Raw genomic sequence first — 57,671 nt, 5'->3', positions numbered from 1 at the left:
TGATTTCCAGATACACATACGTATCCGTCGCCTTAACCATTCGTCCGTTTCAAGACAAAGACGCTTGATCTGGGCCAAGTGATAGTAACCTAACCATCCTCTTATGTATTTCCTAAGTTTCTGTTTCCTGCATTCATATCCCCACCCGTTACTACGACTTGTCAACTCCTTGAGTTTGAATTTCATCTTTGACTTGGATTGGGGATGTACCGTCAGCAGACATTTGCCTTTCATTACATAAAAAGAATAGCCAAGGAACTTTACTCCTTGCACGTACGACACAACTGTCTTTTCACGATTCACTTTCAAAAAGAGTTGTCCTTCAATGAATCGGGTGATGGATTCCTTGACGCGTTGTGCTGCGCGTTTGGATTTACAGAATATCAGCGCATCATCAGCATAACGAACAAAAGGGTGGCCACGGCTTTCTAGTTCTTTGTCCAGTTCATTAAGCATTATATTGCTTAACAGCGGACTTAAAGGACCACCCTGGGGAGTACCTTCCGTACTTGTTTCGAACAGGCCTCGGTTCATTACACCGCTGCGAAGATATTTGTGTATCAAACTCACAACCCTTCCATCCTTTATTGTGTGGCTAAGTATCTCTATCAGCTTGCTATGACTTACTGTATCAAAGAAACGCTCTAGATCAAGGTCAACTACATATCTGTAGCCCTCATCAACTATCTTCTGCGCTCTTCGCAGTGCGTCATGGCAGCCCCTTTTTGGACGGAAGCCATAACTTGTCATGGAGAACTGACGCTCGTAAATTGGTGTCAGAACTTGGTGGATGGCTTGTTGCACCAGGCGGTCTACCACGGTAGGAATACCCAAAAGGCGTGTCTTGCCATTAGCCTTAGGGATTTCAACCCTCCGGACTGGATTAGGACGATATGTCCCGTTTTGCAAAGAAATTATAAACTCATCCTTATTAGCCAAAAGCCATGGAAACAGTTCTTCCCATGACATCTTGTCGATACCGCCACACCCTTTATTGCCGGATACAGCTTTATAGGCTTTATTCAGATTAGAGGGACTAAGAATAAGTTCAAACAAATGTTCCTTGTCGAATGCTACTTCCACGATGTTGTCTTCGGTCATCCACATGAAAGTCTGCACTCCCTCATACCATTCGGATTCCGTCCTAGCTCTTTGAGAGCAGTCATTAGCTGGAGCTGATGTTTTCTGCATTCGTCCTTTCATAAGGTAACTTTCAATTACTATCGCTTAATTATTAGGTTCAGTCCTTCATGAAGCTTATCGATAACTTCACTACTATAACTTCTGCTGACTTCTCACGGCAAGCTTTACTCCGTACATTTCGTAAAAAAAAACTAGTCCGCACGTCCGTGAGACCTCCTCGGATAAGGGCATTATCTTTCCATCTTATACCTGCTTCATTTACACCAACCGTTCCGAATAGCTATAGGGCTTTGGTTCGCTTTGCAACCTTACCCACGGTCAAATGCCTTGTATGAAGTTTCTGTTCGTCAGGTCAGATGTTTGCTGCCGGCTTCCTTCTGATTCCAACTCGCGATGGACACCATTGCCATTGGCTATGTAATTCCCGCTATTAGGGCTTACTCGGGACTTACACCCGTTAGATAATGCTCATGCCGAGCGTACAAAGAAGCTGCCTGAACAGGAATTCAGGCAGCTTCTATCATATATTAAAGAACTATTTTTCAGAGTAGCATCATTAACGCTGTCCCAATTGTGAGTCTACAAAGAAAATTCCGGTATCACCAGCTTTCTTGATTTTATCAACAATGCCTTGCGCAGTAGCTTCTTCTTCTACTTGTTCGCGAACAAATCCCCACAAGAAATCCTGTGTTGCTTTATCTTTTTCAGCAGCAGCTACGTCTACCAGCTTGTCTACCAATTGAGAAACATGACATTCATGTTTGTATACGTGTTCGAATACTTCCAGAGGAGTACCCCATCCGTTAGGAACAACATCTATTTTATCAACTTTAGCAGTTCCTCCACGTTTGATGATATAGTCTGCCATGGCATAAGCGTGTCCCATTTCTTCCTGTGACTGCTTTTTCATCCAATGAGCAAATCCACTGAAACCTTCTCTCTCAAAATAGAAAGACATTGCTAAATACAGGTTAGCAGACCACATTTCAGCAGTAATCTGTTCGTTAATTGCATTCTGTAATTTTTCTGAAATCATAATCGTATTTTTTATTAAGTTGTTAATGTAGTTTCTTTTTGAACTCATTACAAAAATAACAAGCTTTCAGTTAAAATTGTTCCATGCACCCTATATTTTTAAACTACATTCACATTTTGATTGTAGCGGTTCATTTTTTACTTACACCAGTTCGTCGGAAGTATATCCTTTCGGCAATTCACGACAGTTGTATCCGGAAGCCATTATTTCACCATAAGCACCAGCAGAACGAAGGGCTATCAAGTCACCACGCTTCACTTTGTTCAGGTCAATTGCTTTTCCGAAAACATCAGACGATTCACAGATCGGTCCTACTACATCGTATGCCTCCAATGGTTCTTCGGAAGTAATATTTTCCATTTTATGGAATGCCTGATACAGAGCCGGACGGATAAGATCGGTCATACCTGCATCCAGGATGGCAAATTTCTTCCGTGTGCCTTGTTTTACATACAAAACCTTAGAGATTAAGGAACCGCACTGTCCTACAACTGCACGTCCCAATTCAAAATGCAAGGTCTGATAAGGACGCAATTTCAGTTGTCCGGCATAGGTAGCAAAGTAATCCTTGAAGTTCGGAATAGCCTGACGATTGGGATGTCCGTAGTCAATTCCCAAACCACCTCCTACATTAATATGTTCTACCAGAATTCTGCGAGCTTCCAATTTATCCTGTAATTCATTGACACGATTACAGAGAGCTACAAAATCGCCCATATCCAGAATCTGTGAACCGATGTGGAAATGAAGCCCGATAAACTTTACGTTTTTCATTTCCTGTGCCACATCTATCACCTTGTCCATATCCTGCATGCTGATACCGAATTTGTTTTCTGCCAAACCGGTAGTGATATTTGCGTGAGTATGTGCGCCTACATCCGGATTGATACGGAAAGCAACATTAGCCACCTTATTTTGAGCAGCAGCCAATTCATTGATTACTTCCAGTTCGGGGATAGACTCTACATTAAAACAGAAGATGCCGTACTCCAGCCCGAGATTAATTTCCCAGTCTGCTTTACCGACTCCTGCAAAAACAACTTTATTGACCGGAAATCCTGCACGGATAGCGGCACGAATTTCTCCACCGCTCACACAGTCGGCTCCCATTCCACTCTCACGAATGATGGTAAGTACTTTCGGGTTAGCATTTGCTTTGACAGCGTAATGCACTGAATAATTAGGATATTTGGCAACCTCATGGTTAATAGCCGACAATGTATCGCGCAGCACTTTGGTATCGTAATAATAGAAAGGTGTCTGCAAAGTGCGGAATTTATCGATTGGAAATATTCCCTTCATAATTCGAAAAACTTATTTAGTTGGTTAAAAAAGAGCGCTTTTATCAGTTCGGTAAAAGCGCTCGTATTATTTGTGGAATTATTTGCCGTTGAAAAGCATATCGCTCAACGATTGTAAAGCTACTTTCTTATCACACTCCCGAATGAGGAAGGAGATGTTGTAGTTACTTCCTCCAAACGAGATCATTCGCACCGGTATATCGCGCATCGCATCGAGTGCTTTCGCTTCAAAACCGACATTTTCCCATTCAAGGTCACCTACAACGCAGATGATACACATTTCTTTATCAACAGTTACTGTTCCGTATTTCTTCAGATCATCCAGAATCTCATTAAGATGTTTCGTGTTATCTATCGTAACAGATACACCGACCTCTGACGTACAGATCATATCGATAGATGTCTGATAGCTTTCGAAGATTTCGAACACCTTACGCAAGAAACCATGAGCCAATAACATGCGGCTGGATTTAATCTTAATAGCAGTGATGTTATCTTTTGCAGCTACTGCCTTGATCTTGCCTTTTTCCGTGTCGTTAGAAATCAGTGTGCCCGGAGCCTCCGGATCCATTGTGTTCAACAGGCGGACAGGGATATTGGCATATTTAGCTGGCTGAATACAAGTAGGGTGCAGAATCTTTGCACCGAAATAAGCCAACTCGGCTGCTTCTTCGAAGTGCAGCTGGCGTACCGGAGCGGTCTTGTCAACAATACGCGGGTCGTTATTGTGCATACCGTCGATATCTGTCCAGATCTGGATTTCGGAAGCGTTCACTGCTGCTCCGATCAGAGAAGCGGTGTAGTCGCTACCACCACGTTGCAGGTTGTCTATCTCACCGTAAGCATTGCGGCAGATGAAACCTTGCGTAATGTAGATTTCCGTATCCGGATAAAGATCGAGTTGAACACGCAACTTATCCTTAATATATACGGGATCCGGTTCTGCATTCTTATCAGTACGCATGAATTCCAAAGCCGGAAGCAACACGGACTTCACACCACATTCCTGCAGGTAGAAGTTTACCATCGCCGTAGAGATAAGCTCTCCCTGTGCCAAAACCACTTTCTCTTCGAACAAAGTGAAAAGGTCTTTAGTATAGGAGCGGATGTAGTCAAAGTGGGATTTGACAACTTCAAGACCTTTCTGTTTATATTCCTGGGTTGCAAAAAGCTCATCAATATGCTGTTTATATTTTGCTTCCAGCTTATTAATAATCTCGTTGGCACCCTCCGGATTCTTCTTATACAGATAGTCCGAAATTTCCACCAATGTGTTTGTTGTTCCTGACATAGCAGAAAGAACAACAATCTTCTGTTCACCATCGGTAATCAATTTGGCTACTTCCTTCATGCGCTGAGCAGAACCTACGGAAGTTCCTCCAAACTTTAAAACTTTCATTTTCGTTACTGTTTTAGTTATCTATATTTAAATCTATTTCTATTGTTCTCTGTCTGGGCATGTATTCATCGGTCACATCTACAATCTGATGGTCGGCACAACGATATACCCTGCCCGGATAATCTTTCAGCAGTTGCAAATTGTGCGTCGTCATCACTACCGATGAGCCGGATTCGCAGATATTGTGCAACAATTCAACGATGGCTTTACCTGTTTCCACATCCAGATTTCCGGTTGGTTCATCCGCCAGGATGATAGCCGGAGAATTGAGTACGGCACGTGCAATCACAATGCGCTGCTGTTCGCCACCGGAAAGTTCGTTCGGAAGTTTATAACCTTTGTTGGACATTCCCACCAGTTGAAGCACTTCTTCAATGCGATCCTGTATCTCCTGTTTGTTTTTCCAGCCTGTGGCACGAAGCACAAATTCCAGGTTATTATATACAGTGCGGTCTGTGAGTAGTTGAAAATCCTGGAATACAATGCCTAACTTGCGGCGCAGTTGCGGGATATGCTTACGTTTGATAGATCGCATATTATAACCCAGCACTTCCGCTTCACCGTCAATTACATCCAGTTCGCCATAAAGAGTCTTGAGCAGACTCGTTTTTCCCGAGCCTACTTTTCCGATCAAATAGACAAACTCTCCTTTGTGCAATTCCAGATTTACATCACTTAGCACACAGAGTTCCTGTTGATGGATTTCTACGTTCTTATATTGTATCAACGCCCCGTCATCCATGCCGACTCCCGTTTTTATTTTTAATTTTTAATCTTTACTTATTAATGCTTCTTCCATGTACTGCTATGTCTTTCCTGCAGTTCACGTGCAAGATCTTCAATGCGATAGCCTTTTGAAGTGAGCAATACAATCATGTGATAAATGAGGTCGGCTCCTTCGTAGATCAAACGTTCGTCAGTACCGTTCGTAGCTTCGATCACTGTTTCCACAGCCTCTTCACCTACTTTTTGAGCCATCTTATTGATTCCTGACTCAAACAGGCTGGTTGTATAAGAACCTTCAGGCATTTCTTCGTGACGCTTGTCTATGAAGTCCTGCAATGCTTTCAGGAACATGACCGGTTCTTCGTTTTTCTCACCCCAACAAGTGTCTGTACCTGTATGACACACAGGGCCTACCGGATCTACTTGAATCAGTAATGTATCATTGTCGCAATCAGCCTTTATAGATACAACATGAAGGAAGTTACCGCTTTCTTCGCCTTTTGTCCATAAACGATTCTTCGTACGGCTAAAGAATGTAACTTTTCCGGTTTCTACCGTTTTATCATAAGCTTCTTTATTCATGAACCCCAGCATCAAGACCTTACGTGTCTCGTTGTCCTGTATGATAGCCGGAACGAGTCCGTTCATTTTATCGAAATCCAATTCCATTTTTATATAAGTTCTAATTACTATTTCAATTTACAATTACTATCTATCGCCTACGAATGTTTTTTTACCTGATGGTAATTCCTTCGCCGCAAAGATACGATTTTAATTCGGGAATTTTAATTTCTCCGAAGTGAAAAACACTGGCAGCCAATGCAGCATCTGCCTTTCCCTGTAAAAAGACATCACGGAAGTGCTCCTTACAGCCTGCACCTCCCGAAGCTATGATGGGAATGGAGAGTTGATCCGCTAAAGCGGCAAGTGCTTCATTTGCATAACCGGCTTTTACACCATCGTGATTCATGCTTGTGAAGAGTATTTCTCCTGCTCCGCGTTCCTGTGCCTCTTTAGTCCACTCGAACAGGTCTTTATCCGTTTCGATGCGCCCTCCGTTCAGGTAACATTTCCAACCGTTTTCGGTCTGTTTAGCATCCACAGCCAACACACAAACCTGTGAGCCGAAATTCTTTGCAATCTCGTCAACCAACCGGGGATTACGGATAGCGGAAGAATTGATAGAAATCTTATCTGCTCCTGCATTCAGCAGACGGTCAACATCACTTAATTCATTGATTCCACCACCTACGGTAAATGGGATATTGATATTAGCAGCAATCCGCTTTACCAATTCCGTAAAAGTCTTACGTCCTTCATGGCTTGCAGTAATGTCCAGAAAAACAAGTTCATCTGCCCCTTGTTCACTGTAAGCACGGCCTAGCTCCACCGGATCACCGGCTTGGCGCAAGTTGACAAAATTCGTTCCTTTCACGGTTTGTCCGTCTTTTATATCCAGACAAGGTACTATTCTTTTTGCTAACACAATCCTATTTTATTTATTGTTCAACAATTTATAATCTATATTCCTGAAGCTTGATTCTTATCTTCCTTATAATAAAGGTATCCTATTTATTCAGATACGCTCATTATAGAAAAATTCTCAAATCTTGTAAGGTGATATGTCCTTCGTATAATGCCTTACCGAAAATAACTCCGGGAACACCAGCCTCATCCAAAGCAACAATATCATCCACCTTGCTCACCCCGCCACTAGCCATCAGATAAAGGTCAGGGAATTTCGCCAGCATCTCTTTATACAAATCGATAGAAGGGCCACTCAACATTCCGTCACAGCTAATATCCGTACAGATTACTTTTCGTATCCCCTTATCTATATAATTTTCGAGAAATGGAAAAAGTTCACAGGCACTTTCATCTTTCCAACCGTTGACGGCTATCTTATGATCTTTTACATCTGCCCCCAAAATAATCTTCTCACTGCCGTATATTTCCAGCCAATGACAGAATAATTCCGGATCTTTCACCGCAATGCTTCCTCCGGTTACCATCTGCGCACCGCTCTCAAAAGCAATTTTCAAATCTTCATCACTCTTTACTCCCCCACCAAAATCTATGACGAGAGAAGTGCGTGCAGCAATCTGTTCCAACACCCGATAGTTAACGACATGATGAGAAGCAGCACCGTCCAAGTCTACCACATGAAGCCTGCGAACACCGTTCGCCTCAAACTCCTTAGCAACTTCCACCGGGTTCTCATTATACACCTTTTTACTATCGTAATCTCCCTGGGAAAGGCGTACGCACTTTCCGTCAATAATATCAATGGCTGGAATAATTTCTATCATCTATTTACTATTTGTATCTTAGAGGTTTAAAAAGTTTGTCAGAATCTTCTCTCCTGTCTTACCACTTTTCTCCGGATGGAACTGGGTAGCATAAAAGTTATCTTTATGCAGCGCAGCACTGAACGGGTGAATATAGTCAGTTGTAGCAGCAGTAAAGTCGCAGGTCGGTACATAGAAGCTATGCACAAAATAGACAAACTCTTCTTCGGTGAACCCTTCAAACAATTTGCTATTCGTTTTTCCAATGGTGTTCCATCCCATGTGCGGCACTTTATCCTCATGTTTCTGCGGGACAAAACGTTTCACGTCCACATCAAAGATATTCAAACAATCGACTTCTCCTTCTTCGGAATACCGACACATCAACTGCATGCCGAGACAAATTCCAAAGACAGGCTGACGGAGATTCTTTATCAGTTCATCCAGTCCCGTTGCTTTCAAGTGGTTCATGGTAGTTTCCGCCTCTCCTACTCCGGGAAAAATAACTTTATCGGCCGATTGGAGTTCTTCTTTATCAGCAGTAATCACCGCTTCTACCCCCAACCGTTTTAAAGCATAATCCACAGAACGAATATTGCCGGCATTGTATTTTACAACTGCTACTTTCATCAGCTAAATATTACTGTTTTATTTTTATAAGCCAAAACTTTGCGCTCGATGTGCTTCTGCACTGCACGCGAAAGAACGATTTTTTCCAAATCCTTTCCTTTATTTACGAGGTCTTCAATAGCATCTTTATGAGTGATGCGCACTACATCCTGTTCAATAATCGGTCCGGCATCCAGTTCTGTCGTTACATAATGACTAGTTGCACCAATAATTTTCACCCCTCTCTGGAAAGCTGCGTGATAAGGCTTCGCCCCTACAAACGCAGGAAGGAAAGAGTGATGAATATTGATAATTTTATTCGGATAAGCATTAATCATCTGTTCGGAGATCACCTGCATATAGCGTGCCAATACGATAAATGTAATCTTATGTTTGGCAAGCAGTTCCATCTCTTTGCGTTCCTGTTCTTCTTTCGTCTCCTTGGTGATAGGGAACAGATAGAAAGGAATTCCGAAACGTTCTGCTACGTGCTGCAAATCCGGATGGTTACTTATAATAAGAGGTATCTCTACATTCCACTCTCCTGCCGTATACCGGGCTAGCATATCGAAAAGACAATGTGACAGCTTGGATACGAAAATAGCCATACGTGGTTTTACATCAGAAAAATAAAGACGAAAATCCATTTCATATTTTTGCCCGTAGAGTGTTCTGAAATAATCTTCAATTTTTTCCTGTGGAACCAGAAAATCTTTCAGTTCCCATTCAATACGCATGAAGAAGATGTTCTCTACATGATCTACATACTGATCCAGATAGATAATATTTCCTTTGTTTACCGTAATAAAGTCTGTCACTTCCGCAAGGATTCCCGGTTTGTCGGGACAGTGCAATAACAGTTTGGCTGTTGTCATCATTCTTTTTACTAATTAACGATTCTAGGCAGATTATTTTCTACCTTTCTAATTTTAGTCCGCAAAAATAACGATTTATTGCAAAATTACGAATTATTCAAGCAGAAAGTTGATATAAAAACGGTGATTTCTTACAGATAGAAAGATATCGGGAGTTATTTTCAATGAAAAGAATGACAAACTTTAGGATAGTGACGCCATTGCCTTCGGATAGTGACGGTATTCCATCGTGATAGCGTCACTATAATGACCGGATACCGTCACTATCCGATCAGAAGAAAAACGAATATTTTTTTTCATTACAAAAGTACTCAAAATGAGACACTAAGCATTTTTCTCGTTTTTTCTTGAAAAAAACTTTTCTCAAAACGCTTGCAGGTTTACAAAAAACAACTACCTTTGCACCCGCAATCGAGAGAGATGCAGATTAATAAATTGAAATTCTGGTGCGTTAGTTCAGTTGGTTAGAATACATGCCTGTCACGCATGGGGTCACGGGTTCGAGTCCCGTACGCACCGCTTCTTTCATTAAGAAGCAAAGAGAATAGAAAAGAGTTAATCCAATTAAAATTTGGTGCGTTAGTTCAGTTGGTTAGAATACATGCCTGTCACGCATGGGGTCACGGGTTCGAGTCCCGTACGCACCGCAATCTTATGAAGCAAAATCAAGAAAAGTTCTGAAGTTCAATACTTTGGGACTTTTTTGTTTTCTATAATTCCTAATAAAAAGCCGCGGAATGGCGCAGTTGGCACTGGCTTATCCGTTGGACTTTTTAAAGGATTGAAAAGTCCAACGATTTGGATTTGTTTTCGCTGATTCTCAGTATTTTGCATAGCCTGATTTGGGACAATGGAATTTAACTTTGTACCACTTAAAATGCAAAAAGTATGGGAATTGAAAAGAGACGTAGTACACTGAGTGTGTTGTTTTACATCAAGCGGCAGAAACTGCTGAAAAACGGGGAGGCTCCCGTATGTATGCGCATTACCGTTGACAAGCGGAAAGCGGAAATTATGATCAAGCGTAGCGTACCTGTAGAACTTTGGAACCAGTCAAAAGAATGTTCCAAAGGAAAAGACCGCAATTCGCAGGAACTTAATCATTATATAAGTTCTGTTCGTGCCAAAGTGTTGCAGATACACAGGGAACTTGAAGTAGATGCAAAAATGGTTACGGCAGATGCCATCCGTGACAGATATTACGGTCGGGATAAAGTGCAGCATACGCTTTTGGAAATCTATACAGACCATAACGAGAAATGCCGGGCTTTAATCGGTAAGGAGTACACGGAATCAACCGTGACAAAATTTGAGACTTCCATAAACAGGTTGAGGGAGTTTATCCGTTTTGGATATCACAAGGATGACCTGTTCCTGAATGAACTGGACGGGCAGTTTGTTCGCGATTTCGAGTATTGGCTGAAAACGTCCATCGGATGCCAGAACAATTCCGCATTGAAACATTTGAAGAACCTGAAAAAAGTCATACGCATCGCATTAGCCAACGGATGGATAGAAAAAGACCCGTTTTATGGCATTCATTTCAAGATGGATGAAGTCAATGTGGAGTTTTTATCCCAAGAAGAACTGGACAGGCTGATGGAAAAGGATTTTGAGATAAAACGGCTGGAGCAGGTTCGGGACGTGTTTGCCTTTTGCTGCTACACAGGTCTGGCTTTTGCAGACGTGCATCAGCTCAGCAAGGAACATCTTGTAAGGGACAATGACGGTAACTTGTGGATTCGTAAAGCCCGCCAAAAAACAAAGCAGATGTGTAATATTCCAGTCATATCACCCGCCCGTAAATTGATAGACAAGTATTCGCACCAACCTGATTGTATTGCCAAAAATGTGCTTTTGCCTGTATTGAGCAACCAGAAAATGAACGCTTACTTAAAGGAGATAGCCGACATCTGTGGAATACAGAAGCGTCTGACCACACACGTTGCCCGGCATACTGCGGCTACCGTCGTGTTTTTGGCAAACGAGGTAAGCATGGAAAATGTCGCTAAAATCTTGGGACATTCCAATATCCGTATGACACAGCATTATGCCAAGGTACTGGACACCTCTATTTTACGCGATATGAAAAATGTAGAACGGAGTTTTTTGAAACGACAAGTATAGGGAATTATGGACAGAGGGATTATAACCATCAGTGAAACGGGAGCAGTCACTATGCCAACTACTCCCGTATGGATGACATTGTTTGAAATAGCCGACTTGTTTGGCGTGTTTTCTTCGGATGTCCGAAAAATTATCCGCTCTGCTTATAAAAGTCGTGAGTTGGATGAGCAGATTACAATGCGATATATAAAAAACGGCAATCGGATAAGCATGGATGTCTATTCTCTTGAAATGATAACAGCCATTTCGTTCAGGATATGCAGTAGAGAGAGCACCTTTTTCAGAAAATACGTGCTTAAAAAACTGCTGCGTGAAAATAAAAACATTAATTACCTATTGCTTGGGTTGAATGAGAAGAATGGCAGTTATTCAAATCCCAGCTGAGAACAAATGAATCCCATACGGGAAAAGGGGTATGCACCTACATAGGTGATGCCCCTTTCCTATTTTTTAAAGGTCTGTCAAATAGGCTTCCCTATACCCGTCTTTGAGCAACCGTTCAATATCACTTTCCTTATATATGATTTTTCCTCCCAGCTGAATGTATGAAATACGCCCTTCATTCCGGTATTCTTGTAGGGTACGCCTGCTGATTCTCAACCGTTCAGCCACTTCCTTGTCCGTAAGAAAATTCTCGCCGCCCAAAGTGGGACGGCAATCCTTTTTCATCCGTTCCATTTTTGCTATTATTCGTTCTATACTACTTGTAAAATAGGCAATCCATTCACTTTCTTTCGTTATCAATTGGTTATCATTCATAGGCTTTCTGCTTTTTGTTATCATTTGTCTTTTATTTTTCGTTTTTCCACGATAGGCAGCATACGTCCGACATCTTCTGGAAGATAATATGTCTTATGGTTTATCTGTGAATATGCCAAGCGTCCGCTGTCACGTAAAGTCTGCAAGGTGCGTGGACTGATATTTAAAAGGACACAGACATCCTGACTATCCATCCACTCACTCATTTTTTTGTCTTCAAAGCATAATGCTTCGGCTTTTGCAACAAGGTTGTCAAATTTTGAAACCATCTCTTCAAAAGTCTTTTTCTCAATGCTAATAATTTCCATATTTCATTTGTTTTTGATTACTATGCAAGGATTTGTTCCAGTAAGTATGTTTGTTCATAGCCTCTTATCCGGGAATCCGGCATAAAAGTAATACGCTTTCTATATCTACGTTCCATTTCTTATTGACTGGCTGCTTGTTGCGTCGTCTGTCCGGGTAACGGAGCCATTCCCTAAAAAAATTATACGTGAGTCACGTAGTGAGTTGTTAAAGCCGCTTTTGCCCTTTACCGAACTTTGCCTCAGAAACAAGAAAAACGGAGGACATAAATATGGAAATAGTTACCCGAAACAATTTCGAGAGCTGGATGCAAAAGCTGATGGAACGGCTCGACCGGCAGGACGAACTGCTGCTCTCCTTGCAGCCGTCCGGCAAAGCCCCGGACCCGATGGAACGTATCAGGATGTTCGACAACCAGGACCTCTGTATGCTGCTCCAGATCAGCAAGCGCACCCTGCAACGCTACCGCAGTATCGGCGCGTTGCCGTACAAGACGCTCGGCAAAAAGACCTATTACAGCGAAGAGGACGTGCTGACGTTTCTTTCCGGACACGTAAAGGACTTCAAAAAAGAAGATATAGCCTTCTACAAGGCCCGTATCCATAATTTCTTTCAAAAATAACCCATTAAAACATTTTTCAAATGGCAAAGAAAACAACTGAAAAGGACGTGCTGATAGTCCGTGACGAGAAGACGGGCGAACTCAGCGTGGTAGCCGGGCTGGATGCCGACGGTTCCCCCAAGCGCACCCCCGCGAAAGCGGAGAACGCGCAGAGTTTCCTGCAATTCGACCGCCACGGCGACGTGCTGGACAACTTCTTCAAAAACTTCTTCCGGCAGTGCAAGGAGCCCAGCCGCTTCGGTTTCTACCGTGTCGCGGCAGACCAAGCCGACAAACTGATGGAGGTGATGAAAGACCTGCTGAAAGACCCCGAAGCCAACAAGGAACTGCTCGCGCCCCACAAGGTGGACACCTCCGGCTACGAGAAGCAGGTAAAGGAAGAACAGACCGCCGGAAAGACGGAACAAAAGCAGGAAGAGCAACCCAAAGAAACCCAAAAACAGGAAGAAATGGAAAAGAAGCAGGAACAGAATCAGGAAAGCCCGCAACAACAGGCACAGGGCAGACGGGGCTACCAGCCCATCGACGAGAGCAAAATCAACTGGCAGGAGCTGGAAGAGAAATGGGGCGTGAAACGCGATGACCTTGAAAAGTCCGGCGACCTTACCAAAATGCTCAATTACGGCAAATCCGATTTGGTAAAAGTGTCGCCCAAGTTTGGCGGCGAGGCTTTTGAACTGGACGCCCGCCTTTCCTTTAAGAAAGACGGTGAAGGCAATGTCAGCCTCGTGCCGCACTTCATCCGCAAGGAGCAGAAACTCGACGAGTACAAGGAACACAAGTTTTCGGACGAAGACCGTAAGAACCTGCGCGAAACGGGCAATCTCGGCAGGGTCGTGGACATCGTGGACAAGGAAACGGGTGAAATCATCCCCTCGTTCATCAGCATAGACCGCAAGACAAATGAAATCACGGACATACCAGCAAACAAAGTGCGCATACCGGAGCGCATCGGAAAGACGGAAATCACCAAACAGGAACAGGATATGCTGCGTGCCGGGCTGCCCGTGCGCGACAAACTTATTGAGCGCAACGACGGCAGGAAATTCGTCACCACTCTTCAAGTGAATGTAGAGCAGCGAGGCGTGGAGTTCGTACCGGGAACCGGCAGGTCGCCGCGTACTGCCCAGACGCAGGAAGCCAAGAACAATCTCACACAAGGACAGGCTCAGGGCATGGAAAATTCCGCAGCCCCACAGAAAGAGCAACGCCGCAACACGTGGACGAACGCCGACGGCAGCATCCGCCCCATCAGCAAATGGAGCGGCATGAACTTCACCGACCAGCAGAAAGCCGATTATGCAGCGGGTAAGGCGATAAAGCTGGAGAACGTGACAGACAAACAGGGTTTCCATGCCACGATGTATATCAAGTTCAACCCGGAGAAGGGTCGTCCTTATCGCTACGACACCAATCCTGACAACGCACAGAAGGTAGCCCCCTCCAACGAAAGCCGCACACAGGTGGCGGTGAACAGCGAGGGCAAGACCAACGAGGCGACCAAGAACCTGAAAGAGCCGTTGCAGAAGGGACAGACCGCTCCGAAGGACGACAAACAGCAACAGCAGCAGGAGAAACCACAGAAGAAAAACAACAAGGGCATGAAGATGTAATCTCCCGTGTCCACCACTAAATCCAAAATAGAATCCAAAGTATCACTAAAAAGTAAGAAAACATGAAGACAATCATTGCAGAAAAGCCATCCGTGGCACGTGAAATCGCCCGCATCGTGGGCGCGACAAAAAGAGAGGAAGGATATTTCGAGGGAGGCGGCTATGCCGTGACATGGGCATTCGGACACCTCGTCCAGCTTGCCATGCCCGACGGCTACGGCATACGTGGTTTCGTCCGTGGTAACCTGCCCGTCATCCCCGGAACCTTCACGCTCATTCCCCGTCAGGAAAAGACAGAGAAAGGCTACAAGTCCGACAGCGGCGTGGTGTCGCAGATAAAAATCATCGCCCGTCTTTTCAAGGAAAGCGAGCAGATCATCGTGGCGACCGATGCCGGACGCGAAGGTGAGCTTATCTTCCGCTACCTCTACCACTATATCGGATGTACCACTCCTTTCGTGCGCCTTTGGATAAGCTCGCTTACCGACAAGGCTATCCGTGAGGGACTGCGCAACCTCGAAGCGGGCGACAAATACGACAACCTCTACCTTGCCGCCAAAGCACGGAGCGAATCCGACTGGCTTGTGGGCATCAACGGCACGCAGGCACTCTCCATCGCCGCCGGACACGGCACATATTCCGTCGGACGGGTACAGACACCTACGCTGGCGATGGTATGCGCACGTTACTGGGAGAACCGCCGTTTCACGGTAGAACCGTTCTGGCAGCTCCATATCGCCGCAGACGGAGGCAACGGTGATACCGTGAAATTCTCGTCCTCCGAGAAATGGAAAGAGAAAGAGCCTGCGACGGAATTATATAATAAAGTAAAGGAAGCAGGCACAGCCACCGTCACGAAAGCGGAGCGCAAGGAGAAGATAGAGGACACTCCGCTCCTGTACGACCTGACCACGCTCCAGAAGGAGGCCAACGCCAAACACGGCTTCACAGCGGAGCAGACACTCGAAATCGCGCAGAAGCTCTACGAGAAGAAACTTATCACCTATCCGAGAACCGGAAGCCGCTACATCCCCGAAGACGTGTTCGTGGAAATTCCCAAGTTGCTCGCCTTCATCGGCAACCTGCCCGAATGGAAAGACAAAGTCAATCCGAAGGCAGTGCCGACACGCCGCAGCGTGGACGGCGGCAAGGTAACAGACCACCATGCCCTACTCGTCACGGGCGAGAAACCGCTGTTCCTCTCCAAAGAAGATAATACCGTCTATCAGATGATTGCCGGACGCATGATTGAGGCTTTCTCTGAAAAATGCGTCAAAGACACCGCTACTGTTACGGCGGAGTGTGCCGGAGCGGAGTTCGTGGTGAAAGGCAGTGTTATCAGGCAAGTCGGGTGGCGTGCAGTCTATGGCGAGGAAGAGAAAGAGGAGACCATCATACCCGGCTGGCAGGAAGACGATAGGCTGGCACTGAAAGCCGCCTCCATCACGGAAGGTAAGACCAAGCCTAAGCCGCTGCATACCGAAGCCTCCCTGCTGTCCGCAATGGAAACGGCTGGCAAGGAGATAGAGGACGACGCGCTGCGTCAGGCATTGAAGGATTGCGGCATCGGCACGCCTGCCACCCGTGCAGCCATCATCGAAACGCTTTTCAAACGCGGTTACATGGAACGTTGCAAGAAGTCGCTTGTACCCACCGAAAAAGGGCTTGCCCTCTACTCGGTCGTGAAGACGATGCTCATCGCCGACGTCGCCATGACGGGTGAATGGGAGAAGGAACTGGCACGCATCGAGCGCGGGGAACTGCTCGCCGATACCTTCCGCAAGGAGATAGAGGCGTACACAAAGGAGATTACCTCCGAACTGCTCTCGTGCGACAAACTGTTCGCCCGCAGGGATTCCGGCTGCAAGTGTCCCAAGTGCGGGACGGGCAGTATGCAGTTCTACGGCAAGGTCGTCCGCTGCGACAACGCGGAGTGCGGGCTGCCCGTGTTCCGCCTGAAGGCAAACCGTACCCTCACCGATGACGAAATCAAAGACCTGCTCACCGACGGACACACGAAACTGCTCAAAGGTTTCAAGAGCAAGCAGGGCAAGAGTTTCGATGCCGTGGTTGCCTTTGACGGGGACTACAACACGACTTTCGTGTTCCCCGAAAGGAAAAGTAAGGCAACCTCTGCGAGAAGAAGAAAATAATGAGTAACTTTGCCACTGATTCAGAGTAATGAACTGTTCTTCGATACCGGATTACACTCATGCTTTGGATTTAGTGGTGGCACTCGGAGGGATACCGAGTGCCTTTTCTTTCTCCTTTCAGACAATTATCCCGGTCATGATTTACCAATCCACTAAATTCCAAAGTAATGAACAACAAGAAGAAAAACGAGGGGCAGACCGACTTTTCCTACTACGGTCTGTACCTGCTAGACTATCTCCGAACAAACAGATTTGAACAGGCGACCGACGAAGCCTTCATCCGTGAACGCGCCGACCGTGCCGCCGGAACGTATGAACGGGCAATGCTCGAAGGCTATCCCGCCGCAGGTGCGCAGGAATTGGCTATGCGCACGCTGACGGAGGGGCTTCGCTACTCCAAGTACGCCATCCTGCGCGAAGTCGTAGAGAACGAGTTTGCCGACGACGTGCCGGAAGCGGAGCGTGAATCCTTTACCCGAAAACTGCTGCCGCTTGTCGGAAACGTATTCTCCATTTATGACCTTTCGGATGACAATTTCGCCCTGTCGCCCGATTATGACCTGCTCTACACGGAGCTGACGGGGGCTGTCGTCCTTTATATAGAGGAATATGGCGTTTAACCGCAAACAAAGGTTGCGGGACAACATCGAGGCGATACGGACGGCATTCGTCCTTGACAGGGAACAACGCACCCCCACCGCACGCGAAAGGCTCTTGTTGGAGCGTTATTGCGGTTTCGGTGGACTGAAGTGCATACTGAACCCAGCAAAGGAACTGACGGATGCCGTCCATTGGGCGAAATCCGACCTCGAACTGTTTGCCCCTACCGTGGAACTGCACAAGTTACTACGGGAGAATACAAAAGACGATACGGAGTATAAGCGGTACATGGATGCTATGAAGCAATCCGTTCTGACCGCTTTCTATACTCCGCCGGAGATAACAGGCACTATTGCGGACGTGCTGCATGAACACGGCATACGCCCCGACCGGGTACTGGAACCATCGGCAGGCGTTGGCGCATTTGTGGATGCCGTATTAGAGAACAAGCCGGACGCGGACATCATGGCTTTTGAGAAAGACCTGATGACGGGCAAGATATTGAAACACCTGCATCCCGACCAGAAAGTAAGGATACAGGGGTACGAGAAAATTGAAAAGCCGTTCATGAACCATTTTGATCTGGCTATATCCAATATCCCCTTTGGTGATGTGGCGGTGTTCGACCCGGAATTTACCAACAGTCATGACATGGCAAGACGGTCGGCATCCAAGACGATACACAACTATTTCTTTCTGAAAAGCCTTGATGCGGTGCGTGAAGGCGGAATCGTGGCGTTCATTACCTCGCAGGGGGTGTTGGATGCCCCGACCAATGCGCCCATACGCGAGTATATGATGAACCACGCCAATCTGGTGGGTGTTGCCCGTCTGCCGAACAACCTCTTTACGGAAAATGCGGGTACGGAGGTGGGCAGTGATTTGATTATTCTGCAAAAGAACAGCGGAAAGAACGGGAAACTGTATTATAATGAGAAACTTTTTGTGCAAACAGAACAGACCCCTATCGGCACTTCCGTAAATGGGTATGTATGGAGCATCGGTTCGCTTTCCCACACGGATTTAACCAAAAGTACCGACCCTTACGGAAAGCCTGCCTATAAGCTCATGCACAGAGGCGATACCGTACAATTGGCGGAAGACTTACGGGAACATCTGAAAATAGAACTGCACCAACTCAACAGGGAACTCTACGAAAGACATAGCCTGCATCCGACGCAAACGGAAAGTACGGATAAAAGTATGAATGTGGAAGTACAGCCGTCTCCGAAAGTAGAAGCGGTGACTTCTACCGCTAATGTTTTTATCACAGAAGCGGAGAAACCGAAAGTTCAACCCATAGACGAGAAGCCGGAGATTGAGCCACGCCAGACGAATCATTCAAATGCCGTTCAGCTCACTCTGCTTGACCTTTGGGGTATGCCCATAGAAGAACCTGCCAAAAAGAAAAAGGCAACCAAAAAGGAAAACAAGGCAAAGCGTGCTATTCCTAAACCGAAACCGCCGATTATGGCAGTTCCTCCTGTTGAATCCGTCAAGCCTGCAACCGAAAGCAAGAAGGCAAAGCCGGAAAGTGCAGGGAAGCAAAGCGACCCTGAAGATATTTATGCCACTTTGGACTGGGACACCAATCCACCCATCAACGGCTTCTATGAAACGATGATGAGCCTGACACCGGAACGGCGCAAGGCTCTACGGCTTGAAGCGGAACGGCACAGACAGGAACAACTGAAAAAGTCGGGTATCAAGGACACGATGAATCCTGCCTTTGTGCCTTCGTCGGATAACAAACCGGAGCAAAAGGAAGCAGCAAAACAACCCGAAGCACAGCCGGAGGCAACTCCCGTTCCTATTACGGACAATAGCCCAAGTGAGAAAGCAACCGCTTCACTATTCCCGGAATTTGAAACGGAAAAGCCGAAGGAGGAAGCCCCCGACCTTACGCCGCGTCCCTATCACCGCACGCCGGAAATGCACCTGCGTGAAGGGTCGCTGGTGGCAAACAGGGCACGCGACATCGGTTATCTGAAGGACATTACTCCCTACGGTGCAACCTTCCAGCCGCTTGGACTAACCGGTTATCAGAAAGAGAAAGCGTTGCTGTATGTATCGCTCCGTGACGCATACGAGCGGTTGTACCGCTATGAATCGAACAGACGTGAGGAAAATGTACCTTGGCGTGAACACCTGAACACCTGTTACGACGAGTTTGTCATGCGTTATGGCAACCTCAATGCCAAACAGAACGTGAAGTTAGTAATGATGGATGCCGGAGGGCGCGACATCCTTTCGCTGGAACGTGCGGAGGACGGCAAGTTCGTCAAGGCGGACATCTTCGACCGTCCCGTTTCCTTCTCGGTGGAGAACCATGCCAACGTCGGCTCTCCCGAAGAAGCCTTGTCCGCATCGCTCAACAAGTACGGTACGGTCAATCTCGGCTATATGCGGGGGATAACAGACAGTACGGAAGAGGAGCTTCTCAATGCCCTCAAAGGTCGTATCTTCTACAATCCGCTCGTAACCGGTTACGAGATTAAAGACCGCTTCATCGCGGGGAACGTGATAGAGAAGGCGGAGCGCATAGAGGCATGGATAGGCGGTAATCCCGAAAACGAAAGATTGCCGGAAGTGAAACAGGCTTTGGAGGCTTTGAAGGAAGCCGAACCGCAGCGTATCGCCTTTGAAGACCTCGACTTCAACTTCGGTGAACGCTGGATTCCCACGGGCGTGTATGCCGCCTACATGAGCCATCTTTTCGACACGGACGTGAAAATCGCCTATTCCGCCAGCATGGACGAGTTTTCCGTGGCGTGCGGCTACCGCACCATGAAGATCACGGACGAGTTCTTAGTGAAGGGCTATTACCGGAACTATGACGGTATGCACCTGTTGAAACACGCCCTGCACAACACCTGCCCTGACATGATGAAGTCTATCGGTAAGGACGAGAATGGCAATGACATTAAGGTGCGTGACAGTGAGGGCATACAGCTTGCCAACGCCAAGATAGACGAGATACGCAACGGGTTCTCGGAATGGCTGGAAGAGCAGTCGCCACAGTTCAAAGAACGGCTGACAACGATGTATAACCGCAAGTTCAACTGTTTCGTGCGCCCGAAGTATGACGGCTCGCACCAGACGTTTCCCGACCTCAATCTGAAAGGATTGGCAAGCCGTGGTATTCAAAGCGTTTATCCGTCGCAGAAGGATTGCGTCTGGATGATAAAACAGAACGGCGGCGGAATATGCGACCATGAAGTCGGAACAGGTAAGACGCTGATAATGTGCATTGCAGCGCATGAGATGAAGCGTCTGAACTTGGCGCATAAGCCGATGATTATCGGATTGAAGGCGAACGTGGCGGAGATTGCCGCAACCTATCAGGCGGCATATCCGAATGCCCGTATCCTCTACGCTTCGGAAAAGGACTTTTCGACCGCCAACCGCGTGCGTTTCTTCAACAACATCAAGAACAACGACTACGATTGCGTCATCATGTCGCACGACCAGTTCGGCAAGATTCCGCAGTCACCGGAGTTGCAACAGCGCATCCTGCAAGCGGAGCTTGACACGGTGGAGGAAAACCTCGAAGTCTTGCGGCAGCAAGGCAAGAACGTGTCGCGGGCGATGCTGAAAGGATTGGAGAAGCGCAAGCACAACCTTGTGGCAAAGTTAGAGAAAGTGGAACACGCCATCAAGTCGCGCACGGATGACGTGGTGGACTTCAAGCAGATGGGCATCGACCACATTTTCATAGACGAGAGCCACCAATTTAAGAACTTGACTTTCAACACCCGACATGACCGTGTGGCGGGGTTGGGAAACTCGGAGGGAAGCCAGAAAGCCCTGAATATGCTCTTTGCCATACGCACCATACAGGAGCGCACGGGCAAGGACTTGGGGGCTACGTTCCTGTCCGGCACAACCATTTCCAACAGCCTGACGGAATTGTACCTGCTCTTCAAGTATCTGCGCCCGAAGGAACTGGAACGGCAGGATATTCGGTGCTTCGACGCATGGGCGGCGATTTTTGCAAAGAAGACGACCGACTTTGAGTTCAATGTAACGAACAATGTGGTGCAAAAAGAGCGTTTCCGCTACTTCATCAAAGTACCAGAGCTTGCCGCCTTCTACAACGAAATCACCGATTACCGCACGGCGGAGGATGTGGGTGTGGACCGTCCGAGCAAAAACGAGATACTGCACAATATACCGCCTACGCCCGACCAAGAGTATTTCATCAAACAACTGATGGAATTTGCCAAGACGGGTGACGCCACACTGTTGGGCAGGTTGCCTTTGTCGGAAACGGAGGAAAAGGCGAAAATGCTCATCGCCACTGACTACGCGCGGAAGATGGCTTTGGATATGCGTATGATAGACCCCAATTACGAAGACCATCCCGACAACAAGGCGAGCCACTGCGCCAAGATGATAGCGGAGTATTACCATAAATACGACGCGCACAAGGGAACGCAGTTCGTATTCTCTGATTTGGGGACGTACCAGCCGGGCGACGGGTGGAACGTGTACAGCGAGATAAAGCGGAAGCTGACGGAGGACTACGGCATACCGGCAAGCGAAGTGCGCTTCATTCAGGAATGCAAGACTGACAAGGCTCGCAAGGCGGTGATAGACGCCATGAATGCCGGGACGGTGCGCGTGTTGTTTGGCTCTACCTCCATGCTTGGAACGGGCGTGAATGCACAGAAAAGGTGTGTCGCCATCCATCATTTGGATACACCGTGGCGACCGTCTGATCTGCAACAGCGTGACGGACGTGGAGTTAGAGCAGGCAACGAGATTGCCAAGCATTTTGCAGGGAACAACGTGGATGTCATCATCTACGCCGTGGAGAAGTCACTGGACAGCTACAAGTTCAACCTGCTGCACTGCAAGCAGACGTTCATCTCGCAGCTCAAAAGCGGGGCTATGGGCGCGCGTACCATCGACGAGGGGGCTATGGACGAGAAATCGGGCATGAACTTTTCGGAGTATATGGCATTGCTTTCCGGCAATACCGACCTGCTTGACAAAGCGAAGTTGGACAAGCGTATCGCCTCGCTCGAAGGGGAACGCAAGTCGTTCAACAAGGGTAAGCGCGATTCGGAGTTCAAGTTAGAGTCCAAAACGGGCGAACTGCGCAACAACACGGCGATTGTCGAAGCCATGACGAAGGACTGGGACAGGTTTGCCGCTGCCGCGAAGACGGACAAGGACGGAAACCGTTTGAATATGCTGAAAGTGGACGGGGTAGATTCTGCCGATGAAAAGGTAATAGGTAAGCATTTGCAGGAGATAGCCAAGAATGCCGCCACAGGCGGGCTTTACAAGCCTGTCGGTGAAATCTACGGTTTCCCCGTCAAGGTCATCAGCGAACGGATGATGAGGGACGGACTGGAGTTCACCGACAACCGCTTCGTGGTGGAGGGCAACTACAAGTACACCTACAACAACGGGCATCTGGCGATGGCTGACCCCGTGGTGGCGGCACGCAACTTCCTCAACGCCTTGGAGAAGATACCCTCCGCCATTGACCAGTACAAGGCGAAGAACGAGGTGCTGAAAAAGGAGATACCACAGCTGCAGGCGATAGCGGGCAAGGTCTGGAAGAAGGAGGACGAGCTGAGACAACTGAAATCCGAACTTGCCGCCCTCGACCGGAAGATACAACTGGAACTTGCACCGACGAAGCCCGAAGTCACTGAAAAAAAGAACGATGATGTTGAAAAAAACATCTCAGAGTTAAGAACAAATCAAGTATTTCCAAAATCCAGGTTACAATTATGATATATTTTGGAGGGGTGTCCAAATTGGATTCCCCTTCAATTTTATCAATAATCTAAAAGCTGGAAATATGGCAACAATTAAATTAAAATTTCGCCCCTCATCTATACCCGGAAAAGAAGGTGTATTAGTGTATCAGGTAACACAAGCCCATGTGATCAAGCAGATAAAAACCGGTTGCAAACTGTTTGAGGAAGAATGGAACTCCGGTGACATTCATGTAGTAACACCAAGCAGAGAGGAATACATCAAGGATTTGAAAATAGAACTTGCAGAGAAAGAGAAAAGGATACACTATATAATAAAGGTATTGGAACAAACTCTTCAGGCATATACAGCCGAAGATGTCATCAAAGCATATATGTCACCCGAAAGACAATATGACACTCTCTTCACATTTACAAAAAATGTAATCGCATCATTGAATACAATAGGAAAAACACGGACAGCTGAAACGTATAATAATACGCTAAACAGCTTCATGCGTTTTAGAAACGGGCGAGATTTATTTATCGGAGAATTAGACTCCGAAATAGTAGAAGCCTATGAAACGTATATTATAAAGACGCTTGGATTGAAAAAAAACACATCTTCATTCTATATGGGCATTTTACGAGCCATTTATAACCGCGCTGTTGATAAAGGGCTTGTTATGAATACCAATCCTTTCAAGAATGTGTTCACAGGGATGGATAAGACTATCAAAAGGGCTATTGATGTCAATAGCATACACCGAATCATAATGCTGGATTTTTCTGATATTCGGCGTTATGATTTTGCACGCGATATGTTTTTATTCTCCTTCTATACACGAGGTATGTCGTTTGTGGACATGGCCTTTCTTAAAAAGAAAGATCTCAAGAATGGAATATTGTCATACAAACGACAAAAAAGCGGACAACAACTTTTCATTCATTGGGAAAATTGTATGCAACATATCGTTGACAAGTATGACACAGACAACTCTCCATATTTACTACCGATAATTACAAAAATAGGTACAAACGAGCGAAAACAGTACCTTTCAAAAATACATAATGTCAATCGGAATCTTCAAGAAATAGGGCATTTGTTAGGGCTTGAATTGCCATTGACCATGTATGTTGCGCGCCATTCATGGGCAAATATTGCTTATAACAACAATATCCCCATTTCAGTCATAAGTGAAGGATTAGGACACGATTCCGAAAAAACAACAAGAATATACCTTTCGTCATTGAACGCCAATAAAATAGATGACGCCAATAGAATGATACTGGAGTTTGTCCGGAATGGCAAATAGCAACATCCCTCACATGTCAATCTCCTATAAGCAGATGTTTTTCGGAGTGCAAAATTAGCAAAACATCCTCAAATAACAAAGATTTTTCGCTGGAAAAAATTGAGAAAACACCCTAACTGTGATTAAAATAGCACACAATATCTATTCCTTAAGTGGGTGTTATTTGTGCAATTCGCTTGAAAATCAACAAATTTATTTTATGGATACATCTGCTTATAGGAGATGTACATAATTTGAACTGAAAATCAAAAGATTGAGGACGAATTAGAATATAAAAAGGTAACAGAAATATAAGGCGTATGAGATTAAGTCGAATTGCGATTGTATTGATAATATTCCTGTCAGGAATAACTAAGATAGCTGCGCAGGATGTCGCCATAAAAACCAATGGGCTTTACTGGCTTGCCGGTGGAACTATAAACGGAGGAGTTGAAGTTGCGACAAGTAACCGTGTGACGCTTCAACTTAGCGGTTCGTACAACCCGTGGACATATAGAAATGATAAAAAAATGCGCTTTTGGCTTGTCGAGCCGGAAGTGAAGTATTGGTTGTGCGAAAAATTTGAAGGCCATTTCTTCGGTCTGCATGGACACGGAGCGCAGTTCTTCGGTGGATTCCGCGACAAACGCTACGACGGTTACATGGCAGGAGGCGGCATCACCTATGGATATAACTGGATTCTCTCACCGCACTGGAATCTTGAAGCTGAAATCGGATTAGGCTATGAGAGGCTTTGGTACAAAGAAAGCGACCGCATACCATGTATCAAATGCTACGAAAGGAAACATAAGAATTATGTCGGACCGACCAAAGCCGCCATTTCATTAGTCTATATATTCTAAATGCAGATTCGTATGAAAAGAAATATCATTTATCCGGTATTATTGGCTACTTCGGTCGGTATATTTGCAGGATGTGCCACACAAAAGAATGTAAAATCGGTTACTGTGGAGCCTGCATTAAGCACACTCACGCCGGATAGCGCAAATATGGCTCAAATGCAGGTTACATTCAATGTCCCCGGCAAATATTTTTCAAAAAGAAGTCGTTTGGTCATTTCTCCTCAATTGATTGTGGAGGACAGTGTGCTTGACGAATATGAACCGCTTGTGCTTGACGCTCCCATCTATAGTAAGAAAAAGCATCGTAAAGAGGTACTTCACGGATACGAAGATCCGTATGCCCGACAAGCGGTTAAAATAGAAAAACTTTCAGAAACGATAGCCATACCGTTCAATGAGAGCATAGAGATTCCCGATGGAGTGGATAATGCCCGGATTGTCGGTGTGGTATCCAATGACGGTTGCGGTCAATGCACTGGCATTGATACAATTGACATTGCAAACGTCAGTGTCCCTGTTTCATTGATAGACGTCCGTAAGGAATATAACCTGTCATGGATTGAGCCGGAGTTCAAGATACGTCCGAAAGTACATCAGGGCAAAGGTGAAGCACGTTTGCAGTTTATAGTTGACAAGTGGAGTATTGTCATGGACTTGGCCAATAATCGCAGCGAATTGACCGGTATGCTGGAAACCCTCCGCCCGATATTGCAGGATTCGCTTGCTACCCTTACAAGTCTTAATATTTTTGGATCGGCATCTGCTGAGGCAAGCTATCAGCATAATATAATGCTTGCCAACAATCGTGCAACTTCAGCAAAAAACTGGCTTATATCGCAGTTGGGGCTGTCAAAGGAAATCCAGCGTATTATCAAGACAGGTGCAGCACCCGAAGGCTGGGAGCCTGTGGTGCAAGCGATGATTGCGGCAAACGATCCAGACAGTGTCAAGGTGCGTGAGTTGATGCTCAAATATCCCGGTCCCACTGATGATGCGGCAGAGAAATATATACGTCGCCTTGCTTGCTGGACGCGCATTAAAAACAATTATCTGGCAAAAGACCGCAAAGTTCTCTATGATTACTCTTGGACAATCAAGAGTTTCACTGACGATGCGGAATTGCTTGAAATGTACAAGAAGCGTCCCGATGCGTTCAACGAAGAAGAGATGCTACGTGTATCAACGCTTGCTGCTGATGACAGGTCTCGCATTCAGGTCTATGAGACAATTCTCAAATACTTCCCTGAATCCGATGTGGCTGCCAACAATCTTGCCATATTATATCTCAATGAGAATCGTACAGATGATGCGCGTCAAGTCCTTGAAGCCCGGAAAGAATATACACCGGAAATGCTGAACACACTTGCTGCAAGTTATGTGTTTGCTGAAAACTATGAACGTGCCATCGAACTATTACAGAATGTTGAATTACCGGAAGCCAGATATAACCTCGGACTACTGAACGCGAAACAACGCAAACTCTCAGAAGCCTACACACTTCTGCGACCGTATGCTGACGTAAACAGTGCGATTGCAGCGTTGAGTGTTAACAAGAATGAAGAGGCGAAACAAATTATGGAAGGCGTACAAGCTACATCTCCTGTTGCGGAATATGTCCGTTCAATGATTTCCGCAAGATTTGGCGACACGGCAAAATTCTACAAACATATCGTAGATGCTGTTATAGATAGCAAATTACACAACCGAGCCAAAACAGAGGTGGATTTCCTGCCTTACCACAACGAGCAACGGTTTATCAACATCATAACTAATGGTAAGGAGGATTGAGCATGAAAGGAACAATCAGAAATATAGCGTACATTCTATTGCTACCTGCCATGACATTCACGTCTTGCATCCGTGACGAGATTGAAGATTGCCCACCGCTTCAAATCAACATTGCAGTAAAAGACAAAAACTATTTCAATGTCGATAATGTCGAAGCAGAGCAGCGTAAAGGCGATAATCTTGCCTTCCGTGAATATGTGCCAACACTCTACTATGTGTTGCGTGATTTGAATACGGGCGACGTTGTTGAAGAGTCGGGTGTGTTTGAGGTCAAGGGCGACAAGCAAATTCTTCCGGTAGATCTTTGTCCCTGCATTCCTCATGGCAGGTATGTCCTGACAGTATGGGGTGGCATGAGCAACCTTGATGCGATAAGTGAAGACGGTCTCTCGCTTGACCTCAATCCCAATAGTACGGAGGGAGAAGACATCTATATGACCAACGACACCATACTCTATGACGCATGGCATAACAATCATACAGTGGAAATGGAGCGGACAAAGGGCAAACTCATTATTGAAAAAAAATGGGAATGTTTGCCCGAAGGAATCAACGGTTCACGGAAAGAAATAAATGGTGTTTATGACAATGTGAATAACGCCTTCAAATATACAGGTATTACCGATGTCTTGGCAACTCACCTATGGGAACCGGAGCAGAACATAATAACTAAAACGGTGCTTTCACCCTCTTTGAAAGAAAATGGAACGAAGTTGCATCTTGATTTTATCAATGCGTCAGACCCTTCGAGTCCGTTGCTTACTCCCAAAGATGTGAAAATAACCATGAAAAGGAACGAATTGACTGTCCTGCGTTATGTGTGGGATTGCGAAAAGCAAGATTTTGTCATCTATGCTTTGCTAAACAATTCATGGACGATTATCAGTCAGATGGATATTGAAGAAGAATAAAAGAGAACTTTATAATTAACCCAATTTTTTAACAAAATCATTTATCACATGAAGAAAAATCTTCTGTTCGCGGCAGCAGCAGGCATAATGCTGTTCTCCGCATGTTCCAATGATGAAGATATCATCAATGGAGGTGGTGCAAACGACGTAAACGTCTCAGGTGAAATCACATTGGCTCTCAATGCCGGTGGTAGCGGCGCCGAAACCCGTGCCGCACGTCCGGTATACAGTTCTGAGGCGTACAGTGAAGTAACGGATGTTGAGCTCAAGCTCTTCAAGAGAAACGGTGAGAACTGGGAGGCTGCAAACGGTGTCACCACAGACCTTGCCGAGGGTTGGGCAATCAGCAATTGGGAAACCCAAAGTGCCGTTTCTCCCGGTACAACCGACAACAAGACAACCAAGACTGTCAAGTTGAAGAACCTTGACAAGTCAGCAGAGTACAAACTGGTTGCCTATGGTTACAAAAAAGAGTTGAAAACAACTCTTGATTGGACTGCCGCACTTGCTGTTGCAACTCCTAACGCTGGAGAAGATGTTGAGGAAATCTTTGCCGGAGAAAAAGTATTCTCCACTAATGACAAAGGCAAAATCAGCACAACTCCTGTTCAGGTAGAAATGCGCCGTGAAGTTGCTGGTGTTCTTGGTTATTTCAAGAATATCCCGGAAAAAGTAGGTGAAACAACGGTTAAATCTGTTCGTGTATATGCTTCTTCAAGCAATACTGCCTACAACATTCCCTCACTTTCGTTGCAGAACCAGTGTGGTACTGCCGGTACTGAAAGAGTTACAGTTCTGAATCTTGCAATTCCTACTGAAGGTGTAACAGTTGTTGAAGGTATCTACAACTGGGCAGGCAAGGATGAAACTAACCTTAAAACTGAGGCTAATTCACTCCTTGGTGGTTGCTTCCTCGTTCCATTTGCAAAGGTGGAAGGCAAGGCTACATTTACTATCGCCCTGTGTGATGAAAACGGCAAAGACCTGAAAACTTGGACCGGTGTTCTTGATCAGACTCAGACAGGTGAAGATGATACTAAAATCTTCAACGTGAACCGCAACTATTTCTATTCGTTTGGTAAGAAACTTAAGGCAGATACAACCGATGGACCTGACCCCGAAAATCCCGATCCGGACGAACCCATTGACTTGAGCGTTAACAATGAAATCACAATTATCCTGAACAACGCTTGGGGTGTTATCCACAACATGGGTATTGAAGAAAACTAATCAATGAATCAGGTATATTCACCCGATTAAATCCTAACACAGCACCCGGAGGCGGCAAACACTGCTTCGGGGTGCTGTCTATAACCAATATGACCGATGATTATTGTATCATCGTTGCAAGAAGTAGTCCGAAAGGTCTGCAAAGCTCACGCAGAAAAGTTGTGAGTAGAAAACAGAGAGAATTATACATAGGTAAAAATAACATAATTAACCAAGATTGGGCATAAATCATTTGACAACCCAACTTGAAGCCGCCATAGTGCGGCTAACATAGACCGCAATTGATGGTCGTTACTGAGTCCGGCTCTGGTTCTCGCGGTGACGGGTACAACCATTACCAAATGCCATAGCAATAGACTCCACCTAAGATGATTATAATTTGAAAACAATATATAGCTATATGAACAGAGTATTAACAACGGTGATGCTTGCTGCCGTCATTCTCAGTTCGTGTACTGATAACGAACTTGACTACGGACCACAACCAGAACGACTGAATAGCCGCGCTGCAATTGAGGTGACTGTTCCCGGTGGTCTAATACAGCAAGCTGATGGGACATGGAAGAGTGATAACTGCCGCGTGCCTATTGTCGGACCGGGACGTGTAATCAACGAAATCAATTCCTCTACCGTCAATGTAATCGGCGTTAGCAACGGGGCGTTGGATAACATTGTGGATACCGATATAACCAATGCTTGCAATATTCCTGCGGCTATCAGCGCGGGCGTTGCATACACGCCCATTGTGTCGGTCAAGGACCTTTATCATGTATATGCCGCCGGACAAAAGGTTGGATTCGTGTATAAGGATACTGAGGCAGGCGGTGCTAAATTGCTTGACCTCAGCCTTCTTAAAGGGTTGACATTGGAAACCTATCTTAACGGGCAAAAGCAAGAATCCGTATATACCGCCGATGAAACAACGACACTCAAACTTGATCTGCTGTCGTTCAATGTAGGCAATTCCGTAGCTGACCGTGTGCTTTCCTTCAATGCAAGCAAACCATTCAACGAGGTACGCATGAGTTTCACCGGTGTCGATGCCACGGTTGCATCCAATATAGCTTTGGCTGTGAAATATGCCTTTGTGGGCGAGAATCCTGAAATCCGAGCTACATCCGAGGCGCAGTTCAGCAGTTATTGGACAGGGGGAACACCGGCTATCAGCAAAAACAATGTCGCATCTGCTGACAATCTTATAGACAACGATCTAGACAATTCCGCACCGTTCACCTCACTGGTTGGTATTCGCTCCTATGCCAGAATAAATTTGAAGCGTTCGATTTCAGCCGGAACAGAAGTGGGATTTTATTATAGTACTAACAAAATTCTCGGTCTTGACTTATTCGGCCAAGCCTCCCCCACATTGACCTCTTATGATGCCAACAATAAAGAGGTTGAAGAATCTACACCTGCAACATCTTTATTAAGCTTGAGCTTGATAGGTTTTTCCGGACAAACACTCACAAACATGGTTACAACGCAGGAGTGTTCGCAAATAGAGTTCACACATCCTGCCGGTTTGCTGAATTTAGGTGGTATGAATGTTTATTATGCCTATGTTCGGGAAGGTGTTAGACTTGATCCCTCCAATTATTTCACATTTGGCGATGATGTTACATACAACTATTCATATCGGTTGCCGGAAACAACAGAAGGAAATGTGACCTATACTATATTGTCGGAACCATACGGTTCAAATCCTTCCGTGCAGAATGGGAACATTCTCACTGGCATGAGCCATGATGGTGCTTACCGAGTACAAGCATTTTATACCGCTCCTGATGGTCGGCAACTTAGCCATACGGCTACAATCATGCACAAATCTGTTGGTGAAAATGCCGGATGCAACAAAGCTATTACTGCCGCTTCACATGGCGCATACGCAGTGGAAGCACTCGGATGGAAGGGCTGTCTGCTTTGTCTGTTTAATGGCAGCAACAACATGAACAATGTTGTAGATCAGAACCCGGACAATTATGCGACATCCAATCAACTGGCATCGGTTCTGGAATGGAGTCCTGTGGCTGCATTCAAAATGAACACACCGGTATCTGCGGCAGGAAAAATTCGTACCGGGTTTGTGGTACAGGCAAATACAATGCTGCTCGATTTGAGTGCGCTGAGTTTCTTCAAAATAAAACTTTATGACGGCGATAACCTTATCAACAATGATGTGACAACAGGAAATTCAAGCGTACATCTGAGCTTGATAGGCTCTGCCAATGACAAAGTGCGTCTTAGCGTTGAAACAGACCAATCGTTTGACCGGATTGAACTATGGCGCAAAGGTGTAGCTGATGTTCTCACATCCATGAGGATTTACAGCATTTTCTATGAAGATCCGTCATGTGATGAATCCTCCGGCATGGGTGGTTGCATGGAGCTAATGACAAATTTGAAAGATGACTTGCAAATAGATTATAACAAGACACTGATTGGCGCAGGACTCCTGTCTGTCGGAAATACATTCAAAAACTTGGATTATCTACTTGATGGCAGTATGGAAACGGGAGCTTTGCTCAACGACGGAGTTTCTTTAGGCGGATCCACAATAGCGTTAAAATTCCGGAAGCAAAAAGCCAACCAGTCTATCGGGCTGGTGTTTGGCAATATGGGAGATTTGCTTTCAGTAAACTTGTCCAAAGTTGGAGAATTGAAAGTTTATAATGGAGATACCAAAGTTGCAAGCACTGCTGATTTTGACATTTTGGGAGCCAGCCTAATTTCACATGGCGGATATACATACATTGAAGTTACTCCCGAACAAGAGTTTGACCGCATTGAGTTCACTGTCGGTGGATTACAACTGTTGAATACTTCAAAAATATGTGGTGTATTTATCCGCCCTGATTCCGATGGCGACGGCATACCCGACTGCGCTGATACCGATGATGATGGCGACAAACTGGAAATAGAGGACGCAACATTTCATACATGCTACGGCAATGTTTTGAATATTCCGGTCAATGGAACGCCAGAATATTCCGAATTAAGTATTTGGTGTTATAATAGTGAAAATAAAAAAGATATAACCATCAATGCCACCATTTCCGGTGGACAGATTGTTATTCCTGCACAAGCGTTACCGGTCGGTCGTTATACGCTTTATATTTATTCGGCAGACAGCAGTCAACTATTGGCTTATGATGTCAACGCTATCATTCACCCACAGGTGACGACTTGGAAAACCAATGCAGCATCAACAGGTTGGAACGAATGGGAGAATTGGACAGACGGCAGTCCGTGGTCGTGTACCAATGTCATTATTCCGGCAAATGCCAAACAATATCCGGAACTTGCAAGCAATGAAAAGAACTATTGCAGGAACATCCATTTTGAAAGTGGTGCAGAAGTAGTCGGCACACATTACCTTACAATGGGAGGCAAAGTGTTTGTGGATAAAACACTGCAAGGCGGACACTATTATCTGCTTTCCGCCCCGTTGCTGGAAATGTACACCGGTGATATGTTCATATCTCCAAATGCAAATTGGGGAAAAGACAAGTATTTTACCGTTTTGTCTGCTGACAACTATAAAGAGATCCGTAACCAACCAATCGTATATCAACATTTCTGGAATGGCGCGGCAATAGAAAAAGATGAAGAGTTAAACGGAACCGATGTCGGAACAGCACGCTGGTCTACAGATTTCAACGCTGTAAATACGAAGTATGCTGTAGGACAAGGTTTCTTGTTCAAAGCGGGTTCGTCCAATGATAGGAATAATTATACATTCCGTTTCCCTAAGGAACATCCCCGGTATTTCTATTTCCGTTCCAATGGTACTTCCACTGGAAAATCAGAGTCAATAGATAGAACGGTTGCGAATATTGGGCATTTTGCTATGAGTATCCCTCGGAAAATTACACTCAATAACCGAGAAAGCGGCAAGACATTCCTTATGGGCAATCCGTTTATGACACATATCAATGTGGCAAAACTGATGGAGGCAAACTCTGAAATTGAAGAAATACGAGTGTGCAGCGGCAGTTCATACAATAAAGATGCGACTATCGAAAGTCAGACTGTTTCAAGCAAAGACAATCCTAATTTGCTGGTCGCTCCGATGGAAGCGTTCTTTGTGGTAGTCAAGAACGGCACTACATCGTTTGAAGTTATATTGAACGAAAGTATGCTTATGCAGAAACATAAGATAACGAGAAAATCAAGGAGATAAATATGAAAAATATTATAAAAATAAGACATCTGATTTACGGTTTGGCGGCAATGCTGGTATATGGATGTTCGGAGAATGACACACCTCCTTTGGAAGAACCCTCTGACAGTAGATATTCCATTGCCATTACTGTAAAAAACAATTCGCTTGCGTCAACGCGCACCGCTGTTGTCGATCCCGGAGAAGATATATATGGCAAACAACACGCAACACGTGTCCAATTGTATATCTATAAGCAGGAAAACGAGGACTATACCTGTGTGGCAAGTGAAGATATAAGTTGGAAACACCTTGACGGGGCAATGACTGGATTGGATACTCGCCAACAGGGATATCGGACTAAGTATCAGGATTACGAGGATGGTACACAATATATGTTTCTTGCAGTGGGTTTTGACGACACGTTTACAGGAACATCAGACAGCCCTACGTTCCAGAATGCAAATTCGGTGGCAGCCTATGGGAATCCCGGAAGCGTTGCAACCATAGGTAAGAAATTGTCAGAAGAGCATTTCAAGTTACAAAATGGTGCAAACATAAACCTGATTGCCCAATCGGAATTGTTTGCCGGAAGCGAAACATTCACCAAGCAACAGCTAAAAGACGGAACAGCATTGTCCCGCCCGATAATCCTATACCGCCGTGTGGCGGGAGTAATGGGCTACTTCAAGAAACTGCCTGCTGAAATAGAAGGGACTAAAGTCGCTTATGTAAAACTCAGACTTTACACACCCCAAAACAAGGAAATATGGTTTTTACCACAAATGCCGATTGGATATGATTCTCCGGATATAGTTCCGGACAATGAATATACGGACTTCATCACATCCGGCAGCAATAATGATGCGGAACGTGTCATCGCAAGTTATGAAGTCAAACCGGAGGATAACGGAGTTTTCTCTCTTTCGGCCTATTTGCTACCTATTGCTGCGGGCATGGAAATAGGACAAAGCACACTGGAACTGGTAATGACCGATTCTAATGGAAATGAGATTGCGCGGCGCAGGATATTTTATCAGCCTGATAATAAAATATCATCACGCAGTGGTACAGGCATTATTGACACTCCGGAAAACGAAGATGATAGCCAAGCGATGCACTATCCCATACGTGCCAACCATTTTTACCGAATGGGAAAACATAATAAACCGATAGACCTGAGCGGACAGACAAGCGATATATACATCGAAATAGATACCGTGTGGGATGAATATTATGGAGGCGCAATGGATAATGGTAATGTACCTCCCGGTTTGGGCATTGACAAGGAATGGGGTGAACATGACGGAGGAACACTTGGCGGAGATAAAAAATAACCAATTACAACCAGAAAATAAAAACAAGATTATATGAGCAGATTCTCTTTATTATCAAGCATGGCGATAGCATTGGCAGGAGCTTTGTCGTCATGTTCTTCGGAGTCCGATCTGTTACCGGAATCCGAGAAAACATCAACCACTTTTCACATCGGACTCAACACCCTGTCTCGTGCCGCCCAAAGTCTCAATCTTGCCAATTATGACGCAAAAATGTATCTATATGAAGGTCATGACAATGGCGACGGCACAGTCGGCTATTCGCAGGTGCGCGAATTGGAATTGACAGATAATCACCTTACGGTTGAAGATCTCAATACGAAAACAAGCTACAAAGCTGTTTTTCTCGCAGTTCCAAAAGGTCAAACCCCGAAGCTTCCGGACTTATATAGTGCGGATATAGTTCCATCATACAAAGAAGCTACTGCTGGATATATAAATGGCAATGATGATGAAACAGACAAACATATTTTTAGAAGCATTCTAAGTTTTGTCGCATCTGCAAATACCGGAACGCAATCCACCGTACTTACAAGGCAGAACGGAGCTTTGGAAGTTAGGATAAAGAACATACCTGATATGCAGTCGGTAAAGCTCCAAGTGAAAGGGCATACGACCATGTATATTCACGATGGCACAGGTGGACAAGTGATTACAGACGGTGAACCCATAGCATTGTCAAAGACGATAACCGATGGACTTGGAGCTTCAGAGGTTAGAGTTAAGATAAATCTTCTACCACAAGAGAATATCGCCGATGCCGCCGGGACAAACAATTATCTTGAGATTACTACCTCAACCGGGACAACAAAATATCCGATAAAGTCCGACCACCCCACGATACCAATATATCCTAACCAGATAACTTGGCTGACACTCGGAAACGGAAGCGGAAACTTTGATGTCAGCTTCAGCGGTAACATCAATATTGAAGATGAAGAATGGGACGGATGGATTGATAATTTTTAAGCAACAGGAGGACAGTTTATGAAAACATCATATATAGGATTATTATTGTGCGCAGCCATTGCGTTTACATCATGCGACAATGATACGGATTCATTGTTGGATAAACCTACAAGCGGTAATGTGGAAGGAAACGTCCCGGAGGGGTATTTCCATGCGACATTCTTTCCTCAACCGGCAGGTTTAGTCGCAAACACCCGTGCTGCGGTTAACGGAAATTCCGAGCAGATACAATCTTTAGTGTGCCTGATCTACCAAAAACAGGCAGACGGAATGTACAAATATCATACAGAAAAAACTGTATTGAAGTATGAAGGAACTGTAGGAAATATCACACCCCAGACATACGAGTGGCCTCTAACGCAGGAAATAAATTTTGAACTTCCTAATGGGGATTACAAGGCTGTATTTGTTGGTAATGCCGACAAAAATCTTTTCATAGATCAAAGGGACAATGAAATTCTGACCGGATACAATGGGGACTTCGCGTCTGCACGTATCAATATGCCTGAAATGGGACCAAAAGGTTTCAACCAATACAATATGTTCTATCTATGTACCGTTGATTTCAGCCCGGCTAATCCATCCCCCAACGTATTGATGCAACGTGTGGTTGCCGGAAATGTTTACGGTCGTGACATGATTGATGACAACAAGGCTGTATCCATGTTGGTAGACAATCTTGTCAAGCAAATCCGCGAAAATAATCTCACGACTGATATTGTAAAAGGTTTGCTAAGATCTTCTATACTGGATGCCTTGAGCAAGGCAACCGGGCTTGATGTGATTGCTGGAAGCCTCACAACAATCGTTGACCGTTTGGTAAATATGATATTGGGAGATGTGGTAGAAGCATTAAATGAGCAGTTGCTTAAAGAGGTTACCAAACGTCTTGAAGCCGCGTTGAAGGGTGAAGGAGGTGCAGGTAACAATTTGCTTGGCTTGAACTATATTCTCAACCCGTGGACTACTGTAAATGCTGTTGACGTGACTTATTCGTCCTTACCTAAAAGCATAGACTTTAACCGCACATGCCGTTCTTATTATCCTGAAATAACATGGAAAAACATTCCTGTAACCAAAATTAATAATCTTGGTAAATTGAATGTGCTTAGCCTTTGCGGAGAAGGGAAACTTACGAGAATAGACGTAAATCGTGATAGCGAAGAGTATAAATTATTACTTGCCTCGCTGTTGGAGAAACTGGATGAGCAGGCTCTTAATGGTTTGCTTGTGGATATTCACAAACCTTTGAGTTATCAGATGCAATCCAATTTGCAGTATAGCACTACATTTGAACTTCTGAATCTGACGTTGAGTGACTTCAGCGAAGAATCAACCGGCGAACCGCTGGAGCTGAATATCAAACTAAATGATATAGTTAATCTGGAAGAAGTAGTCAAGCAATTATTGGGCGATAATATTCTTTCCGGCATTGTGGGTGGCTTGACCAACCAACTGTTGCAACCACTGCTTGAGGCTCTGAACAATGTCGTGATAAAACCGCTGAACATTCGTTTACCGGGATTAAATCTCAATAATATTCAATTGGAAGGTTCTTGGGATGCGACCTATGTTTCAGATGGTACGATAGCACCGTCAGTTACGCAATGAATATTATCAAACATAAATTAAAATGAAACATACGCCTGCTGTTATATGCGGGCGTATGCCATTTATAAATGAATATGATGAGAGTCGTCTACTTGAAACCGGTCAGCATCCCGATACCTTCCGTAACTACCTCAAAAAACATGAGCCGGAAATGACGGAACAGCATCGGAAACAAACATAACTGGAGTCTGATAAATAACGGATTTTTGTATTTATAAAAAGGCAAAATCTATGAAGATACTTTTACAACATAAAATATTCATAGGATATTTCCTTTTGATGGTGATTATTGGCAGCATGGTCGCCATTATTCTCCATGAGCGTAACCGGGTACAGAAGATAGAAGTTGAATCAATCTCTATATTCCAGACCCAGCATAACATCAACACCGCCCATCGTTATGTGACCGCACTGGTAACATACGGCGAATCCGTCTTGGTATGGGATAATGAGGATACTTTGGCTTACCGGAAACGCCGTGTGCAGACCGATTCCATGCTGCAAGCCTTACGCGTACAATGCGAGGAATTCATACTACCCATTCAGATAGATTCGCTCCGTACATTGTTAGCCGCCAAAGAAGCGCATCTGTTTCAAATCATGGAAGCCTCACGAAAACAAAGGCAGACCGACAGCCTTCTATTCAATCAGAAACTTATCGTAATCACACATACGGCTACAAAGACCGTTATCCGCAAAAAGAAAGGTATCGCCGGACTTTTTGGAGGTAAGGAAACCGTGCAACTACCAATCACGACCCGACAGACTTCTTTGGACAAAAATCTGATTTTACAGATAAACAGGCAACAACGTGTTATAGAAAACTACACGGATAGCCTACGGTTATGCAACAAGGAACTCAACCGTAAACTGCGAATGCTGATTACAAATCTGGATGAGCAGACATGGACTGCCTTCCGAAACAAGGAGGTGCGTCTGAAAGCATCCTATGAGCGGTCAACCGTTATCATTACCGGCTTGATTACATTCTCCGTCGCTCTGCTTGTTGTCTTTTATCTTATCATACAACGGGATATAAAGAAGAAGGTACATGCAAGGAAAGAAAGAGAACGGTTGATAAACGAACTGAATCTGAGCGTTGAACAAAATAATGTTTTGATAGCCTCCCGGAAGAAAGCGGTGCATACCATCACCCATGAACTGCGCACACCGCTGACGGCAATAACAGGTTATGCCGAGCTGTTACAGAAAGAGTGCAACAAGGAGAACAGTGTGCATTTTCTTCAAAACATACAACAATCTTCCGGCCGTATGCGAGATATGCTCAACACTCTGCTTGACTTCTTCCGATTGGACAACGGTAAGGAACAGCCCAAAATGCAACCTTGCCGAATTTCAGCAATCACACAAACGCTTGAAACAGAGTTTATGCCCGTTGCTATGAATAAGGGACTATCCTTGATTGTGAAGAATGAAAGTGATGCCATTATACTGACCGACAAAGAACGAATAATTCAAATCGGGAACAATCTGCTGTCAAACGCCATCAAGTTCACAGAGGTAGGTGGTGTGTCGCTTACTACCGATTATACTGACGGAGTGCTGACACTGATTGTCGAGGACACGGGTACAGGTATGACCAAAGATGAACAAGAATGTGTGTTTGGTGCGTTTGAACGGCTGTCTAACGCCGCAGCCAAAGACGGCTTCGGATTAGGATTGTCAATAGTACAGCGTATTGTGGCGATGCTCGGCGGCACGGTGCTGTTGGAGAGCGAAAGAGGCAAGGGAAGCCGCTTCACGGTGGAAATCCCCATGCTGACAGCCGGAGAACAGCCAAAACAATCCTATCAAGGCTATGCTCGCCGCAATGAGGCATACCATGAGGTCATTGCCATCGACAATGATGAAGTGCTGCTCCTGATGCTGAAAGAAATGTATGCACAGGAAGGAGTACACTGCGACACCTGCACTGATGCTGCGGAGCTGATAGAACTGATACGAAAAAAGGAATACAGTTTACTTCTGACGGATCTAAATATGCCGGATATCAACGGCTTCGAGCTGTTGGAACTGCTACGCACCTCCAATGTGGGCAATTCAAAGACTATCCCGGTAGTGGTGACAACCGCTTCGGGCAGTTGCAGCAAGGAGGAACTTATGGAACGTGGTTTCTCCGGTTGCCTGCTCAAACCGTTCTCCATATCGGAACTGATGGAGGTTTCAGACAAATGCGCCATGCAAGGCAACCGGAATGAAAAGCCGGATTTCACCTCCCTGCTGTCATACGGGAATGAAGCCGTCATGCTGGAGAAACTGATAACGGAAACTGAAAAGGAAATGCTATCGGTCATGGATGCGGAGCAACGGAAAGACCTTCAGGAACTGGACACCCTGACACACCACCTGAGAAGTTCGTGGGAGATACTCCGTGCCGACCAGCCATTAAAGGAGCTTCATAAACTGCTTCATTGCGAAGGTACATCAAATAACGAGGCTATCCATAATGCTGTAAAAGCTGTGCTGGATAAGGGTTCGGAAATCATCCGGCTGGCAAAAGAAGAAAGGAGAAAATACGAAAATGGATAAGACAAAAATCATCGTGGTGGAGGACAACATCGTGTATTGCGAGTTTGTCTGCAACCTGCTGGCACGCGAGGGATTCCACACCGTGCAGGCTTTCCACCTCTCGACCGCGAAGAAATATCTGCAACAGGCCGCAGACGGGGATATTGTGGTTTCCGACCTGCGCCTGCCCGACGGCAACGGTATCGACCTTTTGCGCTGGATGCGCAAGGAGGGCAGGATGCATCCCTTTGTCATCATGACCGACTATGCCGAAGTGCATACGGCGGTTGAAAGCATGAAACTCGGCTCACTGGACTACATACCCAAGCAGCTTGTGGAGGACAAACTCGTTCCTCTGCTCCGTACCATGTTAAAAGAACGGCACACCGGACGGAGCCGTATGCCCCTGTTCTCGCGTGACGGCTCGGCGTTCCAAGCCATCATGAAGCGGATAAGGCTGGTAGCCCCCACCGACATGAGCGTGCTGATATTCGGGGAGAACGGCACGGGCAAGGAGCATATCGCCCACCTGCTGCACGACAAAAGCAAACGGGCAGGAAAACCGTTCGTTGCGGTGGACTGTGGTTCTCTCTCCAAAGAGCTTGCGCCGTCGGCATTCTTCGGACACGTCAAAGGAGCGTTTACGGGTGCGGACAATAGCAAGAAAGGTTATTTTCACGAGGTGGAAGGCGGTACGCTGTTCTTGGATGAGGTTGGCAATCTCGCAATGGAAACCCAGCAGATGTTACTCCGAGCCATACAGGAGCGGAGATACCGCCCGATAGGTGATAAGACGGATAAAAGTTTCAATGTCCGTATCATCGCCGCCACCAACGAAGATCTGGAGACAGCTGTGAATGAAAAGCGATTCCGGCAAGACCTGTTATATCGTCTGCATGACTTCGAGATAACCGTCCCTCCATTGCGTGACTGTCAGGAGGACATCATGCCGTTGGCTGAGTTCTTCCGTGAGGCAGCAAACAAAGAACTGGAATGCGATGTTATCGGATTTGACGGGGAAGCCCGTAAGACATTGCTGACCCATGTTTGGCCGGGCAATGTCCGTGAACTTCGGCAGAAAATCATGGGTGCGGTGTTGCAGGCGCAGACCGGATTTGTCACGAAAGAGCATCTGGAACTTGCCGTGACGAAACCAACCTCACCTGTCAGTTTCGCCCTGCGAAACGACGCGGAAGACAAGGAGCGGATTTTGCGTGCGTTGAAACAGGCGAACGGAAACCGAAAGGTTGCCGCCGAACTGCTCGGAATAGGACGTACTACGCTGTACAGCAAGCTGGAAGAGTATGGGTTGAAATACAAATTCAGGCAATCATAGCCGGTAATTCACTGAATTTAGCTATCTTTGCATGAACATTTGAAGGTAAACGGCGATTGGGGAGCCTTTCGCCGCCGATATATAACATAAGACCGCAAGGTGTTTCTAATGGAAATCTGGAAAATTGACATTAACAGGAACTATTGCGTGATTGCTTATGCTATGCCTACGCATAGCGTGCATTCACCTATTCCTGTTAGGGCATTCCAGAGCCTCCATTAGAAGTAGTGTGGATTGCACGCTACTTTTTTGCACCTTGCCCAACGAAAGGAAAAGACTATGGGTAAAGTTCAGATTCTTGCCGTCCTCACGATGGACGGATGTCATTCTTCAGAATTATATGGCAAAGCGTATGAGGATTTACGCCTTGACCGCTGCGATATTGACAAAATAGGGGAAAACGCGCTTTACCATGTCACACCGGACTACTCCATCTCCATGTTGGACGAATGGCGGAAAGACAATACAAACATCTGCTATCTCGCAGAAGCCACTCCCGACAATTCAGACTATATTAACGGGCTACTGCGTATGCGGGTGGTGGATGAGATTATCCTATATACCGTGCCTTTCATATCGGGAACGGGACGGCATTTCTTCAAATCGGCACTGCCCGAAGCACGCTGGACACTCTCCTCACAAAAGAGTTATTCCAACGGAGTGTACCGGAGCATCTACACACGTAAGGAAACCATGAAATAGCCGGGATGTTTCATAGAAGAACACTTTTATAATCCGTTTAATAAAGCAATGTTCTGAAATAGAACATTTTAAGATGACCATAATTCATACAGGACAAAAAATATCAATTTTTATTGCGTTGAAATCCAGTACGTTGTAAAGACCGTGCCGGATTTTTTGCTTTTGGGTCGCGATTTTTGCCAATATTATTCATGTGCGCATACCGAAAACAGAGTGTAAAATTTCAAAATTGACAGGACATGAATTATTTTTTATTGGCGGAAACCGATTTCTTCCGCCAGATAAACGAAGCCGGGGACTGCAATATGGAAAAAGCATACACGGCTTTCGCCACCCAAGTGATCGAACTGTGTATCGGCAGCCCGGACACGAACCGGACCATCATCGCGTTGGCTTACATCGAAATCGAATTACAGCATCATCCCGTGCGTAACCTTCCCGAAGAAAAGAAGGAAATAGCCAACTATGTCAGCAAGGCTCTCTCTTTCGTAAGGAAGATGCAGAAGTTTCTTGCCGCTCCCCAAGTGCCGCCACTAATCCCCATCCAAACATCCACCGACAACACAAACGAAAATACCGCCTCACCCTTGCAATGGACGGGCAACGCCATCGATCTCGTAGAACTGATCTACGGCATCAACGAGATGGGCTGTATCAACAACGGCAATATGCCGCTCAAACAGCTCGCCCCACTCCTGTACAAGATATTCGGTGTGGAATCAAAAGACTGTTACCGTTTCTACATCGACATCAAACGCCGGAAGAACGAGAGCCGCACCTACTTCCTTGACAAAATGCAGGAAAAACTGAACGAGAAGATGCTCCGTGATGAAGAGATGGAGCGTATGAGAAGATAAACCGTGTCATATATGAATCAAGGGATGGTGATATGCTATCCTTTGATTTGTATAATACCAACACTTTATCGGAGTTATAGCCCCGAATGTCAGGCAAAAACGTTACCTTTGCATATTGTTATTGATATGAATATGGGCATTGACAATCTAAATATAGTAGAGGTACTTATAGCCGAGAAGGAAAGCGGACGGGTGGAGTTCAAGGAAACCACCGGTCAGTTGGAGCGTGGCATGGAAACGCTTTGCGCCTTTCTGAACGGAGAAGGCGGAACGGTATTGTTCGGCGTGAATGACAAGGGAAAAATCATCGGTCAGGAAGTGAGCGACAAAACAAAGCGGGACATAGCCGATGCCATCAATCGTCTGGAACCGGTGGCTGCGGTACAAATATCCTATGCTCCGATACCAAACAGTGAGAAGAAGGTAATTGCTTTTCGCGTTGAAAATTCAAAGAACAACCGTCCGTTCTCTTATAAAGGAAGACCATATATGCGGGTGGAAAGTGCAACCACGACGATGCCGCAGGCTACATATAATGACTTGCTGTTGCAACGTGACGGCAACCAATACCGCTGGGAACTTTTAGAAAACAGAGACCTGACTTTGCAGGACTTGGATGTCAATGAGGTGTTGAAGACCGTAAGGTTAGGTATAGAATGCGGTCGTCTGCCGGAGGATACAGGTACTGATGTCCCTGTCATATTGGAAAAGTTCGGATTACAGAAAAACGGGGTGTTGAACAATGCGGCAGCCGTGCTGTTTGGAAAACACGAGCGTATGGAATATCCCCAATGCCTGCTTCGGTTAGCGCGCTTCAAAGGCACGGACAAGACTGTTTTCATGGACAGCCAGCGCATTCATGGCAATTTTTTCCAATTGCTCAACGTAACGATGGCATTTATATTCAAGCACCTTTCCTTATCCGGTACAACAGACACTTTGGAACGGGAGGAACATTTGACCATTCCGTATAAGGCAATAAGAGAAGGGGTCGTGAACAGTCTTACACACAGGTCGTACAAAGAAGCCGGTGGTTCAGTGGGCATTGCCATTTATGATGACCGCGTAGAAATTGAAAACTCCGGAACATTTCCACCCAACTGGGATGCAGAGAAAATGAAGTCAGAGCATGAATCGAAACCACAAAATCCATTATTGGCAAATGTCCTGTACAAACGAAAGGTTTTGGAAAGCTGGGGACGCGGCATCGGACTGATGATGTCCGAATGCCGCAAAGCCGGATTACCTGAACCGGAATACAAGATATGGGCAGACAGTGTAACGCTGATATTCAGATGTGAGGTGTCGAACCGACCAAGTACCGACCAAGCACCGACCAAGCACCGACCAAGCACCGACCAAGTATTTGCATTGGTGAAAGTATTGAATGAACGTGAGTTGTCCGTAAAAGAAATAATGGAGGCATTGGAGTTGAACCATCGTCCGACATTCAGAACAAACTACCTGCATCCGGCATTGAATGAAGGGTATATTATTCCATTGTATCCGGAACAACCGAGCCATCCGAAACAGAAATACCGCCTTACGGAAAAAGGCTTGGAATTGTTGAAACAGCAATAGGCATGGCAAAAAAGAAGAAACAGCAGGGGCATTACTGCCGGATTTGCGGCGAGTACAAAGCCAACGAGAAGTTCAGCGGCAAGGGACACGCACGGCATATCTGCAAGAAATGCCAGTCGCTCCCCGAAGAGGTGAAAACGGACATGATACGCTGCAATGAAGTGGAACGTGCCGCTTTCAAATACCCTATGACCCGTCATGACTGGGAACTGCTGGAAAAATATGCCTCGAAGTACAAGGACAAAGAATCCGGGCGGTTCGCGCAGGATATGCTGGACATGAAACGGGACAATCACGCACCGGATGAAGATTTTGAAGAGAACGCTCCATTTGCTGGAACTTGCGAAGAGGCAACCGTTCCTTTCGCCGAATTGGAGGATGACATCCGCTATCAACTGGAGGAACTGCTGGCGGACAACATCAATGAGTTCATGATACACAAGGATTACATTCCCGAAGGTAAGGAACTGAAAAACATCAACGAATGGGTCCTTAAAGAAACTCGTGACACCTTTTTCATAAAGGTCATTCCCGATGTCGCTTATGACAGTCTGGTGGAAGAAACAATAAACAGCCTTGTGAAGGAATGGGAAGAGGAGGGTTTCGAGATAAAGACCTATTCCGCATCGCTGGTCGTCATGGAAACGGAACGACTGCTTATCCGCAAGATAACCCGGAAAGATATAGATGCGCTCCTTGCCATAATGGGAAAGCCGGAAGTCATGTACGCTTGGGAACACGGCTTTACCAAAAAGGATGTGCGCAAGTGGATAAACAGGCAACTCACCCGATACCGCAAGGACGGATTTGGATATTTTGCCGTCATACTGAAAGAAAACGGTACGTTGATAGGGCAAGCCGGCCTGATGAAAAGTACCATAAACGGAAATGAGGCTGTCGAGCTTGGATATATACTTGATAACGCATATTGGCATAACGGTTACGGTACAGAAGCCGCCCGTGCTTGTCTGGAATACGCCTTTGGGGAGCTGGCACAGAAAACCGTTTGTTGCAGCATCCGACCGGAAAACGGGGCATCCATCCGGGTGGCGGAACGGCTGGGAATGACCCTGTGCGGCAGTCATACCGTCATATACAACGAAAAAGAAATGCCACACCTTATATATGAATTGAAAACTGGAAACTGATAAAGAAAAATCCGTAACCCACATTGCTGTTGAGTTACGGATTTTTCATCCGGCTATTTCTGCTGCAACAGGTGTTTCAGGTTTTCATCGTTGGCAATCCGCTCCAGTTCCTCCTGAACAATCTGCTTGACTTCCTCCTTGATGCGCCTGTAATTCGCCTGCACCGTTTCCTTCATGCGGTCGTTGCCGTCCTCGTCAGTGAAGTCGGTAATGACGGGTATCTTCTTGTAGGCTTTTTCCTCGCGCTTCACCTTCTCGGCATCCACGACAATCTCGCAGTGAAAAATCTTCTGTTCGATGCGCTCGTTGAAGTTGTCGGACACCGAACCGACAAACATTCCCTGCGTCAATCCGGAAATCTTGCTCGGCGGGATAAGCGCGTCCATCTGCGTATTGATAGAGGTGGAAACGTCCTGCCTATTGATGGATATGGACTGCCGTTTCTGTAACACCTTTCCAAACCGTTCGGATAGCGTCTTGGCGGTTTCACCCACCACCTGCCCGGAGAAGATATTGCCGACGGTGTTCATCACGACTTTGGCTTCCTTATCGCCATAGTCGCGCACCAACTGGCTGAAATCCTGAAAGCCCAGACACACGGCAACCTTATTGCTTCGTGCGGTGGCGATAAGGTTGTCCAACCCCTTGAAATATATCGTCGGTAGTTCATCTATAATGACCGACGACTTCAGCATCCCCTTCTTGTTGATGAGCTTCACGATACGGGAATTATACAGACCGAGTGCCGCCCCATAGATGTTCTGACGATCGGGATTGTTGCCAACGCACAGGATTTTCGGCTCTTCGGGATTGTTGATGTCCAGCGTAAACTCGCTGTCCGACATTACCCAATAGAGTTGCGGGGAAATCATGCGCGAGAGCGGAATCTTAACTGACGCAATCTGTCCCATCAACTGCTCCGCAGCACCTCCGAGCCATGCGTCCATGAACGGAGAAAGGTAGTTTTCCAGTTCCGGGTAAGAGGTCAGAATCGGAAAAATATCCTCGTAACGGCGGTTCAGAAACTCAATGGCATGGGGGAACGTGCAATACTTACCACCCTTATAGATTTTGAGATACCAGATAATGCTGGCAAGCAGTATAATAGGTGATTCCACGAAGAAGTCGCCCTGCTTCTGCACCCATGTTTTATTGAGGTTGAGCATAATGGTATACGCACTCTCGTAAGCGTCCGTAATATCCTCCATGAAGTCCGGGTGAATGGGATTACAACGGTGTGAGCGTCGCGGGTCGTCGAAGTTTATCACATAGAACTTCGGCTTCACCTTGTAGCCCTCCGGGTGGTTCAGCAGATGGTTGTAGGCTATCGTGGACAAGTCACTGAATTTGAAGTCGTACACATACATCGAGAAGCCCTTTTCAATCTGCTGCTTGATGAAATTATTTACCACTGCGTAGGATTTGCCGCTGCCCGGCGTACCCAATACAATGGAAGCCCTAAAGGGATTCACGACATTGATCCAGCCGTTGTTCCAACGCTTCTTGTAGTAGAACCGTGTCGGCAGATTGACCGAATACTCACTTTCTATGAGCCGTGTTTCCTGCATGAAGCTCTCGTTCTCGTTATTGAACACGTCATCCATGAGGTTGTGTTTCAACAGGCGGCTCATCCACAGACCGCCCATCAGCAGACAGACATAACCCGCGCTGACGGTCATGATATACAGTCCCGTCACCGCCTCTATCGGCAGCGGCAAAGCCAGTATCCACCAGTTGAGGAAGAACAGCACAAAGCCAACGCCAAGGGCTGTCCAGATTCGTCCCCAAGTGATTTTCTCACCTTTCACGCCCTTTGTCCCCAGACAGGACAGGGCAAGCAGTAGGGCAGCAAACAGTTTCGTGTACAGGATGGAACGGAACAGTCCCGCCGTGCGGTTGAAGTTCATCAGGATTCTGTCCACCACGCCGATGTCCACTCCCCAAAGCCGGATGGCTTCATAGCAGAACCAGTACACGTTCATGACCACTAAAATAATACTCACGGCACGCAGAAAATCCATGATTTTCGCTAATGCCCTCAAATCGTCTTCTTGTTGTGACATACATTGATTTTTTTGATTGTTGATACTTTCGGTTACATTCCCAAGCCCTTGCGCTTCTTCTTTTTCTTCTTGCGCTGCATCGCCCGGATGAAGGCTTCTTCTTCGGCATCCACTGCCGGACCTTCGGGGGCAAACAGGTTCATGCCACCGGAATGGCTCTCGTATTCCCCTCCGGAATATCCTTGCCTGTTTTCCGGTTCCTCCACCGGAACGGAAAGCGGAATCGGCGGCTGTCCGGCGTAAGGCAGCGTGAAGTGTTCCTGCAAGGCGTTGGCGGAAAGTTCCTTGCCCATGCGCGAGCCGTTCAGCACGCAGCCCGTGCGGTGGTCGATGAACGTGGCTCCGTAAATGCGCCCTTCCTCCGTGTAGCGCAGTACGGTGTCGATGCCCTTTCCTTTGAGCGTGGCAACGAACTTCTCCTTGTCATACGTGCCTTCCAGCACGGAAAGGACGGTGCGTTTCGTCATTCCGGCGAGTTTCCTGTCCTTAATCTCCTGCTTGGAACGGGCAAACTTCTTCTGCACGGCTTCATAGCCGACGGACTTTCCGAAAAGCGAGGACTTGAACGGATTACCAACCTTGTTGCCCTTATCGTCCGTGGCGGAATAGACCAGCCCGTGATATTCACGTCCGCGCACATTGCCATGCGCTTCCTCCACCGTCATATTATATAAGGAAAGAAGTGCGCGGTATTCTCCCATCGTCTGGAAGCGGTACTGCCCGCTGATAGCCTTGACGATATTTCCCGCCTGCTTCTTCACGTCGCCCGCAGAGGCGTCCACCTTGCGCAGCGGCGTGTCAAGACGGCAATTCTTGCGTTCTGCCGGATGCAAGCCGTATTTCTGTTCCAATTCCCTGCGGATACGGTCACTGCGACGATAGAGGAAATCCCGGTTGAGCCGTTTTCCGTTCTCGTCCACATTGACCGTCACGATGTGCAGGTGGTGTCGGTCGATGTCCTCATGCTTGAAAACAAGGTAAGGCTGGTTCCCGAAACCGAGCTTTTCCAGATACTCGCGGGCTATATCCTGCAATTCCGTATCTGTCAGCACATCCTCCGGATGCGGATTGAGCGAGATATGCACCACCGGTTTCTCCACTTTCATCTGCGGTGGCATGAAGGTGATAAAGTCCTCCATCGCCCTATGGATGTCCATCGTTCCCGAACCGTCATTGTAGATGCGGTTGGTGGTGAGCAACCGCCCCCGCGCCTCGTTGATTTTCTCCCCGTTGTAGGCAATCGCGCCGTACAACGAGTTTCCTACACTGATTTTTGCGACCATTTCGCCTCCATTTCTCTCGACAATTCCACAATCTTGCGGCTCAATTTCACGAGTTCTACGGTATGTTGCTCCAGCTTGTAGAGCAATGCCATTGCCTTTTTCTCGGAAAAATGCAGCCTCAGTTCCTTCACGACTTGGTTGTAGTTCGTGCCTATCGCGCGGAACTGCGCGTGAAAATCGGACAGTTTGGTGTAGTAATCCACCAGCGTCTTGTCCACTTTCAGCACCTTGAACGGCTGTCCGAAGAAGTGCGCCTTCAGGAAAACTGATTTGGCGTAAACGCCCGACTTCTCGAACATGGAGAGGAAACGGTTGTGCTCCTCCTCGCTGAAACGGACGGTGTAACGGAACACCGCCGGATCAAGTTTGGGATTTCTCCCGGTCTTGTTCTTTCTTTTTTCACTCATATTACTTTGGATTTAGCGGATTGACGGCATAAGCCGCCGCTTCAAGGCACAGACACCGTAGGTTTGAAAGGATTTCCGACTTCGGAGGGAATCCCGCCCCCTGCAAGGGCAAGTGCTTTTCGTGGCTGCTCAAAATATTTTGAGCGGCTGAAAAGACATCTTGCTATGTTCAGGTGAACATAAAAATCCGTCGGGGACGGATTGGGGGAATGCCTTTCAAACTCCGGGCTGCGCCACCTGCGGCGAACCCTGCCGTTCGGGTGCAAAGTTACGCCCTTAACGCGGTATCGGACAGAGGCTTGACCCGGACAATCAATGCCAACCGGCGCAACGTGCTACCACTTGCCGGAGAAGTTATACAAGTTCCAAAATATCCTTGTTTATTTGCAGTGTGATTCGGATGTGGGACTGAAAATACACTCCTTCCGCCGGATGTTCGGACAGTAATCCGGACATCAATCCAAACGGTTGAAAACAGGTGTATGTATTCAGATAGTTTTCCAAGCACACGTCCATGCGGACGGATAAAAGCATGGGCGGTTGGACAAACCGATGATTACCCATAGGCACAGCCGGATTAAGGAGTGAATAAATAAATGAATGGGAGCGCGTGCGTACGTACTAATGGCAATACGCTACCGCCACCGGACAGATGTATAACCAAATAAATTATCAGACAAATGAAAGAAGCAACTTATGTGGCAATCTCCACGCAGAAAGGTGGAGCGGGTAAGACAACCCTGACGGTGCTTGTGGCAAGCTACCTGCACTATGTGAAAGGCTACAACGTAGCCGTGGTGGACTGCGATTTTCCGCAGTACAGTATCCATGACATGCGCAAGCGCGACATGAAAGCCGTCATGGAGGACGGGCATTACAAGGTGATGGCGTATGAGCAGCTCAAACGGCTGAAGAAGAACCCGTACACCATCAGATGCAGCCGTGCGGAAGATGCGGTAAAGACCGCCGAAAATCTGGTGGCAGCGCAGCCCGACCTTGATTTCGTGTTCTTCGACCTGCCGGGAACCATCAACAATGCCGATGTGGTGCAGACCATTTCCAAGATGGACTACATCTTCACGCCCATCATCGCCGACCGTGTGGTGATGGAGAGTTCCATCAAGTTCGCCACCGTTATCAACGAACAGATGATAAGCACGGGCAAGTCCGGCATCAAAGGGATTTACCTCGTGTGGAACATGGTGGACGGGCGCGAAAAGACGGAGCTTTACAAGGCATACGACAAGGTCTGTGCCGAGTTCGCCCTGCCCATTCTGGAAACACATCTGCCGGACAGCAAGCGTTTCCGCAAGGAGACGGCGGCAGAACGCAAGGCGGTATTCCGCTCCACGGCGTTTCCGGCGGACAAAATACTGGTACGCGGCAGCAACCTCGACAAACTCGTCGATGAGATTCTCGGCATCATCAAAAACTGAACGGCATGGCAAAGAAAACAAGAATCGAGGACATCGACAGCGAAGCCGTAATCAACTCGTTCCGGCTGGACGATACAAGCATTCCGCCGGAAGCGAGAAGCACGGACGGGAACGCGCCTTCCCCACCTCCGAAAGAAACGGTGCAGGAAACCGTCCCCTTGCCTGTCCCGCACCCCAGAGAGGAACCGGAACGCAGGCGCAGGAACGGCAAGCCGGAAAAGCCGGATTATGATACCGTGTTCATGTGCGGGTCCAATGTCACGGCAAGGCTCGGCAAACAGGTATATATCCGCAAGGAGTACCACGACCGCATACAGAAGATGCTTCATGTAATCGGAGGCAACGAGGTGACTATCGCGGCTTTTCTTGACAACGTGCTGACACACCATTTCACGCTGTTCCAAAACGAGATAGCCGAATCGTTCAAACGGCACATGGAATCCTATAACCTATAAACACCCAATAAACAAAAAAGAAGTATGAAAAAAACAAAGAAGAACCGTCAGGCTGAGTGCCTGCAAACAGGGAAGAGTGAAAGAACCGCTGCCAATGCAGCAAAGTGTGCAAACGGATACGGTCAGGAAAAGACCGGCAGAGACTTCCGCAAAGATGAAGGCAGGGGCAAGCCGCTCTCTGTTTTCTTGGAAGCATCGGAGATCAACACACGGCAATGTATATACATCAGCCGCGAGGTCCATGAGAAAGTTGCCGTCGTTGCCAGCCGTATGGGGAAAAAACTGAGCATCGGCAAGTTCGTGGACAACATCCTCCGTGACCATTTCCGGGAGTACGGGGCGCAGTACATGGAACAGATTGAAAACGCCCAAAAAGTAAGACTATGACAAAGGTGTTTCTAATCGTATCGGTAGCCTGCAACGTGTGGTTCCTGATCCTGCTGTTCTATGACCGTATCATGGAAACGAAACTTGTCCGTTTCTTCCGACACATTGCCGGTCTGTGGAGGTCATTGGACAGTACGGCGGCAAAGCCGGAGGCAAAGGAAGCACCGCCCGCAGACACACCGGACATCATCGGCAAAAGCCGTTTCAAAATGGCTCCGACCCGGACAACCGCTGCCATACCGACGCAAGAAGCCGCCACTTCGGAAAAAGGCATTGAGCTGTCGGAGGAAGAGGCTACTTTTGACGACGGAAACACGGAAACCGTGTCCCATCCGGCACAAGTCCCGGAGGAAAAACTCGATGAAACCTTCACGAGCATCCCGCCTTCGGAACTGGAGTACGGAGAGGATGAGCCGGAGGACGAAGAACCGGATAAAAAGCAGGCTTCGGGAAGCAGTTTCGAGGATATTGACATGGCAGTACGCGCCATTCGGAAAGATTCACCGTCCGATGAGGAAATGCGACACGCCGGAAAGGTCATGACGGAACTGGACGGGACAGAACTTTTCACAAGGATAACAGAACGCCTGACCGATGAGGCAATGAGCGATAGGCTTGCAAAGGCGATGGCTGTTTTCGTGGACGCGGTGAACATGACCGTGACACAACAAAAGGAAAAGGTGTTCGTGATTCCCGACAACATCGAGGAGTTCGACTTCCGAAACTATGTATAACGGCTAAAAAAGAATGGAAATGAAAACGTAAGACGGTATCACACCATGCGCACGGTAGTACAAGGTACAGCCAATCCGCAACGGACACACCCAAGTCCGTGGAAACAAACGGGCTACCACTAAAACCAAAGTAAAGGAATCAAGTATCAACCGCTCGAAAAAGGACTATCCACCCTTTCAACGGCACAAAACAAGAACAGTTTATGAATAAGAACATCAGACAAAAGTTCATCATCTCTGCGGCACTTATGATTGCCGCAACCGCCTCCGCATTTGCGCAGGGAAACGGTCTGGCAGGCATCAACGAAGCCACCTCTATGGTGAGTTCGTATTTTGACCCCGGCACGAAATTAATTTACGCCATCGGCGCGGTAGTCGGTCTTATCGGCGGCGTGAAAGTCTATGGCAAGTTTTCGTCCGGCGACCCGGACACCTCGAAGACTGCCGCCTCATGGTTCGGGGCTTGTATCTTCCTGATTGTCGCCGCCACTATCCTGCGTTCATTCTTCCTTTAATAAACAATGTATGGCTGAATACCCGATAAACAAGGGTATCGGCCGTCCGGTCGAGTTCAAGGGCCTGAAGGCTCAGTACCTCTTCATCTTCTGCGGAGGCCTGCTGGCTCTCTTCGTCCTGTTCGTCATCCTCTACATGGTCGGCATCGACCAGTGGGTATGTATCGGCTTCGGCGCGGCATCGTCTTCCGTCCTCGTATGGCAGACCTTCGCGCTGAACGCCCGGTACGGCGAACACGGGCTGATGAAGCTGGGAGCGGCACGGAGCCATCCCCGATACCTTATCAACCGGCGGCGGATCACCCGATTATTCAAACGGCAACGAAAGGAAGAAACGACATGAGAAATACATCCAAAATGACAACACTGGAAAACAAGTTCCCCCTGCTGGCGGTGGAGCATGGCTGCATCATTTCCAAAGACGCCGACATCACGGTGGCTTTTGAGGTGGAACTGCCGGAGCTTTACACCGTGACGGGCGCGGAGTATGAGGCGATACACGGCTGCTGGTGCAAGGCAATCAAGGTGCTGCCTGACTTCTGCGTCGTACATAAGCAGGACTGGTTCATCAAGGAACGCTACAAGCCGGAATTACAGAAGGACGACATGAGTTTTCTGAGCCGCTCCTTTGAACGCCACTTCAATGAGCGTCCGTACCTGAAACATTCCTGCTATCTCTACCTGACCAAGACGACGAAGGAGCGTAACCGGATGCAGAGCAACTTCAGCACGCTGTGCCGTGGGCATATCATCCCGAAGGAGCTGGACAAGGAAACCGCCGGGAAGTTCATGGAAGCTGCTGAACAGTTCGAGCGCATCATGAACGACAGCGGCTTTGTCAGGCTGCGCCGCCTCTCCACCGACGAGCTTGTCGGGACGGAGAAGTCCGCCGGACTGATAGAGCGTTACTTCTCGCTCATGCCCGAAGGCGACACGACCTTGCAGGACATCGACCTCTCGGCAAAGGAAATGCGCATCGGCGACAACCGCCTGTGCCTGCACACCCTCTCTGACGCGGAGGATATGCCCGGAAAGGTGGCGACTGACATCCGCTACGAGAAACTCTCCACGGATCGAAGCGACTGCCGCCTCTCCTTTGCCTCTCCCGTGGGGCTGTTGCTCTCTTGCAAACACATCTACAACCAGTATGTGATTATCGACAACAGCGAGGAAAATTTGCAGAAGTTCGAGAAGTCCGCAAGGAATATGCAGTCGCTATCCCGCTATTCAAGGAGCAACAGCATCAACCGCGAGTGGATCGACCAGTACCTGAACGAAGCCCATACCTACGGGCTGACCTCGGTACGGGCGCACTTCAACGTCATGGCGTGGAGCGACGACGCGGAAGAACTGAAGCATATCAAGAACGATGTGGGCAGTCAGCTCGCCAGCATGGAGTGTGTACCGCGCCACAACACCATCGACTGCCCGACGCTCTACTGGGCGGCGATGCCCGGCAACGCGGCGGACTTTCCGGCGGAAGAGAGTTTCCATACCTTCATCGAGCAGGCGGTGTGCCTTTTCACGGAGGAAACCAACTACCGCAGTTCGCTCTCGCCCTTCGGCATCAAGATGGTGGACAGGCTTACGGGAAAACCGCTGCACCTCGACATCAGCGACCTGCCGATGAAGCGGGGTATCACGACCAACCGCAACAAGTTCGTGTTGGGTCCTTCGGGCAGCGGCAAGTCTTTTTTCATGAACCACCTCGTGAGGCAGTATTACGAGCAGGGTACGCACGTGGTATTGGTGGACACGGGAAACTCCTATCAAGGCTTGTGCGAGATGATCCGGCGCAAGACAAACGGGGCGGACGGCGTGTACTTCACCTACACGGAGGAGAAACCGATCTCGTTCAACCCGTTCTACACCGATGATTACGTGTTCGACGTGGAGAAGAAGGACAGCATTAAGACGCTGCTGCTGACGCTTTGGAAGTCGGAGGACGACAAAGTGACGAAAACGGAGAGCGGCGAACTGGGCAGTGCGGTGAACGCATACATCGAGCGTATCAGGGCTGACCGGAGCATCGTCCCCTCGTTCAACACCTTCTATGAGTATATGCGCGATGACTACCGCCACGAACTGGCGGAACGTGAGATAAAGGTGGAGAAGTCAGACTTCAACATCGACAATATGCTCACCACCATGCGGCAGTATTACCGGGGCGGACGCTACGACTTCCTGCTCAACTCCACGGAGAACATCGACCTGCTCGGCAAGCGGTTCATCGTCTTCGAGATTGACAGTATTAAGGAAAATCGCGAACTTTTCCCTGTCGTGACCATCATCATCATGGAAGCCTTCATCAACAAGATGCGCCGTCTGAAAGGCGTACGCAAACAGCTGATAGTGGAAGAGGCTTGGAAGGCACTCTCTTCGGCGAATATGGCTGAGTACCTGCGCTATATGTACAAGACCGTGCGCAAGTATTACGGGGAGGCAATCGTGGTGACGCAGGAGGTGGACGACATCATTTCCTCGCCCGTCGTCAAGGAGAGCATCATCAACAACTCCGACTGCAAGATACTTCTCGACCAGCGGAAATACATGAATAAGTTTGATGCCATACAGTCCCTGTTGGGTCTTACGGAGAAGGAGAAGTCACAGATACTCTCCATCAACATGGCGAACAACCCGTCAAGGCTCTACAAGGAAGTTTGGATCGGGCTGGGTGGCACACAGTCGGCGGTCTATGCCACCGAAGTTAGTGCTGAAGAGTATCTGGCGTACACCACCGAAGAAACGGAAAAAGTAGAGGTGTACCGTCTGGCGGAGCAGCTGGGCGGCGACATCGAAGCCGCCATCCGGCAGCTTGCCGAAAGGCGGAGAAACAAGGAATAAGTAAAAACGATTCATCAACCAAAAAAGAAAATGCGTATGAGTATATCAAGAACGAAAATGCTGCAAGTCAGCAAGTGTTTAATCGGGCTGGCGGTCATGGTGCTGCAATCCTGCGAGGTAGCGGACAACCGCCGCAACCTGCTTTGCGGGAACTGGGAGAGCGTGGAGGGGAAGCCCGACGTGCTTATCTACAAGGAGGGCGAAGCCTACAAGGTGACGGTATTCAAGCGTAGCGGACTACGCCGCAAGCTGAAACCGGAAACCTATCTCTTGCAGGAGGAGAACGGCAACCTGTTCATGAATACCGGCTTCCGCATCGACGTGTCCTACAACGAAGCAACGGACATCCTGACCTTCTCGCCCAACGGTGACTATATCCGGGTGAGGCCACAACCGGAACATCCGATAAACGAACAGTAATATCAACCACTAAATCCAAAAAGACATGAGAACAAGAATGACAATGATTATCTGCCTCTGCCTGCTTGCAGTCGGCAAGGCAAATGCACAGTGGGCGGTCATAGACCCGTCCAACATCGCGCAGAGCATCGTGAACACCTCCAAGAATGTGGTGCATACTTCCACGACCGCCCAAAATATGGTGAAAAATTTTCAAGAGACCGTGAAAATTTACGAGCAAGGCAAGAAGTATTACGATGCACTCAAATCCGTGAACAATCTGGTCAAGGATGCCCGCAAGGTGCAGCAGACCATCCTGATGGTGGGCGACATCACCGACATCTATGTGACCAGCTTCCAGAAGATGATGCGTGACGACAACTTCACGGTGGAGGAACTCGGAGCTATCGCCTTCGGCTACACCAAGCTGTTGGAGGAATCCAACGACGTGCTGACAGAACTGAAGAACGTGGTGAACATCACCACGCTCTCCATGACGGACAAGGAACGCATGGATGTGGTGGAACGCTGCTACTCCAAGATGAAGCGTTACCGCAACCTCGTAAGCTACTACACCAATAAGAACATCAGCGTGAGCTACCTGCGGGCAAAGAAAAAGAACGATCTCGACCGCATCATGGGGCTGTACGGGAATGCCAACGAAAGATACTGGTAGCCTATGGATTTCGACAACCTTCACCAGATTCTGCGCTCGCTCTACGAACAGATGATGCCGCTATGCGGGGACATGGCGGGCGTGGCGAAAGGCATCGCCGGACTGGGTGCGCTGTTCTACGTCGCCTATCGGGTGTGGCAGTCGCTGGCGAGAGCCGAACCTATAGACGTGTTCCCCATGCTCCGCCCGTTTGCGATAGGCTTGTGCATCATGTTCTTCCCGACGGTGGTATTAGGCACGATAAACAGTGTCATGTCGCCCGTCGTGCAGGGGACGGCAAAGATGCTGGAGGCGGAAACGCTTGACATGAACCAGTACCGCCAACAGAAAGACAAACTGGAATACGAGGCGATGATGCGCAACCCCGAAACCGCCTACCTCGTGTCGAACGAGGAGTTTGACAAACAGCTGGAGGAACTGGGCTGGTCGCCTTCCGACATGGTGACGATGGCGGGGATGTATATCGAGCGCGGGATGTACAACATGAAGAAGGGCATCCGCGATTTCTTCCGCGAGATACTGGAACTGATGTTCCAAGCCGCCGCCCTCGTGATAGACACCATCCGCACGTTCTTTCTCGTGGTGCTGGCGATACTCGGTCCGATAGCCTTCGCCATATCGGTGTGGGATGGCTTCCAAAGCACGCTCACGCAGTGGATATGCCGCTACATACAGGTCTATCTGTGGCTGCCCGTGTCGGATATGTTCAGCACCATACTGGCTAAGATACAGGTGCTGATGCTGCAAAGCGACATCGAACGGATGCAGGCTGACCCGAACTTCTCGCTGGATTCAAACGACGGTGTGTATATCGTCTTCATGATAATCGGCATCATCGGCTACTTCACCATTCCGACCGTGGCAGGCTGGATTATTCAAGCCGGA

At 47.1% G+C, this 57,671-nt stretch carries 49 protein-coding genes and 2 tRNA genes (2 of these 51 only partly in view); 35 read left to right on the top strand and 16 right to left on the bottom strand.

Going from position 1 to position 57,671, the window contains the following annotated elements:
• The 10 genes from ltrA to purU all read right to left on the bottom strand — a co-directional run.
• A protein-coding gene (gene ltrA / locus DXB58_RS04130) for a group II intron reverse transcriptase/maturase (protein WP_117938143.1) crosses the window boundary here: on the bottom strand, positions 1-1,203 show its 5' portion. 204 nt of this gene lie to the left of the window's left edge; only the first 1,203 of its 1,407 coding nucleotides appear in the window; it begins with the start codon at positions 1,201-1,203; the stop codon falls past the left edge of the window.
• A gap of 496 nt (positions 1,204-1,699) precedes the next feature.
• Complete coding sequence (locus DXB58_RS04125; RefSeq protein WP_122135971.1) at positions 1,700-2,179, bottom strand: ferritin; 480 nt, start codon at positions 2,177-2,179, stop codon at positions 1,700-1,702.
• Between the two features lie 141 nt (positions 2,180-2,320).
• The gene (gene lysA, locus DXB58_RS04120; RefSeq protein WP_122135970.1) at positions 2,321-3,481 is read right to left on the bottom strand and encodes a diaminopimelate decarboxylase; all 1,161 of its coding nucleotides are present in this window, start codon (positions 3,479-3,481) and stop codon (positions 2,321-2,323) included.
• Between the two features lie 78 nt (positions 3,482-3,559).
• Positions 3,560-4,879: an aspartate kinase gene (locus DXB58_RS04115; RefSeq protein WP_117934928.1), complete on the bottom strand. Its 1,320-nt coding sequence runs from the start codon at positions 4,877-4,879 to the stop codon at positions 3,560-3,562.
• Positions 4,880-4,892: 13 nt separating this feature from the next.
• The gene (locus tag DXB58_RS04110) at positions 4,893-5,621 is read right to left on the bottom strand and encodes a cell division ATP-binding protein FtsE (protein ID WP_004304028.1); all 729 of its coding nucleotides are present in this window, start codon (positions 5,619-5,621) and stop codon (positions 4,893-4,895) included.
• A 41-nt stretch (positions 5,622-5,662) separates the two neighbouring features.
• The gene (gene hisIE, locus DXB58_RS04105; protein WP_122135969.1) at positions 5,663-6,274 is read right to left on the bottom strand and encodes a bifunctional phosphoribosyl-AMP cyclohydrolase/phosphoribosyl-ATP diphosphatase HisIE; all 612 of its coding nucleotides are present in this window, start codon (positions 6,272-6,274) and stop codon (positions 5,663-5,665) included.
• Positions 6,275-6,338: 64 nt separating this feature from the next.
• Entirely contained in the window at positions 6,339-7,091 is a 753-nt protein-coding gene (gene hisF, locus DXB58_RS04100; RefSeq protein ID WP_009000029.1) for an imidazole glycerol phosphate synthase subunit HisF, read from the bottom strand.
• Positions 7,092-7,194: 103 nt separating this feature from the next.
• Entirely contained in the window at positions 7,195-7,914 is a 720-nt protein-coding gene (gene hisA, locus DXB58_RS04095; protein WP_117934933.1) for a 1-(5-phosphoribosyl)-5-[(5-phosphoribosylamino)methylideneamino]imidazole-4-carboxamide isomerase, read from the bottom strand.
• 18 nt (positions 7,915-7,932) lie between these two features.
• Positions 7,933-8,523: an imidazole glycerol phosphate synthase subunit HisH gene (hisH, locus tag DXB58_RS04090; RefSeq protein ID WP_008643438.1), complete on the bottom strand. Its 591-nt coding sequence runs from the start codon at positions 8,521-8,523 to the stop codon at positions 7,933-7,935.
• On the bottom strand, positions 8,523-9,380 hold the full coding sequence (gene purU, locus DXB58_RS04085; protein ID WP_004297049.1) for a formyltetrahydrofolate deformylase: 858 nt from the start codon (positions 9,378-9,380) through the stop codon (positions 8,523-8,525). Before purU ends, hisH begins: the two co-directional genes overlap by 1 nt.
• Before the next feature lie 442 nt (positions 9,381-9,822).
• Between purU and DXB58_RS04080 the strand changes: the two genes are divergently transcribed.
• The 4 genes from DXB58_RS04080 to DXB58_RS04065 all read left to right on the top strand — a co-directional run bounded on the left by DXB58_RS04080 (position 9,823) and on the right by DXB58_RS04065 (position 11,888).
• A tRNA-Asp gene (locus tag DXB58_RS04080) sits at positions 9,823-9,896 on the top strand.
• A gap of 54 nt (positions 9,897-9,950) precedes the next feature.
• Positions 9,951-10,024: transfer RNA gene (locus DXB58_RS04075), tRNA-Asp, on the top strand.
• Positions 10,025-10,265: 241 nt separating this feature from the next.
• Positions 10,266-11,504, top strand: a complete 1,239-nt coding sequence (locus DXB58_RS04070; RefSeq protein ID WP_008141558.1) for a site-specific integrase — start codon at positions 10,266-10,268, stop codon at positions 11,502-11,504.
• 6 nt (positions 11,505-11,510) lie between these two features.
• Entirely contained in the window at positions 11,511-11,888 is a 378-nt protein-coding gene (locus DXB58_RS04065) for a hypothetical protein (RefSeq protein WP_008141557.1), read from the top strand.
• Between the two features lie 66 nt (positions 11,889-11,954).
• Here DXB58_RS04065 and DXB58_RS04060 read toward each other — a convergent pair whose 3' ends face one another.
• Both DXB58_RS04060 and DXB58_RS04055 read right to left on the bottom strand, forming a co-directional pair.
• On the bottom strand, positions 11,955-12,263 hold the full coding sequence (locus tag DXB58_RS04060; RefSeq protein ID WP_040311225.1) for a helix-turn-helix domain-containing protein: 309 nt from the start codon (positions 12,261-12,263) through the stop codon (positions 11,955-11,957).
• Positions 12,264-12,283: 20 nt separating this feature from the next.
• Positions 12,284-12,571 carry a helix-turn-helix domain-containing protein gene (locus DXB58_RS04055; RefSeq protein ID WP_008141555.1) on the bottom strand — a complete coding sequence of 96 codons (288 nt, stop codon included), beginning with the start codon at positions 12,569-12,571 and terminating at the stop codon, positions 12,284-12,286.
• A gap of 269 nt (positions 12,572-12,840) precedes the next feature.
• Here DXB58_RS04055 and DXB58_RS04050 point away from each other — a divergent pair, with 269 nt between their 5' ends.
• The 21 genes from DXB58_RS04050 (at position 12,841) to DXB58_RS03955 (ending at position 45,587) form a co-directional block, all read left to right on the top strand.
• Positions 12,841-13,191: a helix-turn-helix domain-containing protein gene (locus tag DXB58_RS04050; RefSeq protein ID WP_008141554.1), complete on the top strand. Its 351-nt coding sequence runs from the start codon at positions 12,841-12,843 to the stop codon at positions 13,189-13,191.
• A 20-nt stretch (positions 13,192-13,211) separates the two neighbouring features.
• On the top strand, positions 13,212-14,804 hold the full coding sequence (locus tag DXB58_RS04045) for a DUF3945 domain-containing protein (RefSeq protein ID WP_054858099.1): 1,593 nt from the start codon (positions 13,212-13,214) through the stop codon (positions 14,802-14,804).
• A 62-nt stretch (positions 14,805-14,866) separates the two neighbouring features.
• Positions 14,867-16,957: a type IA DNA topoisomerase gene (locus tag DXB58_RS04040; protein ID WP_008141550.1), complete on the top strand. Its 2,091-nt coding sequence runs from the start codon at positions 14,867-14,869 to the stop codon at positions 16,955-16,957.
• A gap of 167 nt (positions 16,958-17,124) precedes the next feature.
• Positions 17,125-17,577: a DUF1896 domain-containing protein gene (locus DXB58_RS04035; protein ID WP_008141546.1), complete on the top strand. Its 453-nt coding sequence runs from the start codon at positions 17,125-17,127 to the stop codon at positions 17,575-17,577.
• Entirely contained in the window at positions 17,567-23,308 is a 5,742-nt protein-coding gene (locus DXB58_RS04030) for an N-6 DNA methylase (protein WP_122135968.1), read from the top strand. Before DXB58_RS04035 ends, DXB58_RS04030 begins: the two co-directional genes overlap by 11 nt.
• Positions 23,309-23,375: 67 nt before the next feature.
• On the top strand, positions 23,376-24,587 hold the full coding sequence (locus DXB58_RS04025; RefSeq protein WP_122135967.1) for a site-specific integrase: 1,212 nt from the start codon (positions 23,376-23,378) through the stop codon (positions 24,585-24,587).
• Between the two features lie 299 nt (positions 24,588-24,886).
• Positions 24,887-25,429, top strand: a complete 543-nt coding sequence (locus DXB58_RS04020) for a DUF3575 domain-containing protein (RefSeq protein WP_122135966.1) — start codon at positions 24,887-24,889, stop codon at positions 25,427-25,429.
• 12 nt (positions 25,430-25,441) lie between these two features.
• Positions 25,442-27,217: a tetratricopeptide repeat protein gene (locus DXB58_RS04015; protein WP_178495191.1), complete on the top strand. Its 1,776-nt coding sequence runs from the start codon at positions 25,442-25,444 to the stop codon at positions 27,215-27,217.
• Between the two features lie 2 nt (positions 27,218-27,219).
• The gene (locus DXB58_RS04010) at positions 27,220-28,128 is read left to right on the top strand and encodes a hypothetical protein (protein WP_122135964.1); all 909 of its coding nucleotides are present in this window, start codon (positions 27,220-27,222) and stop codon (positions 28,126-28,128) included.
• A gap of 48 nt (positions 28,129-28,176) precedes the next feature.
• Positions 28,177-29,358 (top strand): hypothetical protein, encoded by a 1,182-nt coding sequence (locus DXB58_RS04005; RefSeq protein ID WP_122135963.1) that lies wholly within the window; start codon positions 28,177-28,179, stop codon positions 29,356-29,358.
• A gap of 400 nt (positions 29,359-29,758) precedes the next feature.
• Positions 29,759-33,538 carry a hypothetical protein gene (locus DXB58_RS04000; protein WP_122135962.1) on the top strand — a complete coding sequence of 1,260 codons (3,780 nt, stop codon included), beginning with the start codon at positions 29,759-29,761 and terminating at the stop codon, positions 33,536-33,538.
• Between the two features lie 2 nt (positions 33,539-33,540).
• On the top strand, positions 33,541-34,854 hold the full coding sequence (locus DXB58_RS03995) for a FimB/Mfa2 family fimbrial subunit (protein ID WP_122135961.1): 1,314 nt from the start codon (positions 33,541-33,543) through the stop codon (positions 34,852-34,854).
• A gap of 33 nt (positions 34,855-34,887) precedes the next feature.
• The gene (locus DXB58_RS03990; RefSeq protein ID WP_122135960.1) at positions 34,888-35,823 is read left to right on the top strand and encodes a hypothetical protein; all 936 of its coding nucleotides are present in this window, start codon (positions 34,888-34,890) and stop codon (positions 35,821-35,823) included.
• An 18-nt stretch (positions 35,824-35,841) separates the two neighbouring features.
• Positions 35,842-37,434, top strand: a complete 1,593-nt coding sequence (locus tag DXB58_RS03985) for a hypothetical protein (RefSeq protein ID WP_008141532.1) — start codon at positions 35,842-35,844, stop codon at positions 37,432-37,434.
• 22 nt (positions 37,435-37,456) lie between these two features.
• Positions 37,457-37,615: a hypothetical protein gene (locus DXB58_RS27655; protein ID WP_008141530.1), complete on the top strand. Its 159-nt coding sequence runs from the start codon at positions 37,457-37,459 to the stop codon at positions 37,613-37,615.
• 50 nt (positions 37,616-37,665) lie between these two features.
• The gene (locus DXB58_RS03980) at positions 37,666-39,984 is read left to right on the top strand and encodes an ATP-binding protein (protein WP_122135959.1); all 2,319 of its coding nucleotides are present in this window, start codon (positions 37,666-37,668) and stop codon (positions 39,982-39,984) included.
• Entirely contained in the window at positions 39,977-41,299 is a 1,323-nt protein-coding gene (locus DXB58_RS03975; RefSeq protein WP_008141527.1) for a sigma-54 dependent transcriptional regulator, read from the top strand. The genes DXB58_RS03980 and DXB58_RS03975 overlap by 8 nt, the downstream gene beginning before the upstream one ends.
• A gap of 279 nt (positions 41,300-41,578) precedes the next feature.
• Complete coding sequence (locus DXB58_RS03970; protein ID WP_008141526.1) at positions 41,579-42,001, top strand: dihydrofolate reductase family protein; 423 nt, start codon at positions 41,579-41,581, stop codon at positions 41,999-42,001.
• Between the two features lie 239 nt (positions 42,002-42,240).
• Complete coding sequence (locus tag DXB58_RS03965; RefSeq protein WP_008141524.1) at positions 42,241-42,858, top strand: RteC domain-containing protein; 618 nt, start codon at positions 42,241-42,243, stop codon at positions 42,856-42,858.
• 132 nt (positions 42,859-42,990) lie between these two features.
• Positions 42,991-44,439: a Fic family protein gene (locus DXB58_RS03960; protein ID WP_122135990.1), complete on the top strand. Its 1,449-nt coding sequence runs from the start codon at positions 42,991-42,993 to the stop codon at positions 44,437-44,439.
• 2 nt (positions 44,440-44,441) lie between these two features.
• On the top strand, positions 44,442-45,587 hold the full coding sequence (locus DXB58_RS03955; protein ID WP_008141521.1) for a GNAT family N-acetyltransferase: 1,146 nt from the start codon (positions 44,442-44,444) through the stop codon (positions 45,585-45,587).
• 53 nt (positions 45,588-45,640) lie between these two features.
• Here the strand turns inward: DXB58_RS03955 and mobC are convergent, their stop codons facing one another.
• From mobC to DXB58_RS28400, 4 genes are all read right to left on the bottom strand, one after another.
• The gene (gene mobC / locus DXB58_RS03950) at positions 45,641-47,650 is read right to left on the bottom strand and encodes a conjugal transfer protein MobC (RefSeq protein ID WP_122135958.1); all 2,010 of its coding nucleotides are present in this window, start codon (positions 47,648-47,650) and stop codon (positions 45,641-45,643) included.
• Between the two features lie 32 nt (positions 47,651-47,682).
• Positions 47,683-48,933: a conjugal transfer protein MobB gene (mobB, locus tag DXB58_RS03945; RefSeq protein ID WP_008141459.1), complete on the bottom strand. Its 1,251-nt coding sequence runs from the start codon at positions 48,931-48,933 to the stop codon at positions 47,683-47,685.
• Positions 48,912-49,340 (bottom strand): conjugal transfer protein MobA, encoded by a 429-nt coding sequence (gene mobA / locus DXB58_RS03940; protein ID WP_008141457.1) that lies wholly within the window; start codon positions 49,338-49,340, stop codon positions 48,912-48,914. Before mobA ends, mobB begins: the two co-directional genes overlap by 22 nt.
• A gap of 268 nt (positions 49,341-49,608) precedes the next feature.
• Positions 49,609-49,788 carry a hypothetical protein gene (locus DXB58_RS28400; protein ID WP_081446917.1) on the bottom strand — a complete coding sequence of 60 codons (180 nt, stop codon included), beginning with the start codon at positions 49,786-49,788 and terminating at the stop codon, positions 49,609-49,611.
• 232 nt (positions 49,789-50,020) lie between these two features.
• Here DXB58_RS28400 and DXB58_RS03925 point away from each other — a divergent pair, with 232 nt between their 5' ends.
• The 10 genes from DXB58_RS03925 to traJ all read left to right on the top strand — a co-directional run.
• Positions 50,021-50,776, top strand: coding sequence for a ParA family protein (locus DXB58_RS03925; RefSeq protein ID WP_005867743.1), 756 nt, complete (start codon positions 50,021-50,023; stop codon positions 50,774-50,776).
• A 5-nt stretch (positions 50,777-50,781) separates the two neighbouring features.
• On the top strand, positions 50,782-51,231 hold the full coding sequence (locus DXB58_RS03920; RefSeq protein ID WP_122135957.1) for a DUF3408 domain-containing protein: 450 nt from the start codon (positions 50,782-50,784) through the stop codon (positions 51,229-51,231).
• A gap of 24 nt (positions 51,232-51,255) precedes the next feature.
• Positions 51,256-51,618 carry a DUF3408 domain-containing protein gene (locus DXB58_RS03915; RefSeq protein ID WP_008141453.1) on the top strand — a complete coding sequence of 121 codons (363 nt, stop codon included), beginning with the start codon at positions 51,256-51,258 and terminating at the stop codon, positions 51,616-51,618.
• The gene (locus tag DXB58_RS03910) at positions 51,615-52,352 is read left to right on the top strand and encodes a hypothetical protein (protein WP_008141452.1); all 738 of its coding nucleotides are present in this window, start codon (positions 51,615-51,617) and stop codon (positions 52,350-52,352) included. Before DXB58_RS03915 ends, DXB58_RS03910 begins: the two co-directional genes overlap by 4 nt.
• 203 nt (positions 52,353-52,555) lie before the next feature.
• Positions 52,556-52,867: a DUF4134 domain-containing protein gene (locus tag DXB58_RS03905; protein WP_007656423.1), complete on the top strand. Its 312-nt coding sequence runs from the start codon at positions 52,556-52,558 to the stop codon at positions 52,865-52,867.
• Positions 52,868-52,877: 10 nt separating this feature from the next.
• Positions 52,878-53,210 (top strand): DUF4133 domain-containing protein, encoded by a 333-nt coding sequence (locus DXB58_RS03900; RefSeq protein WP_004315126.1) that lies wholly within the window; start codon positions 52,878-52,880, stop codon positions 53,208-53,210.
• Complete coding sequence (locus tag DXB58_RS03895; protein ID WP_008141447.1) at positions 53,207-55,711, top strand: TraG family conjugative transposon ATPase; 2,505 nt, start codon at positions 53,207-53,209, stop codon at positions 55,709-55,711. Before DXB58_RS03900 ends, DXB58_RS03895 begins: the two co-directional genes overlap by 4 nt.
• A gap of 36 nt (positions 55,712-55,747) precedes the next feature.
• Complete coding sequence (locus tag DXB58_RS03890) at positions 55,748-56,131, top strand: DUF3876 domain-containing protein (RefSeq protein WP_081446916.1); 384 nt, start codon at positions 55,748-55,750, stop codon at positions 56,129-56,131.
• Positions 56,132-56,156: 25 nt separating this feature from the next.
• Entirely contained in the window at positions 56,157-56,786 is a 630-nt protein-coding gene (locus DXB58_RS03885) for a DUF4141 domain-containing protein (protein WP_040311202.1), read from the top strand.
• Positions 56,787-56,789: 3 nt separating this feature from the next.
• Positions 56,790-57,671, top strand: the 5' portion of a protein-coding gene (traJ, locus tag DXB58_RS03880; RefSeq protein ID WP_008141441.1) for a conjugative transposon protein TraJ. It continues 123 nt past the right edge of the window; only the first 882 of its 1,005 coding nucleotides appear in the window; its start codon is at positions 56,790-56,792; its stop codon lies beyond the right edge, outside the window.

The sequence above is a fragment of the Bacteroides sp. OM05-10AA genome (genome assembly GCF_003439055.1).
GTDB classification, from domain to species: Bacteria; Bacteroidota; Bacteroidia; order Bacteroidales; family Bacteroidaceae; genus Bacteroides; species Bacteroides intestinigallinarum.
Note: the sequence above shows the minus strand (reverse complement) of the source record. Positions and strands in the feature narration are given on the sequence as shown.

Excerpts from the sequence above, each read along its gene's own strand:
- hisH (WP_008643438.1), bottom strand. The coding sequence starts at position 8,523 with ATGAAAGTAGCAGTTGTAAAATACAATGCCGGCAATATTCGTTCTGTG.
- DXB58_RS27655 (WP_008141530.1), top strand. The coding sequence starts at position 37,457 with ATGAAACATACGCCTGCTGTTATATGCGGGCGTATGCCATTTATAAAT.
- mobC (WP_122135958.1), bottom strand. The coding sequence starts at position 47,650 with ATGTCACAACAAGAAGACGATTTGAGGGCATTAGCGAAAATCATGGAT.
- DXB58_RS04005 (WP_122135963.1), top strand. The coding sequence starts at position 28,177 with ATGAAGAAAAATCTTCTGTTCGCGGCAGCAGCAGGCATAATGCTGTTC.
- DXB58_RS04060 (WP_040311225.1), bottom strand. The coding sequence starts at position 12,263 with ATGAATGATAACCAATTGATAACGAAAGAAAGTGAATGGATTGCCTAT.
- DXB58_RS04020 (WP_122135966.1), top strand. The coding sequence starts at position 24,887 with ATGAGATTAAGTCGAATTGCGATTGTATTGATAATATTCCTGTCAGGA.
- mobA (WP_008141457.1), bottom strand. The coding sequence starts at position 49,340 with ATGAGTGAAAAAAGAAAGAACAAGACCGGGAGAAATCCCAAACTTGAT.
- DXB58_RS04015 (WP_178495191.1), top strand. The coding sequence starts at position 25,442 with ATGAAAAGAAATATCATTTATCCGGTATTATTGGCTACTTCGGTCGGT.
- DXB58_RS03910 (WP_008141452.1), top strand. The coding sequence starts at position 51,615 with ATGACAAAGGTGTTTCTAATCGTATCGGTAGCCTGCAACGTGTGGTTC.
- purU (WP_004297049.1), bottom strand. The coding sequence starts at position 9,380 with ATGATGACAACAGCCAAACTGTTATTGCACTGTCCCGACAAACCGGGA.
- DXB58_RS03970 (WP_008141526.1), top strand. The coding sequence starts at position 41,579 with ATGGGTAAAGTTCAGATTCTTGCCGTCCTCACGATGGACGGATGTCAT.
- DXB58_RS04050 (WP_008141554.1), top strand. The coding sequence starts at position 12,841 with ATGGAAATAGTTACCCGAAACAATTTCGAGAGCTGGATGCAAAAGCTG.
- DXB58_RS03985 (WP_008141532.1), top strand. The coding sequence starts at position 35,842 with ATGAAAACATCATATATAGGATTATTATTGTGCGCAGCCATTGCGTTT.
- DXB58_RS04040 (WP_008141550.1), top strand. The coding sequence starts at position 14,867 with ATGAAGACAATCATTGCAGAAAAGCCATCCGTGGCACGTGAAATCGCC.
- DXB58_RS03965 (WP_008141524.1), top strand. The coding sequence starts at position 42,241 with ATGAATTATTTTTTATTGGCGGAAACCGATTTCTTCCGCCAGATAAAC.
- DXB58_RS04055 (WP_008141555.1), bottom strand. The coding sequence starts at position 12,571 with ATGGAAATTATTAGCATTGAGAAAAAGACTTTTGAAGAGATGGTTTCA.
- DXB58_RS03890 (WP_081446916.1), top strand. The coding sequence starts at position 55,748 with ATGAGTATATCAAGAACGAAAATGCTGCAAGTCAGCAAGTGTTTAATC.
- DXB58_RS04030 (WP_122135968.1), top strand. The coding sequence starts at position 17,567 with ATGGCGTTTAACCGCAAACAAAGGTTGCGGGACAACATCGAGGCGATA.
- DXB58_RS03900 (WP_004315126.1), top strand. The coding sequence starts at position 52,878 with ATGGCTGAATACCCGATAAACAAGGGTATCGGCCGTCCGGTCGAGTTC.
- DXB58_RS04065 (WP_008141557.1), top strand. The coding sequence starts at position 11,511 with ATGGACAGAGGGATTATAACCATCAGTGAAACGGGAGCAGTCACTATG.
- DXB58_RS03975 (WP_008141527.1), top strand. The coding sequence starts at position 39,977 with ATGGATAAGACAAAAATCATCGTGGTGGAGGACAACATCGTGTATTGC.
- DXB58_RS04035 (WP_008141546.1), top strand. The coding sequence starts at position 17,125 with ATGAACAACAAGAAGAAAAACGAGGGGCAGACCGACTTTTCCTACTAC.
- hisIE (WP_122135969.1), bottom strand. The coding sequence starts at position 6,274 with ATGGAATTGGATTTCGATAAAATGAACGGACTCGTTCCGGCTATCATA.
- DXB58_RS04045 (WP_054858099.1), top strand. The coding sequence starts at position 13,212 with ATGGCAAAGAAAACAACTGAAAAGGACGTGCTGATAGTCCGTGACGAG.
- DXB58_RS03990 (WP_122135960.1), top strand. The coding sequence starts at position 34,888 with ATGAGCAGATTCTCTTTATTATCAAGCATGGCGATAGCATTGGCAGGA.
- DXB58_RS03995 (WP_122135961.1), top strand. The coding sequence starts at position 33,541 with ATGAAAAATATTATAAAAATAAGACATCTGATTTACGGTTTGGCGGCA.
- DXB58_RS03885 (WP_040311202.1), top strand. The coding sequence starts at position 56,157 with ATGAGAACAAGAATGACAATGATTATCTGCCTCTGCCTGCTTGCAGTC.
- DXB58_RS03905 (WP_007656423.1), top strand. The coding sequence starts at position 52,556 with ATGAATAAGAACATCAGACAAAAGTTCATCATCTCTGCGGCACTTATG.
- DXB58_RS04115 (WP_117934928.1), bottom strand. The coding sequence starts at position 4,879 with ATGAAAGTTTTAAAGTTTGGAGGAACTTCCGTAGGTTCTGCTCAGCGC.
- hisA (WP_117934933.1), bottom strand. The coding sequence starts at position 7,914 with ATGATAGAAATTATTCCAGCCATTGATATTATTGACGGAAAGTGCGTA.
- lysA (WP_122135970.1), bottom strand. The coding sequence starts at position 3,481 with ATGAAGGGAATATTTCCAATCGATAAATTCCGCACTTTGCAGACACCT.
- DXB58_RS04110 (WP_004304028.1), bottom strand. The coding sequence starts at position 5,621 with ATGGATGACGGGGCGTTGATACAATATAAGAACGTAGAAATCCATCAA.
- DXB58_RS03960 (WP_122135990.1), top strand. The coding sequence starts at position 42,991 with ATGGGCATTGACAATCTAAATATAGTAGAGGTACTTATAGCCGAGAAG.
- DXB58_RS03920 (WP_122135957.1), top strand. The coding sequence starts at position 50,782 with ATGGCAAAGAAAACAAGAATCGAGGACATCGACAGCGAAGCCGTAATC.
- DXB58_RS03925 (WP_005867743.1), top strand. The coding sequence starts at position 50,021 with ATGAAAGAAGCAACTTATGTGGCAATCTCCACGCAGAAAGGTGGAGCG.
- DXB58_RS03955 (WP_008141521.1), top strand. The coding sequence starts at position 44,442 with ATGGCAAAAAAGAAGAAACAGCAGGGGCATTACTGCCGGATTTGCGGC.
- DXB58_RS03980 (WP_122135959.1), top strand. The coding sequence starts at position 37,666 with ATGAAGATACTTTTACAACATAAAATATTCATAGGATATTTCCTTTTG.
- DXB58_RS04025 (WP_122135967.1), top strand. The coding sequence starts at position 23,376 with ATGGCAACAATTAAATTAAAATTTCGCCCCTCATCTATACCCGGAAAA.
- DXB58_RS04125 (WP_122135971.1), bottom strand. The coding sequence starts at position 2,179 with ATGATTTCAGAAAAATTACAGAATGCAATTAACGAACAGATTACTGCT.
- DXB58_RS03895 (WP_008141447.1), top strand. The coding sequence starts at position 53,207 with ATGAGAAATACATCCAAAATGACAACACTGGAAAACAAGTTCCCCCTG.
- DXB58_RS04070 (WP_008141558.1), top strand. The coding sequence starts at position 10,266 with ATGGGAATTGAAAAGAGACGTAGTACACTGAGTGTGTTGTTTTACATC.
- DXB58_RS04000 (WP_122135962.1), top strand. The coding sequence starts at position 29,759 with ATGAACAGAGTATTAACAACGGTGATGCTTGCTGCCGTCATTCTCAGT.
- DXB58_RS03915 (WP_008141453.1), top strand. The coding sequence starts at position 51,256 with ATGAAAAAAACAAAGAAGAACCGTCAGGCTGAGTGCCTGCAAACAGGG.
- mobB (WP_008141459.1), bottom strand. The coding sequence starts at position 48,933 with ATGGTCGCAAAAATCAGTGTAGGAAACTCGTTGTACGGCGCGATTGCC.
- DXB58_RS04010 (WP_122135964.1), top strand. The coding sequence starts at position 27,220 with ATGAAAGGAACAATCAGAAATATAGCGTACATTCTATTGCTACCTGCC.